This window comes from Candidatus Omnitrophota bacterium (assembly GCA_025453395.1).
GTDB lineage: Bacteria > Omnitrophota > Gorgyraeia > Gygaellales > Profunditerraquicolaceae > JAlOQK01.
Genome location: JALOQK010000003.1, coordinates 115,344 through 173,014, shown reverse-complemented (window position 1 = coordinate 173,014; position 57,671 = coordinate 115,344). Strand labels below are relative to the sequence as shown.

Below are 57,671 nucleotides of genomic sequence, written 5' to 3'. Positions count from 1 at the left end.
GGTAAATCAGATTCTACCTGAATGGTTATGCCGGCAATCTTATAATATCGTCTGTGTTTTTCTTGCCAATTTTCTTTAAATTTATTATTTTCTTTTGCCACGGCACAGAGATAGTCTATTTTGGCAGAAAACTTGCGATGCTCTAAATAAGCATATACCGGGCAAATGCGGCAGTGTTTACGCAGCGCGCAGGAACCGCAATGCTCTTTATATTCTTTGGTAATCTTGATTTTGTTAGCTAAAGAGGGGATAAAATTATCCCAGCCTTCTTGAAAACTCCCTTTTCTTAAATCATAACGCAAGGCAGGATCTTTAATAAAAGAACAAAAGGTCATTTTACCGTAAGGGTCAATATGAAAATCATTCCTTGTTTTTATGCAAGAGGAAAGCAGGTATTTTTTGTTTCCAGCGCTGCAATTTTGAACAGGTAAATCCCTGCTTGATTCTTCATACGATAAATCCGGCTTATCCAGCTCAATTACCTCTTTTGGCGCAAGCCTCTGGCGTATTATTTCCTTGTTTCTTTCCACGCTGCCGCAGGCAGATAAAAAAAGCCATGCCGATCCGATTCTCCAGTGCTTGCTCAAAGATTCAGCTAATTTTATCATTTCCTGAAGCTGATGATAATTATCCTTCATTGGAATTAGTTGGACTGTAAAACCTGTGCCAGCTTCCTTTAGATAATAAAATCCGCGTATGGTTGCCTCGAAGGATCCGGGATTACGGGTAATATAGTCGTGGACTTTAGCAGTGGCTCCATACAAAGCCACCATCTTAGAGCCTTTACGTTTCATAAGCCCTGCGATAACCGGAGTGATTAAAGCACCATTTGTATTAAGGGAATACGAAACAGAGCCGCGGGTAAGATAATCAAATATTTCCGCAAAATCCGGCCTAAGCATGGGTTCGCCTCCGGAAATAAACCACTTGCGGCAACCTAACTTTCTTGCTTCATCAACAATCTTTCTTATTTCAGTAAAGGTGAGTTCTTCTTTTTTCTCTGCTGCATCAGCAGGTATACGCAACCAGCAATGCCGGCAATTATTATTGCAGCGGTAAGTAAAATCAATATTGCCTTCTAATGGCAGGCGGGGTAAATTTCTTACTTTCTTTAATGTTGAGTAATCTTTTAACATCTATAAAAATCTCTTCTTAGAAAGGACTGGATTGGAAAGTATCTATTCCCTACTTATTTATCAAAAATCCAAGGGGGCAAGGGTTAAGGTTAGCTGTCCATCACATCCGAGCATCCCGCGCAACAATCCTTATCAGCCCCCAGACACGCCGGATGAAAAGCGCCAGTCCCTGAGCCGCCAGAAAAAGTCTTACACTTAAGCAGAACCATTTCCTGCCTATCTCCTCTGGTTATTACAATCAACTGTGGCCTCGCCCATTTCTTTTTTTTCATAACGCCCTCCCTAATCTCAACAAAAATTACTCAAACAAATCAAATAATTTGTATTCCATACTCTGTTATATTACATTTAAGTTTAACATAACCCACATGCAAAAACAATGAAAATATGCACGATAACTTGACACTTTTAAAGTAATTGCGGGATACCGGTAGGCATAATATAATACAACTATGAAAAAGCTGCAAAAAGTGTCTGAATTTTTGTTTTGCGCCCTTGCCCTGCTTGTGGCGCTCTGGCTTTCTTTTTTTGTTGAGCCGATACAAAGTAAATACGGGCATCTAATTATTATTTCTTTATTTGCGGCCTTATCTTTTATTATTCTTGCTAATCGCGCAATGGGCAGGGCCATTCCCCTAGATAAAACCGATACATTTTTATGGGCGTACATATTAATGGTAACATCAAGCGTTTTCTTCGCCCAAAATAGACAAATTGCAATAAATCAATATATCCGTTATGCGGTACCAATCCCGATTATATATTATTTGTTCAAGAATGGATTCCCATTAGTAAAAAATAAGCGCCGGCTTATGATCACCATCTGCATCTTGGCCAGCATTATGGCTTTTATCGCGATAATTGAAACTATTTTTCGTAAAAATATTATCTACGAGAACCTATATTTAAGAAATTATTACGGATTTTATCAAAATTTCTTTATTAAAGAGCACAGAGCCGTATCAACCCAAATAGTGCCTCAGGCTTTAGGCACATGCCTGATTGCCTGCATCCCGGCGGCATATTCCCTGATTTATAATGAAAAAAAACGCTATATAAAGATACTTGCAATTTTATGCGCTATCTTAATATCAATAGGAGTTATTTTAACGCTTACTCTGATAATTTTTCTGGCGGGTGCCGTAACTTCAATCTTGTATTTTTATTATAAGAAAAATAGAAATACAGTTTTTTTCATTATTATCGCTTTCGCGTTAATGATAGCTTGTTTTACTTTCTTATCGAAAAGACAGTTTCCTTCTTGGAAAATTAGGGTATCGGGCCTGACAAATATACTGCCCTACAAACACAGGATAAATAGGATTATTACAACTGCCAGCATCTTGAAGGATTACCCCTTAACAGGCGCAGGTATAGGCAATTTTAGATATGTCTTTGACAGATACTACATCGCAACAAAAAAGATTCCATATTATTGGAAGGTCCCCGACAATATGTACCTTTCTATCTTAGGCGAAACTGGGTTATTGGGCTTTTTTACCTTTATCCTTTTTATGGCAAGATTATTAAAGATGGGTTTTAAGTTTTTAAAATTTGGCGGGAATAACGAAAACAAGGAGATAGCTCTATTTTTGCTAACAGCAATTTGCGGGATGCTTTTGAGCATGGCCAATTACGATGCCTTATACTGGACTGTGCCATTTTATCTATTTTGGATATATTGCGGGATGCTGGCTTCGTTAATGAAAACTAAAGAAAATGTTTAAAAACATAAGTTACCGCTTGATTATCGTTTTTTTGCTGGCCTTTATTGCGTGGCTGACTTTTATACCACAGCCCTTACAGTCTAAATATAGCCTGCAAGTCAAATATGCCTTATTTATTTTTTTATTGCTTTCAATTTACAGGCACAAATTCAATGTTAAAGAGTATTTCTTTAATAAGAGTGACCTCTTTTTTTGGATATACTTAGCGCTTATTTCAGTAAATATCTGGTTTGCCGAAGATAAAACCCTAGCCTGGAATTTCTACCGGGATTTAAGCCTAAGCGCCATCCCCATATATTTTCTCTATAAAAATGAAATAAATAATAAAAACATAAGACAACTTTTATACGGCCTTTGCCTTTGCGGTTTAGTTATATCACTGTTTGGGCATATTGAAATGCTCTTGAAGAAAAATTTTATCTATGAATATTTTGTGGATAATTTCTTCTACCAGCGTTTTATAAAAGAAGGCCGGATGATGTCAACTTTGATCCATCCGAATATACTGGGCTCTTACTTAGTTGCCTGCGTTCCTATAGCCTATTATTTTTATCGTAAAGCCCAATCCCTAAGGATGCGGGCGTTAAATTTAAGCCTATTTTTATTAGTTCTTTCTGCCTTATTCTTAACCTATTCCCGGGGGACATACTTGGCTTTTTTACTGATGCTATCAATTTGGGCTTTTCTAAAGAAGAAACATGGTTGGATACTTCTTATCTGGGGCGGGTTTATCATTTTCTCCATTATAAGTACGTCGGCCTTTGCCGATGCAAGCTTAGGAAAGCGCTTTGGGATAGAACATCTATTTAATTATTTAAGATACAGCCACAGGACAATGCAATATTCTATCACCGCCAATATGCTTAAAGCGCATCCCTTCGTGGGAATAGGCCTTAACCATTACAGAATGCTTTTTAACCAATATAGCGGCAAGATTAGGCTGTCGCATGAAGTGATGATACCGGATAGTATATATCTTATGCATTTAGCGGAGACTGGATTAATTGGGTTTACGGGTCTTGTCTTGTTCTTAATACACATAGTTAAAAAGGCAGCCGGATCCTATAAAAAAATGGCAGGCGATAATAAAGATATGTTTTTTGCGCTAATTTTGGGCTTTACAGGGCTTCTTATAAACATGGCTACTTTTGACGGGTTTCTCTGGTGGACGCCGTTTTATTTATTTTGGGCGCTTGCCGGCGCAACTGCAGGTTGCCAAAATAATACCATGCCGCGCACAGAACAATGAAAATCTGCACTATAACTAACGCCTTTACGCCTGAAAAAACCACTGCTCCTGCCAAAATAGGCGGGGCGGAAACCTGCGCCGAAAGGATAAGCCGCGGGCTTCTTGAAAAAGGCTATAATGTAATCGTTATCACTCAAAGGCCTTATCAGGGGCTTTCTTCTCTGTTGCCTAAACTTACCATCCAGGAAGGATTGCGGGTTTATTCTTTTTACCCTCTAAACATTTTCTCTATTTACAGCACACACCAAAAAAGCTTAATTGCTAAGGGGTTATGGAGGATCATTGATTTAATAAACCCCCTGCCAGCTATCTTTGCCTGGCTTATTGTCCAAAAGGAAAAACCGGATATCATCCATAACCATATTCTGCACGGATTCTCCCCTTTTTTCCTATTACGGCTTCTAAAATCAACTAAAATCCCTATTGTCCAATCCCTGCATTCTTATGGCTATCTTTGCCTGCGTTGCGATTTCTTGCGCAGTAACGGAAAAATATGCCAAAACCCTCCTGTTTTATGCCGAATGTTTATTGCTTTGTCCAGAATCCTTATCCAAAAAACAATAAGCACGGTTATTTCTCCTTCGGAATTTTGCTTAAAACTTTACCGGGATCACGGATTCTTTAATAACACTGTCTGCCGGGTCCTGCCCAATGGCATAGACACTGATCCGGAAAATCCGCACCAGAAAATAAACGATAATCTGTTCAGAATTCTTTACGCCGGCAGGCTGGTAAAAATCAAAGGCGTGCACATTCTTATCAAAGCTTTTAGAAACATTACTTCGCCAAATGCCCGCTTAAATATCGTGGGAGAAGGATTTTTTGAGAGAGATTTAAGGGCATTAGCAGGAAACGACCAAAGGATCGCCTTTTTAGGCAAGATCCCTTGGATAGAATTAAAGAAGCGCTACCAGGAAAGCGATGTAACAGTTATGCCGTCTATTTATTATGAAATACTGGGCAATGTGGTTTTGGAGAGCGCCGCCGCGGGAACCCCTGTTATCGGAAGCCGGATTGGAGGGATCTCTGAATTAATCAAAGACGGATTTAACGGATACTTGGTTCCTCCGGACGACACCGAACAACTGCATGAGAAAATAGAGAAACTTATCAGTAACCCGCGGTTGAAAGAAAAAATGAGCGAAAATGCTTTTCTTGATTCACAAAAATATTCTATCCAAAATCACGTTTCTGATATAGAAAAAATATACTTATCTTTAAAAAATGTTTGAGCCGGAATTTAAATTACTTCTTTCTTTAAGCCGCACCGCCATTGACCAAAACGTTGTTGCCAAAATATTAGAAAAATACGGCAAGGCTTTGGATTGGGATAAATTTGTTAGCTTATCCATAACAAACGGGATTACCGCTTTAACTTATCATGCGCTTTCCTCTCTAGAGAAAAATGATACTATCCCAAAAGAAATTATAGATAGATTGCAAGAGTATTACTACTGCGGGTTAGGCAGAAATCTAAAGTTATGGAAAGAGTTCTCGATCATTCATGAGGAGTTTTTAAGAAACAACATACAAATAATCCCATTAAAAGGGATTATTTTAGGAAACACCTTATACTATAACCCAGCCTTGCGCGGGATTATGGCGGATATTGATTTTCTGATCCAAGAGCAAAACATAAATTCTGCGTGTTTAATTATGGAGCAATTGGGATACATCCGGGATCCTTATCAACCTGGGCATATTTATACTTTTAGAAAAACAGGCTTGATGATAGAGATGCACTGGAATTTCTTACCTCCTAATTTAAGCACAATTGATATGGAAATTATCTGGAAGAATTCAAAGGAGGCTGTTATTGATAACCGCAAGGTTACGATATTGTCATGGGAAGATACGCTCTTGACCCTTCCTCTTCAAGTACGTTTTGATTGGCCGCAAGTTAAGCTATTTCGTTTTTGCGATATAAATGAAATCATACTGCAACACGGAGATAGATTAAACTGGAAGTATATTGCAAGGCAGGCAAGAAAATGGCAGATTCTGGGGCCGCTTGTATTTAGTCTTTACTGCTGCGAAACGCTATTTAATACCAAGCTCACCAAACAGCTCAAGCAAGAATTACCTTTAAGCAGATTAAATAAAATATTATTTTATTTATTTAAAAACGGCATCAATAAAACCGCGCCTTTTAATTCATGGGCAAAGTGGCTTATTCTTATCCACCCTAAAGATTACTTCAGGATACTTTTAAAATCTTATAAAAATTAATTACCGCCTCCCCCATAAGCTTATAATCAAACCTCCTCCTAAACTCTTCTCTAGCATTGTTACTTATAACTGCATGCTTTTCTTTATCTAATATAAAATCTGTCACTATTTCAGCGTATGTTTTAATATCTCCCGGAGAAACCAAAAAACCGTTGTATCCATGTTTAATAATTTCTTGCGCGCCACCGACTGCAAAAGAAACAGGAATAACCCCATGCGACATAGCTTCCACCAAGACTATTCCATAAGATTCTTCAAGGGCAGAGTGTAGATAAAGGAACTTCCCGGGAATTAATTTTGCCGCATCCTGCACAAGCCCGTGAAAAATAATTTTATCCTCAACCCTAAGGCGCTTAGCTAACATCTTTAAATTTTTATGTTCTTGGCCCTGCCCAACCAAATGCAACTCTATATTCGGTATTTTTCCTGACAAATCCTTAATCAAATGAATTAAAAATTGTTGATTCTTGCGTAAGCTCAATTCTCCTATATTAATAAACTTATAAACTTCAGATTTTTCTTTAAAAGACCGGTTACTATCAACAACGCCCACCCCATTATGAATTACTATTGTTTTTTTATTTAATAAATCCGGATATTCTTTTAGGACTTTATCTTTCAGATAGAATGAATTAAAGATAATCGCATCCACGCCTAAAAAAGCGTTTTTTTCTAAATTTTTTATCTTTTTATAATACACCCCGCCTCTTTTTATATTATCATTTGTGGCTTCTTCCTCTGCCTGCGAAACATTGAGCCCCAGCCTTAAAATAACCGGCCAAGAAGCTTTTAATTTGTTTCTTATCTTGAGAGCTGCTAACGCGCTTAACGGGCAATGCGCCTGCACAATATCTATATCTTGCCCTTTTAATCTTTTGGTTAAGGCAATCTTCAAGAAAAAATAATGCCAAGATCTGTACCAAATAATATTTATTGTCTTAAAATGTTTCAAAAGAATATGCCGCAGAGAAAAAACCGGCAAAACAAGAATCTTGGGGCAGTCAAAAGGGCTTATATAGAGGTATTCAATGTTTGAATCTTCAAAGTATTTTATTAGCCATCGGCAATAAGTTTGTATCCCGCCGGAAGTTCTTTGAGGGTGAAATAATGAGACTAGGCATATTTTCATGTTTTTAATTATAACACAAAAATGGCAGCCAACTAAAATGAAAAACTTGCCATGGGGATGGAACTAAAGAAATGAGTGGATCTTATAAGAAGCATCACAGAAAAATTGCAGACTGCGGATGAAAAATGCGACAACGGCAAATAAGCCGCTCCCAAAAAAAGATGCGCGAAACCGCAAAACGTCATTATTGTCGCCAAGGGCACAATAACAATATTGGCTACAACCGTTACCGGAGAAAAAATCCTGAAATAATACGCTACTAAGCCCAAAGTGCCCAACCACGCAGAAAAAGAAACCAAGAATAAATTTACCACAAAAAATAAAAAGTTAGGGCCGTTTATGTATGCGCAGAATATTTTCTTTAGGCGCGGATACAAAAAAACTATTGCCAAGACGCTTACAAAAGAAAGCTGGAAGCCAATATCAAATAACTGCTGGGGATTAAAGATAAGGATAAACAAGACTGCCAAGGCCAAAGAATTATACTCTGGATGCTCTCTTTTTAAGAAATAAGCGCACATAAAAACCAAAGCCATTATTGTCGCCCTTAATACCGGATTTGCCATGCCGGATAATATGCAATAAACAATAAGGGCGAAAATCGCCAGGAAAAAACGCGCTAATTTAGGCACGTGGAGAATTTTTAATCCCAAGACTAAGACCATGCACACCAACCCCACATTAAAACCGCTGACTACTAAAATATGCACTGTGCCGCATCTTACCATTTCCTGATAAAGAACAGGCGGAATATCTTTTTTGTCCCCGATAAGCATCGCCCCCATAATTGCGCTAGTTACCGGAAGAAGGCTTGACTTAAGAAAACCCCTGATCTTTTTCTTAAGCCTAAGCGACATATTAGTCAACCAACCGCCTTTATTACCCGGCAAAACCGGAATCCAAGCCTTCTCTGTTACGCTCAACACCCTCTGAATCCCCTGGTTTTTTAAATATCGGCTGTAATTATAACGCGGAGAATAAATAGCGCCTCTTAAAACCAACTCCTGCCCATAATCAACCGGAAATTCACCCCTAATATAAACAAGGACATTCCCGCAACAGGTTGATTTTGTTCTCCCCCCTGAAACCTGAACAGTCTTAAGAATAAAATTAGTGCGGCCATTAGAAAAATCCGGTTCAGAAACTACAATTCCCTGCGCCTGACAGTCTTTTGCGTATTGGCGCGGGATAACTTTAAGAATATGGCACTTAGGAAGCGTGTAATTATTTTTTGCCGTCAAAAGTCCGATACAAAAGAAAAGAGTAATCAAAATCCAGAAACTTTTCTTTGCGGCAATAAAACTTACACAAAATACTAAAAAACACGTTCCCAATACCAGCCAATAATTTAAATAAACCCTCTGGGCAATGATTATGCCAAGACAAAACCCAAGCACCAAAAAAACAAATAAGTGTTTCATCGGACAAAAAATACCTTCTTAAGTTTTTCATAACGCACATCACCGATACCCTTTACTTTTTTTAACTCTTCAAACGAAGAAAAATCCCCATGCTCTTGGCGGTAAGAAATAATGTTTTCTGATAGATGCTGGCTTAAACAACGGCAGGAAGAGAAATCGGCCAGACTTGCTTTATTCAAATCAATCTTAACTTGTTCTTGGGAAGGGAAAACTGTTTTCTTGAAATCTTGGTTTAATTTAAGAACAAAATTCAAGGTTACGCCTACAATAATTACCGCAGCCAGAAACAAAGCCGCCTGCTTCTCTTCATTGCTTAAAGCAAACATAAAAATACCCTCCTCGCCTAGAAAAGGCGACACTGGCGCAACACCGATAAGCGCCAGGTGCCTTATCTTATTAGACGCAAGAGGGAGATTTTTCTTACAAAAAATTATATAACGATACTGACCAATTTCCCCGGAACGATGATAAAATTCCTAACGGGTTTACCTTCTATCCATTGCTTTACTTTCTCATCCGCAAGCACAATTCTTTTAAGTTTCTCTTTATCCGCTCCCGCGGGCACATCTATCTTGGAGCGCAGTTTACCGTTTATCTGAATCGGAAGCGTAATCGTGTCCTCTACAAGCAATTTCGGGTCATATTCCGGCCACGCGGAGAGAAAAATACTTTCCTTTTGGCCCATCAACTGCCAAAGTTCCTCGGAGAAATGCGGGGCAATGGGAGCTATTAATTTTATTAAGCTCAAATAAGTTTCTCTATCTGCTGCGGATTGGTAAATAGCATTAACCAGCTCCATCATGCTGGCAATGGCGGTGTTAAATTTAAAATCCGTGAAATCATCGGTTATTTTCTTAATGCTTTTATGTAGCGCCTTTAGGGTCTGGGGATTTGTTTCTCCCTGCAGGTTATCCTGTATGCGCCAGACGCGGCCTAAGAATTTAAACGCGCCCTCAAGCCCCCGGTCATCCCACTCCAGCTCTGTTTCAGGAGGAGCGGCAAAAAGGATAAAAAGCCGCAAGGCGTCAGCTCCGTATTTCTCAATGATCGAATCCGGATCAACAATATTGCCTTTAGACTTTGACATAACTTCACCGTCTTTTAAGACCATGCCCTGGGTCAAAAGCCGCTTAAACGGTTCAGAAAAATCAATCATCCCCAAATCCTGAAAAAACTTAGTAAAAAAACGCGAATAAAGAAGATGTAAAATCGCATGCTCAATTCCGCCAATATACTGGTCAACCGGCATCCAATAAGCTGTTTCTTTCTTGTCAAAAGGCTCTTTGTCAAAACGAGGCGAACAAAAACGCAAGAAATACCACGATGAATCAATAAAGGTGGCCATAGTATCGGTTTCCCGGCGGGCTTTTCCATGGCATTTCGGGCAAGAAACTTCTACGAATTCTTTAACCTTGCCCAAGGGGCTGCCGCCTTCTCCGGTAAAAACAGCATCCTTAGGCAATCCTACTGGTAAATCCTCGTAAGGCACCGGAACAATGCCGCATTTAGAGCAGTAAATAACCGGAATCGGCGTTCCCCAATATCTTTGACGGGAAATCAGCCAATCGCGCAGCCGCCAATGTTTTTGGATTTTGCCGATCTTTTTTTCTTCCATCCATTGGGCAATTTTTATTTTTGCTTCGGTATTCGAAAGTCCGTCAAACTGCGCGGAATTCACCTGTACCCCATCACCCTCATAAGCCTCTTTTAATTCTTCTGCTGATAGCTGATAGCTGATAGCTGACGGCTGAATTACAATCCGCATCGACAATTTATGTTCTTTTGCGAACAGAAAATCGCGCTGATCATGCGCAGGCACCGCCATAATCGCGCCAGTGCCGTATTCGGTTAAAACATAATCACCCACCCAAATCGGAATCACCTCGCCGTTTACCGGATTAACCGCATATCTACCGGTAAAAACACCTTCTTTTTTTACCTCTGAATCAGAACGCGCTGATTTTTTGTCGGTTAAGGACTTTTCTACAAACCTTAAGACTTCTTTTTCCTGCGGCTTACCCTTGATCAAATCTTTTACTAAAACATGCCCTGCGGCTAATACCACGTAAGTGGCGCCAAAAATGGTATCCACCCTGGTAGTGAAAACATTGATTACTTGATCGCTATCCTTAACCGGAAAATAAATCTCTACGCCCTGACTTTTTCCGATCCAGTTTGACTGCATGGCAACAACTCTCTGCGGCCAGTCATTAAGAGCAGATAAAGCTTCCAACAGGCGCTCTTTATAAGAAGTAATATTCAGAAACCACTGCTCTAAATCTTTTTGTTCAACTTGCGTGTGGCATCTCCAGCATCCGCCATCAACAACCTCTTCATTGGCAAGGGTAGTCTGACAGCTTGAGCACCAATTCACCTTAGAGGCTTTTCTATAGGCCAGATTTTTCTCCAGCATCTTCAGGAATATCCACTGATTCCATTTATAATAACTTGCGTCGCAGGTGGCAATTTCCCTGTCCCAGTCATAGGAAAATCCCATCTTTTTTAATTCTGTCTTCATCCAATCAATGCATTTATACGTCCATTCGTCGGGTTTGGTCTTATTTTTGATCGCAGCGTTCTCTGCCGGCTGGCCAAAAGCGTCAAAACCCATAGGATGAAGCACGCTATACCCTTGCAGCATTTTAAAACGCGCGGCAACATCTCCGATAGTATAATTACGCACATGGCCCATATGGATTTTACCGGAAGGATAAGGGAACATCTCCAGGAGATAGTATTTAGGCTTTCCCTCTTGCATAAAAGCCTGATAAACCTTATTTTCCTGCCAAAACTTCTGCCATTTTTGCTCTATAAGTTTGAATTCGTAGCTCATTGGAAAGGTTTATTTTACCCTAAGAGGCATAAGAGAAACCATGGTCTTAACGCCTTCCAGGATCTTATCAATAGTGCAGGGTTTAGTAAGGTAGTGGTCTGCTTCCATCTGATATGATTTCTTTACTGCTTCCAGGTCATTCTTGGCGCTTACAATAATAATCGGTATCCACTTGTCCGCGAAGTTCTTACGTATCTCTTGCATAACCGAGAAACCGTCTTTTTTAGGCATCATAAGGTCCAACAGGACTATATCCGGACGCTCTTTGCTGGCTTTTTCAATCGCCTCTTCACCGTCCGCGGCAAGAATAATATCATACCCTTCAGAAATAAGCCTCTTGCCGACAAACTCGCGCACATCCTGCTCATCATCAACCACCATAATTTTATATGCCATTTTTCTTCCTTTAGATTGTTACTATACACTATTGGTAAGCCCTGGTCAAGGGCATTATTGGATTGACGGCAAAGGGGTCTTATGTTATATTATTTTCCGCTTGTAATGGGGCTGTAGCTCAGCTGGGAGAGCACTTGCATGGCATGCAAGGGGTCAGGAGTTCAATCCTCCTCAGCTCCACCAAATTTTTGCGACAAGCAACTTCCCAATCAATATTGCTGGAGTGGTGGAATGGCATACACGCCAGTCTCAAAAACTGGTGAGTTCACGCTCGTGAGGGTTCAACTCCCTCCTCCAGCATAAATACTTTAATTTTTAATATACGGTTTTATCTGGCGCAGAATACGGTAGGCAATTAATTTATAGCCTTGGGGATTGGGATGAAAAAAATCGCTTTTCATTTTAGGGTTAGTGATTATCCCTTTTAATAACCCCGGGATAAGAACAACCCCTTTTTCGCGGGCGATCTTAGCATAAACCGGGCGGTACTCGCTTAAGACAAACCCCGCGCTTACATCAGCCAATGCCACCATCGAGCCTTTGGCAAGTATTTTATCTATGATCTGGCGCACATTACTCTCAGTGTCCTTTATAGGAATTTTGGTCAAAAAATCATTTCCTCCAAACTCTACAACAACCAAATACGGATCTTTAGATAGGACATCCTCTTCAATCCTATTTAAGGCATCTGATGAAGTATTCCCGTCAATACCGGAGTTAATTACCGGTTTATTCAACATACGAGCCAGTTGAGCAGGGTAAGAATCTTTTTCTTCCACCCCATAACCAAAAGTAACACTATCTCCGAAACAAACAATATTCTTCCCCGCGGAGTTTATATTTTTAATCTCTTGTTTAACGCACCCTAAGAAAACTAAAGCTATAAACATTAAGATAGCTATCGAGAATTCAAAGTTTGTGGTTTTTAACCAATGGCTTTTAATTTTTAGCTTACAGCTTACAGCTGATAGATTATAGCTGCCTTTATTCATATTTTAGCCTCAACTGCCCGCAGGCAGCATCAATATCTTGCCCGCGGCTTTGGCGCAAAGTCACATGCACGCCTTCTCTGATAAGCTCTTTTTTAAAAATATTGACCTGTTCTTGAGCGGGCGGCTCTATTCTTAATTCTTTAACCGGGTTAGCAATAATAAGATTAACCTTAACAAGCATCCCCTTTAATATTCTAGCTAACTTTCTTGCTTCTGGCAAACCAGAATTTAGATCTTTTATCAAAATATACTCAAAGGTTATCTGGCGGTTAGTTTTTTCAATATACCCTCTGCAGGCATTCATAAGGGCTGCCAAAGGGTATTTCTTATTTACCGGCATCAGACGGCTTCTCAGATCATTATCTGGGGCGTGCAAAGAAATGGAAAGCTCTATCTGCAGGCCTTCTTCCTGCAATCTCTGTATCCCGGGAATAATCCCGCAGGTTGAGATGGTGATCCTTCTTGCGCCAATGGCAAAACCATCTTTAGAATTTATAATCTTTATTGCCGCGATTACATTGTCATAATTGTCAAGCGGCTCTCCGGTTCCCATAAAAACAAGGTGGGTTAACCCTGAGAAATTCTTTTTTGCCAAGCTTACCTGCTCTAAGATTTCTCCTGTTGAAAGATTGCGCGAGAAGCCCTTAGCAGCGCTTGCACAAAAAAAACATGAAAACTTACATCCTGCCTGCGATGAGATACAGGCACTTGTCCTGTCTTTATAAGGTATAACCACAGTTTCTATGGCCTTTTTATCTTGCAACGCTAAAAGAAATTTCTCTGTGCCGTCTTTTGATTTAAGGCTTTTGACAATTGTGGCAGTTGCAACAGAATATTCTTCGTTTAACCTATGGCGCAATTCTTTGGGCAAACCCGACATAAGATTAAAATCAAGGGTTTGTTTCTGATAGATCCACTGAAAGATCTGCTTGGCGTGAAAAACAGGATAGCCCCAAAGACGCAAAACACCCTGAAGCTTAACAAGGTCGAGGTCTTTTATATCCGGCTTCATTGATTTTTATTGCGTAGTTCTTCTTTATTTATTTTTCCGGACCTATTTTTTGGAAGGCTTGCTAAAATTTCAAAAGAATGCGGAACCTTAAAATGCGCCAGATGCTGTTTACAGAAATAGCGCAAATCATCCTCGGAAATAACTGCGTTCTGGCGTAAAACTATATAGGCCTTGGGGACTTCTCCTCTTAATTTGTCCGGCATCCCCACTACCGCGACTTCCGCGATACTTTCGTGTTTTTGCAAAACCGCTTCGATCTCCGGCTCAAAGACAATCTCTCCGGCAACCTTAAGCATCTCTTTTTTCCTGCCTACGATATAAAGAAATCCTTGTGCATCGATTTTTCCCAAGTCGCCAGTATAAAACCAATTGTTACGGATAGTTTCTCTAGTTAAAGCTTCATCTTTGTAATAACCGTCTGTAACCACATCTCCCTGGACTACCACTTCGCCAACTTGGCCCGGTGAAACTTCTTTATCCTGCTCGTCAAATATTCTAACCTTTATCCATGGCGCAGAACGACCCACGCTTTCGATATTGTCTGAACCCATGGGCAAAACAGTTGTCGGGGCATTGGTTTCAGTCATGCCCCAACCATTTAAAAGATGCGCACCGGGACAAAACTGATGGAATCTCCTTAAAGCATCGGGGGAATTAGAGGCGCCAAATGTCACTATCCAGCGTAAACTAGATAAATCAAATGTCTCAAACTCTTTTAGCTGCAGAAGCGCATAATACATCGAAGGCACAATCCAGAAACAAGCAACTTTGTACTGTTGTATATTCTTTAGAAATTCTACAGGCATAAAACGTTCCATGAGGATTAATGTATAGCCAAAGAAAATTAAGTTTTGAATATAAATTAACCCGCCTAAATGCGAAAATGGAAGCGCGCATAAAACATTATCTTTGCTGGTCAAGTCCCCGTTAACAAACAAACTCATAGACTTAGCAGGAGCGCCGAGTTGCTGGTAATTGATTAAGACGCCTTTGGGCTTTCCAGTTGTCCCGGAAGTATAAAAAATAATAGCATGGTCTTTGGGAGAAATTTGCGGGAAAACTTTTAACGGCTTTTCTTCCTGGATAAGCCTGTGCAAATCAAGCGCCTCTGACGAAGATTCACCCAAAGTAATAATTTGCTTAAGATTGCTAGCGCCTTTGCTTAAACCAGCAAAATCAACGGCGTGTTTTGCTTTGGCAATGAGTATTTTTGCTTCTGAGTGCGCAATACATGAAACAAGTTCATCTTGGGTAAGCATAAAGTCAAGCGGAACAGACACCGATCCTAAAAGCCAGATTGCTAAATAGCTATAGATATATTCGGGGCAGGCCGGAAGATAAATTGCCACTTTGTCGGATTTTCTTACGCCCAATTTCTCCAGAGACGCTGCCAATTTTAAAGACACATCATAAATTTGCGCAAAACTTATCTTTTGGTCGCGAAAGATAACTGCGGTTTTATCTTTGTGCTCTTTTAAGCGTGCTTCCAAGATCTGCTTAACATCCATCTTATACTCCATACCAATAGTTAACGAGCGGTTTTCCGTCGGATGACTGATCAGTGATTACATTCTTAAGCCGGGTATATTCCAAAAACCCTTCCTTGCCCAGTTCTTTGCCGAATCCGCTTTGTTTAAAACCTCCGTAAGGAAGCTGATTAAAGAACATACCATAGGTATTAATCCAAACTGTTCCGGCATTAAGCTTTTCTGCCAAACGCTCTGCTTTATGTTTATCTGACGACCAGATACAGGCAGCCAAAGCAAAATCTGAATCATTGGCAAGCCGAATAGCTTCATCAATAGAAGAAAATTTTAAGATACAGGCGACCGGGCCAAAAACCTCATCACGAAAAACGCTCATAGAGGGCTTGACATCCAAAATAACTGTCGGCTCAAGGAAATAACCTTTTTGCAAATTAGCATCATCTGGGATTTTTCCTCCATAAGCCAGCTTAGCTCCTTCATGCTTAGCTTGTTGAATAAAAGATAAAACTTTTTTGCGTTGCTCTAAAGAAATAAGAGGGCCGATTTGAGCTTCAAAGTCCGCTCCTATGCCGAGCTTTAATTGCTTGGTTTTCTCCACAAAGCTTTTTACAAACGTGTCGTATATTTTATCCTGAACTAGAATACGCGACATAGCTGTACACATCTGGCCTTGATTTAAGAATACAGAGCAAAGAGAGCCATTAACCGCCGCTTCCGCATTCGCGTCATCTAAAATAATAGACGCTGATTTTCCGCCTAATTCCATAACCATCTTTTTAACATTTCCCGAAGCGTATTCCATTATTTTCTTGCCCACGTCGTTACTTCCGGTAAAAGAAATCATATCCACGCGCTTATCTGAACACAAAACGCGGCCCACTTCATCGCCTTTTCCCACTACCACATTTACTACCCCCGCAGGAATTCCTGCTTCGTGCGCGATTTTACCAAGCTCTAAAGCTGTCAAAGGTGTCCGGCTTGAAGGCTTTAAGACGACACAGTTTCCCGCGGCTAAGGCCTGCGCCATTTTCCACGAAGCAATAATTAGCGGGTAATTCCAAGGCACAATTAAAACTGCTACACCAAGCGGCTGGCGTAAAAGCCTTGCTTCTACCTGCGCGGTATCTTGGGAAATCCCCATTGTTTCTGGTGTAAGGTATTTTTCAAAATTATTTGCGAAATATTCAAAGGTCTTTGCGCTTGAAGGCACATCCATAAAGGTGGATTCTTTGATCGGCTTTCCGGTGTTTAGTGTTTCAAGCCGCGCCAGCTCTCCTGCTTTATCCAGAATACATTGGTAAATCTTAAGAATATAATTTTTGCGCTTATCAAAAGAAAGATTACTCCACACCCCGGAATCAAAAGCATTCCTGGCGCGCGCGATAATAGATTCTATTTCATTAGGCGCAGAAAGATGAATACGCGCAATAACTTCATCTGTGGAAGGATTAATGACTTTGTGTTCCATTATTTTATTTTTATCTGTTTGAATAAAGAAAATAACCTTGTAAACGGCACATACCATTTAGAAAGCTGGCCTAGCTGTCCTTGTAATTTCATTTTTCCTTGCGTAACCGCGACAAATGAATCTAATTTCCCTAAGAATACCTGCTCCCAAATATTAGCTGGAGCGGAAATTACAAACGGCGCATCGGAACTATCCTGAAGCTTGGTGATTTTTCCTTTTTCAAAGTTAAAACAGAATTCATTTGGACTATTATCAAGTTTTATTGCCAGCCTTACAGTCAGATCAAGCTCTTTGCCTTTCTGAGCAATAAATTCGTCTTTATTCACTAACTCTACGATTGCTTGAATATGCTCACGGGAAAATATTTGGTAAGAAACATCGTTTCCGGTAAGCTTTTCTTTTAACGCCACATCCAAATCATCAAGTATGTCTTTCTGAAAAAGCCGCGCCACCGCTGCAGTGCGCACAGCCTCCTCAAGAGCTTCTATTAGATTTAAACCATCACTAAATTTATCCGCCATAACTACTGCGCCATGATTTCTTAGAATCACCATGCTGTTGGTCTTTAGGGCATCAATCACCGGTTCGGGCCGGGTTACTGTTGGCGTATGCTGTTCTACTACCGGGATGTCGCCCAAATAAAATTTAGTTTCAAAGGTCAGCCCCTTTAAAGATGAAGCAACCGCAAAATACCCGTTAATTAAAGGCGGGTGGGCATGAATCACAACCTGCGCCGGGAAATTCTTATAAATAAGGCTGTGGAGAGGCAATTCAGAGCTTGGCTTCTCAAGGCAAAAGCAAGAACCGCTTGCAAGATTAACTTTTACAATATCCTCTTTGTGCAAATCGCCTAAAAAAGTCCCGCTTGCGGTAATTAAAATATTTTCTTCGTCTAATCGACAACTGATATTCCCGGATTTAGCTACAGCAAGGCCAGTTTCATAAAGCCTTTTTCCGACTTTAATAATTTCATCCTTCAAATTATGTTCATTATCCATAAACTAAATCTCCAGGTAAATGTGTTTGGTGATTAGATCATTGGCAGTTACATCAAAAGCCGGATAATATGCCTTGACCCCTTCGGGGGCAAGCTTTATCCCGCGGTATTCTAGCAATTCTTTATCTGGTCGCACTTCAATTTGAATATCCGCTCCGGTCTGGGCGTGCGAGGCGGGAGGACAAATTACGTAAAATGGAATTCCAAAATGCTTAGCTAAAAGCGCGATCTGGTATGTACCGATTTTATTGGCGATATCGCCATTTTTTGCTAAATGATCCGCCCCCACAACAACCTTGGTAATTTTGTCTTCTTCCATAACCTGGGCCACCATATTATCGGAAATAACCGTGACATCAAAGCCTGCCCTGTGCAGTTCCCATGCTGTCAAACGCGCTCCTTGCAAATAAGGACGGGTTTCCGTAACATAAAAACTCAAATTCTTATTCTCCTGACGCGCAAATTCCGCAATTAATGGCATAAGGCCACTAATATTGCAATGGGTTAAAACTACATCCGCGTCTTTTAAAAGCAAAGCTGCTTCTTTTGCCTGCTTGATGCGCTTATTTTTAAGCGCCTCCAAGAAACCGGGAATACTTTTTTCTAAGGGCATGCCCTGTTTTGCCCAGGAAAGCACCATATCAGTTAAGAACTTGAATGGCAGCGTTGGCCGGGCATGATTTAAATCATCTGCCACTTCCTCTAAGATCTGCGGCAAATTTTTCTTATTCTTATTTTGGCTTAGCACCAAAAGAAAAGTATACATCACCAGAAGCACCTGCCCCACAGCCCGGGTTTTCATCTGCCTGATAACTCTCACCGCCTGCTGGCAATTGGTAACTTTAATATATTTTACCTTTTGCGGCAAAAGCGTCTCATCAAGGATATAAATGGCGTTTCCTTTTAGTTCTACCGGCCAGAATAGAGGCGAAAAATTCATTGATATACTCCTAGTGCTTGATAAGCGTAAAATTAAAAGCGCAAAGCTAAAAACTACAGCGTAAAACTAAAAATTTTAAGTTTTTAATTATGGTTTTGCGTTTTCCACTTTAAGCTTTACGTTAACAAAATATATATTTAACTACTTTCAAGTTTTTTAACTGTCTCTAAGGCAATCGTAATCAGATTTGATTCTGCCATATAATACAAGGGATTCATAAAACCCATTTCACCAGTAATAACATTATCGCTTACCGCCAAGATTGACCCGGCTTTTATTTTATAGGTCTGGGCAATAGTTAAAAGCGTAGAAGAAACCATATCTACTGCCTTTGCGCCTTCTTTTCTTTTTGCTTCCACAATTTCGCGGGTTTCGCGCAAAAGCGCGTCGGTGGTCCAGGCAATTCCACGATGGACAGTTAGGCCCATACCTTTGGCTATATCATACATAATATCAGAGATTTTCTTATCGGAAACTGTTTTAAAGCTTTTATCCACATAATAGGGAGTGACTCCATCCCCGCGGATCACTTCATCTACTACAAATAAATCTCCAACCTTGATATTCTCATCAAGCGCGCCACAGGTTCCGATACGGATAATGTTGGGTATCTGAGCATTGCACATTACCTCTGTGGTAATGGATGTATCCGTAGAAAACCTTCCGCCGTTTATCCCGGTAAGCTTAATCCCTTCATAGGTGCCGGTATACATAGTATATTCCATAAAAGAAAAATTCTTTACCGGATTCTCAATTTTCTTCATCAAGGCATCTAGCCTGTCCTTTGGCCCAGGAACAATCGCATACTTACCCACATCCTGCGGCCTTAGCTGCACCATCTCTGTCAAATCTTTACCGGTTAAATGAACCTCTTTTTTCATCTGCATGATATTTTCTCCTTTTTAAATTTTCTAGAAGCCCGACAGGCAGTTTGGCCTAAGACATAAGAGCCTACTTCAAAAAGCATCTTGGGATTAAGGCTAAGAAGCATATTTAATTCAATATTGGCAATATAATTACAAGAATAGCAATCAAGGTTATTCAAATACTCCCAAGCCTTCTTAAAACCCACCTGACGATAATTTAACCCATGTTTCCAAAGCGAGGCACAGGCATAGACTCTTCCATCTACGTCAATAGTGCAATAGAGCTTGCCCGCAGCGCAAGGAACATAGCTACCACGGGTGATATTCAACTTGGCGAAATCTTCTTTGCGCAAAACATCACTATGCGGATTGGGCCATTTTTTTACGTATTGTTCGGAAATGCTGGAATTAGTTAACGGATAACCCAGGGACTTCAATTGAACACACCTCTTATGCAACATAGCCACCTGCTCTTGAGATGGATGCCCATCCATGCGCAGATCATCACGAAAATATATCGGAGACGGAGCTGAAAAATTAAACGCTGTGCCGTATTTTACTGCCAGACCTGCCAAATGCTCAATATCCTGCAGGGTATGATACTTTGAAAGGCAGCCATGTAAACGCACTGACATGCCTAAATCCTTGGCAATCTCAATTGCCTCAATGGCTTTTGCGTATGAACCAATTCCCCGGCACCTATCATTAGTTTCCCTAGTACCATCAATGCTAACCACCAGGGAATCTAAATTCTTAATCTTATTGGCGCGCTCTTTCATGAAAAATCCGTTGGTATTCATTTCGGTCACTGCGCCCTTGGATTTGGCGTAATCAATCATTTGGCCTATGTCTTCGCGGATCAAAGGCTCGCCGCCTAAAAAGCGTATCCAGCGCGTGCCCATAGAAGTTAATTCATCCACTAATTTTATGAATTCTTTATACTCCAGATCCGGAGTATTCGTAAGGTTGGCTGGGTCAGCATAACAATAAATACAGCGTAAATTACAACGTTTAGTAATCTGCAGATGCGCGCATAAAGGAAAGGGCTTACGCGTTATTTTATATTTTAAAAGCGAATTCACTGCTTTTGCGCCGCGATAAATTTTGTTAACGGTTTTTCTCATGATTTTCTTATGCGATAAACTACATCTGCGTTTGGGTCCGGGCAATGCACATCCAGAATCTTATTTTCTTCTGCCCAATAGGGAAAAATATTTTCTTTGGCCATGGCAAGAAACGGAAATAGCGTGTAAGACACAGCCGGGCACGCCTTACGGCGGTTGTAGATATTAAACAGGGAAACTTTTCCTTTTTCAAGTTTCTGCGGACAATTCTTCTCCGAGACACTTACCCTAAATAGCACTACTCTATCAATAACATCACTCGGAAAACCAACTAACCTTAATGCCTTCTCTATCAGCCGTAAAGGTAAAGATAAAAAATGTTCTTTAGAAAAAACCCGGAAATTTATAGGATCATTTTTTCTGAAACAAGACAAATTAAATTCTTTATTTTTGCCCTGGTAAAGCAGGCCCAAAGCATCGGGATAGCCTTGAGCATAGCAAGACAAACAAAAACCCTCTGGCGACAGATCTGACCATTTCACGTTTCCTGGCTTTTGATAATAGCGGCAGCTATTGCTAAAACGAAGTATCTCCAGTCTTATATCGCCGGGTTCATTCATCTTGCAGGCATCGAAACCAACGCCATCTCCAACCAATTTCAACTGGAAGACGTCACCTATCTTGTGGCCAGCCTGACACGGGCTTTTCAAATTTTCTACAACAGCGATGATCTTATCAGTTTTGCGCTCTACCCTAAAAGACACAGATGAATCTGGATTCGGGCATTGCGCGCAAACTGTGTCTTTATCCTTGCGCCAAGGGAAGAAACTTCCATTCTGGAAACTTACCACATACGGGTACAAAGCATGCGCGGCAAACGGACAAAGTTTTTGCGCATCTAATGTGCGCAAAAACTTTTGAGCGGCTTCTAGATCTCCGGAGTCAAGAAACAAATCGTTCATATTGCGAAAATTATAACCACCCCTATTTTTTATTACAACTGAATAATATTGGTTTTTAAAAACTTCTGGATTGCTTTTATTGTTTCTTCTTTATATTTCGCCGGGCTTTGGGCTATCCACATTGTAAGATTATAGAGTTCCTGCGTGTCCACTTTGAACCATTTTCTATTTTTGTGCAAAAATACTAACAATGTTGTCATAGCAATCCTTTTATTTCCGTTCTGGAAAGTATGGTTTTTTACTAATAAATAAAACAAAATGCTTGCTTTATCCACAAGTGACGAATATCCTGATTCGCCCCCAAAAGTAACAAAAGGTGAAGCCAGGCAACTTTCCAAAATATTTGGGAAACGCGTGGCAAAATCCGGTATCGGCTCATTAAAAGATAAAATCTTCTGCGCTAACCTAAAAGCAATATACTCGACTTCTTTTACTGTAAGCTGCTTCATTAGTCTTTGCCCAGAAGTTTCAACGTTTGCCCATATTCGCTGACGGTTTTATCTACGGCGAGGTCGATTTCTTTCTTTTCTTGCTCGCCTAAAACTTTCCCAAATAACGCATCTAGATTCTTTTTAGGGATTCCATAGGTCCTGCCAATCTTAATGGCTTCAATTTCGCCTTTCTTCACTTTCTTAAATACAGCTATCCTGCTTAAGCCAAGCATCTTGGCTAATGCTGGTATTGTAACATATTGATTCCCTTTGGCTTGCATCATATCTCCTCTTGTTAACCAACATCATCAAGGTTAACACATGTTAACCCAATAGGATAAGGTTAACATAACTATGCCCGCAGTCAAGTAAAATTTCCGCTTTATCTTTTTTAAAGTAATGCCAACCCGGATTTGTTTTGTAAACTAATAACTACCAATAGTTTACGTAAAGCGTCTACGATCTACGATAATATCCTTTTCAAATTCCCACCAAGAATATTTTTCTTATCTTCCTCCAAAATATCTAAATCCTTCACCGCTACAATGGAACTGGCAATATCTTTCTTCGCTGGCCAGTCGCTGCCCCAGACAAGATGATTTGCACCCACTAAATCTAACGCTAATTGAAAATTATGTTTGGTAGTATCACCACCGGTATCTAGATAGATATTGTTTAAATGCTCTGAAGGATTCTTCTTCAAGTCTTTGACAAAATTTACACTGCGCAGCATCTGGTAAGTAGCATCAAAACGCTGTTTTAACAATGACACTGCCCCGCCAAAATTGGCAAAGACAAATTTCACATCCGGATAATTTACAAAAACCTCGGACATCATAAGTTTTCCGATGCAAATTGTCATATCAAAGATATATTCTACGACTGGCGTCAACAAAGGATCCTTGACCCGCTCAAAACCAATAGGATTTACAATCTGGGAATGCACGAAAATAACTATCTTCTTGCTCTGCGCCTTTTTATATATAGGTAAAAAAATCTCATCGTCCAGATAAACCCCATTATAGCTGGAGGCTAAAGACAAGGCCTTAAAACCCAATTCTCCTGTCGCGCGCTTAAATTCAGCAAGCAAATTATCTTTATTATCCGCAGGCAAACTGGCTGCGCCAATAAATTTATCCGGGAAACGTTTAACTATCTCTGAAACATTATCGTTATAGATTTTCGCGGCTTCTTTCATGCCGCCTAATTTAAGATGCGCATCAGAGGTAGGATAAGTTAATACTGCTTTACTAACGCCTGCCTGCTCCATGGCCTTAACCTGCGCCTGGACATCTCCCCATACCTTGTGATAGAAATGGGCGTTGCTGATAATTTCCTCCGGCAACCAGTGGGAGTGACTATCTATTATCATAATCTCTAGCGCAAAGCTAAAAGTTTAAAGCGAAAAACTATAGTGTAAAATTAATAATTTTTAGTTTTGAATTATAGTTTTGCACTTTTCGCTTTACGTTCTACGCTCCTTAGTGTTCCGTACTCTTTAGTATTCGCTCGGTCATTTCTTTTTCATAAAGGGCTTTTATTTCTTTTAGGGCTTTCTTGCCCAAAACAGAAATAATGGTTTTCTCCACAGCGTTAATCTTTAGGCACAAAAATTGATAATCATCCTTTAGGCCGTCAACGCCATGTTTTAATTCAAGCCCGGCTTTTTCTTTGTTCGCGATATAAACTTCAAAATCATCAATAAATCTGTTTATCCCGGGATTATGGTTTTTACGAAGCTCTTTTAAAACCATCCTATCTACCTGCGCCTGGGTAAACTTACGCTCAACCTTATCCAACGCCTCTTTGGCGATTTTATAGAACCAGACTAAATATCGTTTCTTAAGATTTTTTATATCTTGTTTTTGCATCGTTATTTTTAATCCTTCGCTTATAGCTTAAAGCTTACAGCTTAAAGCTATTATTTCTCCGGATGTTGCTGTTTAAACGGTATTACCGGCGCGGTCCACGGTGTCTGCTGATTAATAATGGCAATTTCTAAAGGACAAACATTGGCTGGAACAGTTAAAGCAAACTTAACCGCGTTTTCAATTGCCTCGGTAGTCATCAGCCTTGAGGTGTCCGCGGTGATCTCTTGAAGTTTTCCGGTCAAATCCGTATCAGTAACTCCCGGAAGAAGGGAAGTTATCTTAATCCCGGAATCACGGATTTCCCAGAAAAGCCCTTTTAGAAAAGCGCGTAACCCCACCTTCAAAGAACTATAGGCGATAAAATTGCGCGGCAGGGGATCACAAAGCGTGGACCCGGAAACCATATTAATGATAGCCCCGGATTTCTTTTCCATCATCTCGTTAATTACCAAGCGGATTAAACGCACATAACCCAGATAATTGGTATGCGCTAACTTCTCAAAATCCTCCATGGGCTGTTTATGAAAAGGATACTGGCTGGAAACGCCGGCATTATTGATCAAAATATCAATTTGCCCAAACCTCTGTTTGGTTTTGTTGACCAAATTCTCTAAATCCTCTAGCTTTGCCACATCACAGACAATAGGCAAAACCTGCACTTTGTATTTCTTGGAGATTTCTTCGGCAGTTTCTTTTAAGGGACCTTCTTGGCGCGCGGCAATGGTTAAATTAACGCCTAAACTTGCGCAAGTTGCGGCAAGCGCCTTTCCGATGCCGCGGCTAGCACCGGTAACAATCGCGGTTTTTCCTTTTAAATCAACGCTCATTTCTTTGCCTCTCTTTCTATAATCTCTTTAAATATTTTCAAATTGTGTTGTGACCCCTCATTAATAAACCCTTCCACTTGTTGGTCATTGAATTTGGCTTTCTCGTCCATTTCAAAATGCTGGATCCAGGTCATTTCTGTTCCTGTACCCTTGGGAGTATAAAACCAGACAATTTTCATATACTTAAATGGAAAAAGCGGCTCGTGGCGCTGAGAATAGGTAAACTGTTTATCCTTAAATAAAAGCCTCCAGGAAACCCAGGATTTGCCGTCTTCATCAGTTAAGCGGAAGGTAATCTTATTATCTTTTTTCTCCAGGACTTCGGCTTTTTGGTATTCTGTGCCGAAAAGCTGTGTCCAGCGCGGGATATCATTTGAAATATCAAAAACCAAATCATACGGCGCGTTAATAATAATTGAGTTACACGTATGCCCCATAGCTTTCCTCCTTGCCCACAAGGGCATACCCGCGCAATTCATTATAAGCGCGGGGTATCACTCCTCTATCGCTACCACTCTCGACCAAGCCGCTCCTGTGTTTTTAATTCTTACCGGAAAACAAATCACCTTAAAACCAAAATCCGGCAGCTTGTCTAAATTTGCTAATCTCTCAATATGAATAAATTCGCGCTTGCGTCCATAAAAATGCGCCGGGTAGAAAGTTTTGGGATCTCTTGTCTCCAAGAATTCTTTGAGCATGAATTTATAGGGCCTATCTATACCCATGGTATCTACCCCAAAAATCTTAATTCCTTTATCTAAAAGATAGTCTATCGCCGATATATCAACACCTGGATATTCAGAGAAATATTGGGGCTTGCCGTAGAATTTATCTGCGCCAGTTTGTAAAAATACAATATCAAGACTTTTTAATTTATAATTTATTTTACTAAGAGCCTCTTCTAAATCTTCTTGCTTAATGGTTTCGTTGGGCTTTTTATGCGACAGATCAAGCTTTACACCATCCTGATAACACCAATCAAGTGGGATCTCATCTGCAGTTTTTGAGGGTCTCCCTTCGGATTTCGAACCATAATGAAAAGAATAATCCAGGTGGGTACCGATATGCACCGGCGCGTGTACTACTTCCAGAGATAGAAATTCTCCATCGGGAAGGTCTTCTTTTCTTACAATACGTTTTCCTAGAAGGTATTTGAATTTCCCGATGAGGGTTTTGCCCATAATCACGCGGTTAAATTTTTCAACACCGGAGGCGTGGGAGGTGCGTTCTATTTCTACATGATGCACCTCAAAGGCCTTATCATCAATGGGAAGGCTCAAGTCAATTATGCGCATCAGATGCCGCCTTATAGTTTGGACTGAATAACTTTTTCGATTTCGCTTATGGTAGAATTCTTGGTAATCTCTTTGGGCCCAAGCTTGGTATTAAAGACTTTCTCCAAGGCAATCAAGGCTTCCACCATCTCGGTTGAATCTACTCCAATGCTATTTACCAAAGACACTTCGTCTTTTAATTCTTCTGGCTTTACTTTAAGTAGCTTCACAAAGGTATCTTTTATTTTTGCTTTTGTATCCATCTTACTCCTCTTTTTGAGTTCTTACCTGTCCATAACTGCGGGCTATATCTGCACTTCACCTTTAGTGGCTGCGTTTTCCCATTTATTAATCCCATCCATAACATCTTTAAAGCATAACTTCGCTAGAGGATCAAAATTGCTTTCCATGATCCTATGTATTCTTCCGGGCTTAGAGAAAAATTCTCTCATGCACCATGAGCCAAGCCTGCCTAAGTCTTCGGTAGTAAGATGATCCGTAGGAATAACCGGATGCAGAAAATCCCAAGTGCTGAAATCAACTTTCTTAGGATCGATCCAGTTTTTCTTCATGGCGATCCTCCACATCGGAGAATTAGGAGCTGGGGTTACGTAGCCCACCCACAAAATATCCGGATCAACCTGATCGGTAAATTCAAATCGCTTCTTAATAATCTGCTCGGTGTCATAATCAAAACCCATCATAATATCCGCGACAATGGCGATATCGTGTTTGCGCAAAAGCTCAATAGTTTTCTGGATCTGATCAAGAGTAATACCCTTGGCGATTTTCTTAAGCTCTGACTGTGTAGTTACCTCAATGCCGAAAACTCCCATAAAAAGCCCGGTTTCTTTCATTAATGGCAATACTTGTTCACAATTCACCCAGTCAATGGCTCTTCCTAAGGAAACCCATTTAATATCAATTTTCTTCTTCTTTTTTAATTCACAAAATTTTCTTACCCGTTCCGGGTCGACATTAAAATTATCATCCTGGATAACTACTACCTTTACCCCATATTTATTCTGCAGGACTTCCATCTCCTCAATGACTCTCTCTGGAGATTTGGCGCGCCAAGTCAAAAAATCCGAAGGATGGCGAGGATCATATTGATCCCACTCATAACAAAATGTGCACGCCGAAGGACAACCGCGGCTTGTTACCATATCCACAAATGGTTTCCAATAAGTGTGGCCCACATATTTATCCATGGGAAACAAATCATAGGCCGGCAAAGGCAATTTATCCAAGTCTTTCATTAATGGTTTATGCGGCCCCATCACAATTTGTCCGTCTACGCGAGAAGTAACCCCTCCTACATTCTTAAGATCCGTTTTTTTGTCTATTGCTTCTATTAAATCGCCAAAGGATTCTTCTTCGCCCATGACAATAAAATCTACTTCCGGGTTTTCCTCAAGGGTGGGTACTGGCATAGCTGAATACCACAAGCCGCCTAAGATGATTTTAGTCCTGGGAAGCGCCTTTTTAATCTTTTGCGCTGCTTCTTTAAAATGCCTTAGGACCCCGTATCCGCCATAACCATGCAGCTGCTCACCCATAACTACCACATCGGGATTTATAACTTTAACCTTTTGGACTAATTCATCCATAGGGGTCTGATCAGCTTTTCCGTCTATAACCGCGATATCCTTATAGCCTCTTTCGCGGACATAGGCGGCCCAATGCGCGTAAAGCTGGTTAGGCGAACGATGTATTCCGTGGGTAGCCCAGGCTCCAACTTTAGGCATCACAAATAAAATCTTCATAAATCCTCCATTTTTAGCGTAAAACTAAAAGCTCAAAGTGAAAAACTATAGTGTAAAATTAAAAATTTTGAGTTTTGAATTATGGTTTTTAATTTTTCGTTTTACGCTTTATGCTTTCTCTATTGCCAAGACTGAATTTATCCCGCCTCTGCCGCGGGAGATAATAAGCGCTTTTTTTATTTCTGCTGGAACTGCCTTATTGCAAATCAAGTTTATCCCTTCATAGGCGCAAGATTCTACATTTATGGTAGGCGGAATCAAATTATTCTCCATAGCTAAAATTGTTGCGATAAGGTCCACCGCCCCAGATGCGCCCAATAAGTTTCCAAACATGCTCTTGGGGCAGCTAACTGGTATTTTTTCCATACGCTTTCCAAAAACCTCTTTTAGGGCTTTAATTTCTGAATCATCCCACACGCCCACTGCTAAGCCATCAAGGCTTATATAATCAATATCTTCAGGAGAAAAGTTAGCATCAGATAAAGCCATGTTAATCGCGCGGGCTAATTCTTTGCCTTCTTTATCCGGATTAATCCTGTCTACTGCGTCGCAGGTAGAGCCATAACCACAGATATAGGCCTGAACCGGAGCATTTCGCTTGCAAGCTCTTTCCTGCGGCTCTAACACCACTATCCCGGCTCCTTCAGCAATAACAAACCCGCTTCTTTTCTTATCAAATGGCCTATAGGCTGTTTCCGGGTTATCATTCTCTACGGAAAGCCCGCCATAAGTATTGCAGCATAAAAGAGCATAAGGAGTAACCGGCGCTTCCATGCCTCCGGCTAAAATCATATTTAGCTTGCCCTTAGAAATGGTTTTTCTGGCATAGCCTAACGCGTCAAGGGAGCTGGCGCGGTCAGAAACAACGGTCTTAGAAAAACCTTTTATCCCGTAATAAATAGACACCTGGCCCTGCGGCGCAGCCGGAAACCAGGCTGAGGCCATATAAGGAGAAACTCCGTCTCTTCCCTCAATATACAGGTCCCTTAATTCTGTTTCGGCATAAAGCCAGCCGCCAATGGCATTGCCCAAAAATATCCCCACTAAATTCGGGTCTTCTTTTTTTATATCAATCTTGGCATCCTCTAACGCCAGCTCCGAAGCAATCAACGCCATGTGGGAAAAGGCATCCATCTTTTTTAGAAGCCGCTCGGAGACATTGCTATACTTATCAAGCTCATCAATTTGCCCGGCAATATGCGATGGATACCGAGAAGCGTCAAAACGGTTGATCTTTTTCACAAAGCTTCTTGCGGATTTAATGTTTGCCCAAAACTGCCTACGGCCTATTCCCGAAGGAGCGACTATCCCTAAACCTGTGATTGCTATTTTTCTATCCATTTTATTCTTTGAACCTCTTCACAATTAAGGCCGAATGTATCCCTGAAAAACCGCTTGAAGTCTTTAATATTGTATTTACTTTCTTTTCCCGTGCCACGTTTGAAACATAATCCAAGTCGCATAAAGGGTCGCGCTCCTCTTGATTTATTGTCGGAGGAAGAATATTATTCTTAAAAATAAAACAACAAACCACTAACTCTATGGCGTTTGCCGCAGCTAACGGGTGGCCGATCATGGATTTTAAGGAACTTGCCGGCAATTTATAGGCGTAATCCCCAAATGACATTTTATAGGCCGCAGTCTCAAAGATATCGTTCATGCGCGTGGAAGAGCCATGGGCATTTATGTAATCGATCTCCTGCGGTTTCATAGAAGCATCGGCAAGGGCAAGATTAATACAATTTGCCATAGCTGTTCCGTCAGAAGGCAGGTCAGTCATATGAAAGGCGTTACAGCTTGTGCCAAAACCCGATACCTCCGCGTAAATATGCGCGTTTCTTTTTAAGGCGTGGCTTAATTCTTCCAAGATAAGTATCCCTGCCCCCTCGGAAATCACAAAGCCGTTACGTTTCTTATCAAACGGCCTGGAGGCCTGTTCCGGAATATCATTATGCACAGACAAGACATTGACCACGTCAAAAGCCCCAAAGGTAATCGGCGTAATCGGCGCCTCGGCCGCGCCACAGACCATAATATCCTGTTCTGCGTCCTGAATGGCCTCTAAACCGAATCCAAGCGAGTCTGTCCCGGCGGTGCAACCGGTAGAAAGAGTGTTGCAGAAACCTTTTAATTTATAACGCGCGGAAATCTCTATGGAGGGAGTATTAAACATCGCGGCATCATACAAATCAGGGCGCACCTTTAAAGGATCAATGGGATTTCTCCCGTCATCAGTAACAAGGGCGAATTCTTCTTCCATATATTTTGTGCCGCAGATGGCATTGGCAAGGCACACCCCCACGCGCTCTAGGTTTACTTTAGAAAAATCTAATTTACTATCCTTTATCGCCATATCAGCTGCCACAACCCCAAACTGCACATAGCGGTCCATACGCATGGCCTCGTCATGGGTTAGGCCCAATTTAAAAGGATCAAAATCTCTAACCTCGGCGGCAATCTTGGTGTTAAAAACCGAAACATCAAAACTATCCACCCTACGCACCGCGGACTTTCCATTTACCATCGCCTGCCAGACATTATCTTTTCCAATGCCATTGGGGGATATAACCCCTAAACCTGTAATCACAACGCGTTTTTTATTCATAATTATTTCTCTTCAATCCTTTTTACCTTAAATATAATGTTCCCGCCATCGGGACAAGTTACAGTATCAATAGAATTTGGATCCTGCATAAAAAAGAACTTGGCGCCAAAATTAAGCGCGAACAATGCCGGAAAGGCAGTATGAAATGCTGCTCCGCAAAATCCGGGAATACACTTCAAGCCACAAGTCTCCCATTTATCGCCTACTTTATAACCAAAAGTACATTTTCCTTTTGCCTCAACCACCTCAATTATCATCTTCTTTGGATTTGGCCCTTTGAAATTCGGATCCTTAGGCATTTCTTCTATCTTGCCATCTTTGTTTAAGATTTCAGCTTTAAATTCAAGCTTACCACCATCAGGGCAGGTCACCAATAAAGACCTTTGATTGTCACGAAAGGGAAATCTTGCTCCGAAACTTAACGCGTAAATTACCGGAAAAAGGGCATGCGCCAGGCCCAGACAAAAATGCTTTGGCGGGTGGGTAAAATCCTCTAAAATTATTTCGTCGCCCTTTTTGTAGCCATGGTAACATTCACCATAAACAGCGCTAACGGTTAACCTTAGTTTTGGGAACGGTGTATTGACTTCGCTCATATCTTCTCCACTAAATCTTTGGTTTTACTCAAAAGCTCTTCTTTTGAAAAGAAATCCCCTGTTTTTTCTACCCTGTGCACCATACTAACCAGCATTTCATTAAGCGGCGCCTGTGAATTATGGACTTTTGCCAGAGAAACGAATTCGCCATTAATGTAATCTATTTCGGAAGCGCGTTTACGTTTAATACTCTGCAATATCGAGCCATAAACGGGCTGTTTGCTTAAAGACGCCATGATCCCGGAATAAATGCGCGCGGCTTCGGAAATCGGCATTTGGGTCATACGCACTAGCCTTTCAAGAGGAAAATCCGGCAGAGAAACAAGTTTTATATTAGAGCGCGAAACCACATCCATGGCCTCTTTCCAAATAGCAATACTGATTCTGCTTATTTCTAGGTCAGAGAACGCTTCCTGCATGCTCTGGCCTAATACCGCCGGGATACAATTGTTGGCGTTAACAAAGATCTTTAAATACTTCATCCCCCGGATATCTTCACTTACTAAACAAGGGAATATTTTATTTAAAACCTCTGATACCTGCGGGGTTTTTTTATTATTTTTGCCAAAGGCGCCTGCTAAAATCCAGCTTCCTTCAAAATTATGCACTATTTTTCCCGGCTCTAAATAAGTAGCGCCAAACATAACAATGCTTGAGATAATATTTTCCTTGGGGGCAAAACCAGCAGCAATACTATCTGCGGCAACGCCGTTTTGCGTAGTAACCAATAAAGCGCCTTTAATAAAATCTAAGTTGGCGTTAAGGGCTTCTTTTAAATCCTGTGTCTTGGCCGCCAGTATTACAAGGTCTTTTTTTTCATTAAGCAATAATCCGCAATCTAAAGACAGATGAAAATCTCCGCGCACACCAGAAACATCAAGGCCATTTTTCTTTATGGCATCAATAGACGATGCTGTGCCAGCAAGAAAAACATCTTCTTCTTTTAATTTAAGATACGCGGCAACAAGGTTGCCTATTGCCCCGGCGCCAATAACCCCAATTTTCATTCTATTTTATTGCTTCTCTATCCCGACTCATAAACTATGCCAAAATTCTGTTCCATAATTTTGGCATATTCGTCGGGATAAACTCAACCTCAAACTTACCTGCCTGCCGGCAGGCAGGAGTGCGTTATCACTCCATAAGTTTGGGTTTCGTTTTAGGAAAACCGTATTTTTTATAGTCAAAACCGCTTTGCTCTAATAGCCTGACCATCATACTGTAGAATGGCGAAGGCACATCCGAAAAAAAAGCGCCCAAGACATCCACTTCTTCCACCTTGGGGCAGTTTCTTTGGCGGGCGTTTTCTTCCGCCTTAAGCGTAACCGCGTTTTGGGTAATGTGCCGGTGAAAAACCGGAATCTTCGCAGTCATCTGCTTTAGGCGCTCTTTTACCTCTATATCCCAATCCATAAACTTCCTTCTTTTTTTAATATAGTAAAATTTTACTATTCTAATTTCTCGTTATTATATAAAGACAAAACAACCCTGTCAAGCAATTTTGTTTAGAATGTAAGTATAGGATTATAAAAGGGTTGGATTAACCGTTCCTTAATAATACTGTCGTGGACACCGTCTTTTGTATGGGCGCGGACTGCTTGCTGGCTAGAATATTAGAAGTAATTTGAATCTGCAGTAAATTTTCTGATAAGCTGCGCGTGAAATTCAGGCTAGAAATGTTCCTTGCCACAATCCTTGTCTTTTTAGTGGTATAGACTGTGCCAGACGCGCTATAAACTGTCCTTATGATCTGGCCCTGGTTATCGAGGCTATAAGCGATATAATTACCCGTGCCATCATCGCTTAAGCTTAGCCTTTCACTGCCCCAAGAAATGTAATTATTGCTATCCAGAGCTATCGCAGACTCAAAGCTGCCCACAGGTATTTGAAAGTTTACTACTTTATAGGCGACTGCTGGTGTGCCCTGTGTAGTCCCAAAACCGTCAGAAACCCAAACCTTAACTCCGCTTGCAAGGCGTAAATCTTGGGCTATTTGAAATAAGGCAAGCTGCGCGGAATTTTGAGCATTAATTTCGTTTTCCTGCGTGTTCATAGAAAAATTTCCTGTCAAGATAATAGTATAGGCTGTCCCAACAACCAATAACATTATCCCCGCAGAAATAAATACTTCAACTAAAGTAAACCCCTTATTCTTCATATTATTTCAAAGCGAATGTCCTTTTTAATTGCTTAAGATATGTCCTTCCCCTGGCCTGCCAACTTACTTTAACCAAAACATCATATAAATCATTATTGATCTGGCTTATAGTCACAAGTATTGGGTTGGGCCAATTGTTTGGCGCGGAAAGCCCGGATACCGCGAAATATTTATTATTGTATGCTGATATAATATTAGCTATATTATCGGTGCTAAAATCTTCATTTCCGACCTCTTCCATCTTAGACTGGGCGGCATTAAGCGCTATATCGGTATCATCAAATGTTCCGGTTGCCTTAGCTGTCTGGCCTAAAGACAGCATAAAAGCTCCTGCGGATGCCGCGATAATCACGCAGGCAACAAGGATTTCAATCAAACTAAAACCCTTATTCTTATTGAAACGCGGCATTATTTATTTCCCTCCATGTTGAATCCATGCCAAATAATAACCTTGCGTGGGGCTGATCAGAAGGATCCCCGTTTTTACCAAAGCGAGACTCATAATTAAATGTTTTCTTGGGCTGGTTAAACCTTATTGCTCCGGAACCAGTATCCTTATAAGATTCAACGGGAACGGGAAGTTGCATACCTGAAGGCAGCTGAATAAACGCGCCGTTAATCACGCGATTCTTATTGTTCCAGCGCTCTAAACTATACCCCTCTGGGGCATAGGGAGTAATCACTGCCGTATTGTAAATATAGCTTTCCGGGCGGGTCACAACATCAACCATCTGGTATGCCGCGGGCGAGTTACTAACATTGTAAGCGTATTGATTTCTATAGGCACTCAGTACTTTGCTATAAAGTTGATACTTTAAATCCTGACGCATGATATATGTTGTCCCGCCTGAGCCATCGTCTAATTTATAGACATAAGAATCACTCCAGCTGTAATTATCCCATTTGGGGTATTGTTTCCCGTTTACGCCAGTTAACAAATCCGGGGTGGAATCCATCTGGTTCAGCTGATTGCCATCAAGCCAGTTTACATCCCATGAAGCTGGGGGGGTTATCCCGGTAAGAGAAAACCAATCATTTATCTTCCCCCATGAAGAATCCGAGCTATTATACGCAGGCATCCAACTGGCAGAAGCGCTTGTGGCAGTATCCGGTGCGCCATATAAAGGATGCGTAACCACATCCGCTCGAGTCTTATTATAATATTCATCGTAAAATTGCCCATATTGTGTATCCAATAAAGGCATGGTTTTTGGCAGATTGAAATCATTCGATAGAAAGTATACCTGCCTGTAGGTGATTATTTCCGCTGGGCGCCATTTAAAATCATCAACATCAAGGCCTTTATTATTCGCAACGGTATTTAAAACATTTGAGGGGTCGGCAGCGCGGTTACGGCTAGAATCTCCATCCGGGTCAAGGTTAAAATCCCCCTTAACGTAAACATTATGCTTAGTAACTATGCTTAAACCCTGATCCGGAAGGCGCTCTCCATTAACAAACATTACTCCAATAGCGCTCTTTTCATCTGAAACTTTAGTTCCGTCATCCACAGTATTCTCTTGCCATTGGTAAGCGTCCAAATCTATATAGATGATCCCGTTAAAACCCGAACCTTTCTGGTCAATATTGCTTTTAAGCTTAGCTAAATCAATGGTAAGGATATGGCTGGGAGAATATTTCCCATCGCTGCCCCGGGCAGGGTTTTGCGCGTTATAAAACGGAGTTTCAGAAACGCAATCCTTAAGAAGATTTGAATTTTTACCTTCCCACCAAACAGTAGGAGGCTTATCCTGCATAACTTGCGTGTATTCGCCATAAGCTTGAGTATATTTTTGGTATAGGCCGCTATAATCTGACCAACAAGCAACGGCTTCTGCTGATGTTGAGCCTCCGGAAGTTGAAGAACATGCGGTCTGATTATATTTTACCGTGCATTCAGAAAATTTGGCATTCGCTTTATCAAGCGCAGAATTTGCCTTCATGCTGGCAGTCACAGCCAAAATCTGCCAATCCTTATAGGCCTGATCAGTCTTAACCCCCATATAAATCCCGCTGTTGCGCGCTTGGCCTTCTAAAACACTATAACTTGAAGTATCATAATTGCTAATGATATCCCCGGCATTGATTTCTTTGCCGCCCTGGCTTCTGTCTAAAACAAGGGTTTTATTATCTGCGGCCTCATCAAGGTTGTTTGCATCTAACAAATTTTTCCATTGCGTACCCTGTTCTTCTGTGTTCAAGAAATATTTATCTAATGACAATCCTGTGTCGTGGTCTACCACGCAGGCCGGGGATGTGCCATTAGGGCCATAATCGTAATAATCGTCTCCATAACTTAAATCTTCCCACCACTCCCGGTTTATTCCGTAAGGGATACCGTCAGAATTGTAATCTTTCCAGTCATAAGTTGCCCAAAATAATCTTCTTTTCCAATCATCTCCCGCTGTTAACACTCCAGAAGTATGATAAGCTGAATAATCGGAATTATGATTGACTTTCCACTGATCCCAATATTGGCTCCAATAACTGGTTTGCTGATCATCCGGAAGGTTGTATATCCTCTTAAACATTTCTTTCTCAGTAAGGCTTTCTGGTGAACCCCCAAAGTTGATATTGATAGATTTGTTATTATCAAACAAGGAAACATCTCCTGCGGAAGAAGTAATCTCTCGCAATCCGGCATTCTTCAAAGAGGTTTCCGTAATATTATAAGTTGTGGGCGAACCCGCCTTGGTATATTTATCAAATGACCACTGCCCGCCCATATATTCTGGGATATTTATTGTTGCGGGGCTGTTGATATCGCCAATCTTAAAAGTAGTATATGTTCCTGAACCGATATCTCCGTTTGAAGTGCGATAGTTAATATTTGTATAAAGCTGCCATGGAAGCCCTTGGACGCTAGAAGCTGAAATATTATAATCCTTGTTGCCGCTTAAAGCTGTAAAGGCCTCTAAAAGCGGCCTTCGGATATAGCCTTTATGGGAAGTATTTGAACCGCTGCTTAATTCAGTTAAGAAAGCAAAGGTCGGATGGTTGATAAGGTTGATATCGCCATTCACATGAAGCCCGCCAAAGTTGCGTCCGTCGTAAGTGGCGGTATCAAAGGTGTGGTCTTCAGGAAAGAAGAAAAAATATTGATAAGCGGATTTCTGGCCAATGCGATGCTCTAAAGTACGGGTAACCCCGTTAATAGTAGCCTGTGACAGCACAACCACAATTCCGGTTTCAACAGTACCTTTTTTCTCTGGGAAAGTTTTGACTTTAAAATTACGCCCTGATACAACATAACAACCGCTTGAGTTATCAATTGCGCCCGGAACGCCAGAAGGAACCGAAACTGCGCTTGCCTTTGTAATCTTATCTGCGTGGGTAAACCAGGTAAAATTGCTCTTTTTTTCCGCGGCATAAGCAAAAGCCAGTCCCGCCTCTGCTTCGTAAAAAGCCTGAAGCGCCGCGTCGCTTATTACTGACAAACGCGATTCGTTAACCGCGCGAAAATATAATATGCCAGCCATGGTAGCGATTACAATGGCCAAGAAAAGAGAAACAATAAGAACCATCCCTTTATTCCCGGTAATCTTTTCCATGATAATTCTCCTTATACAAAATATACCTCTTTCCAAAGACAATTGCAATACCTTTTAAGCTGATTTTACATTTCCCTTACAATCCTAAATTCCCTTTACATCTTAGGGCTGCTGTGTTAGATTTACTTTAATGGGCAAAGTTGACTTTATAAACAATAAACGCATAGAAATTTACGCTTATATTGTAGTTGCCTCAAGCGTCATCCTGGGGGTAATCGCCCTCTGGATGCTCACCCGTCAATACCAGATAATTTCCTATGTCCTAAACGAGTCCGGAAAAGCGTTTTTTATAAGAGAAAATATCGGTTCCTATACCAAAATAAGCACCCTGGCTTTCTCGCTCATCATTTTTGCCCTGGTCCTTATCATGGCCACGGGAAGCTATTTAAGCTCTCAAGACATCCAAAGGCAGATGGAAATATCAAAGCTGAAAAACAACTTCGTTTCCACCGTTTCCCACGAATTAAAAACACCCTTAACCGCAATACGGCTTTTAGCAGAAAGGCTGGTGAATAATCCTCAAGAAGCGGATAAACAAAGCCAATACCACTTGCACATCCTGCAGCAAAGCTATTATTTGAGCAGCCTAATCAGCAATATCTTGGACTTTTCTAAGGCGGAAAACAAAAAAGAAAATTTGTGTTTTGAAGAAACAGACATTGGCCAGTTAACGCAAAAAGCTATCCAGGAATACCCCGCGTCTTTAATCCGCCCTGATTGCCGCCTGGAAATAAACTTCAAAGACATAGGGCATAAGATCAAGCTGGACAAAGAATCATTTACCCGCGCATTTATCAATATATTGGACAACGCCCTGAAATTTTCACCCGCATCGGGTAAAATAACTATTAATTTGTCCGCCCAAGGACAGGGCGCAACAATAGAGATTATCGACCAGGGAGATGGAATACCAAAAGATGAGCAGAAGAAAATATTTGACCCGTTTTACCACAAAGGCAAAGGCACCGGCCTGGGGTTAACCTTAGCCAAGAATTTCATAGAAAAAAACCATGGAGAAATTACGGTAGAAAATCAAATCCCGCGAGGGGTAAAATTCACCATAACCATACCCTAAAAAATTGAAAGTTTATGCCTAACAAGATATTGATAATAGAAGACGAGCCGGCGATTATGCTGGGATTAAAAGACGAGCTGGAAAAAGAATATACTGTATTAAGCGCTTCAACCGGAAAAGAAGGCTTAAATATAGCCCAATCCCAAGAAGTGGATCTTATTTTGCTGGATATAATCCTGCCTGACGCAGACGGCTTCTTGTTATGCCGGAAACTAAAAGAAAACGGCATTGACGCTTGTATTATTATGCTCACGGCAAAAGATCAGATCTCGGATAAAGTCAAGGGGCTTGAAATGGGAAGTGATGATTATATCACTAAACCCTTCAGCCTGGAGGAGTTAAAAGCCAGAATAAAAGCCCTTCTGCGGCGCAAAGAAGCTTCTACTGCGGTAGAGTATAAAGATGGCGCGCTGGAAATAGACTTTCGAAGATGCCTTGCTGTGAAGAAAAAAAGGAAGCTTGCGCTTTCACTATTGGAATTGAAGATCCTGCGCTTTTTAATCTCCAATAAAGACAAGGTGGTTTCCCGGGAAGAACTTTTGCAGCAGGTTTGGGGATACCACAGCGCGCAAGACACCCGCACAGTAGACGTGCACATCAATGCCTTGCGCAAAAAGATCGGAAACAGGTATATAAGAAGTGTTTATGCAAAAGGCTACATCTTTAGCCCCAGCTAAGATTATGTGAAGGATTCAATTGGCATAACAAACGCCTTAACCCCTTCATGGGCTAAACTTATTCGTAACTTTCTTATTTCTTCCAAAACCTTTGCCGACTGGATGGCGTTTACCGCAGCAAAAAGCAAATTGTTCCTTCCCGGCCAGATATCATCGCCTAAATGTATGCCGGATTTTTCTCCTGCGCCAAAGACCCCCGGAACCTTAGTATAACTTTTTACCGCGCACTTTTCTAAAACCTCCATAACTTCAATGTCTATGGCTTCGTTATAGATGATCATAATCATTTTATCCATTTGGCACTTCCTTTTTAATGCGGCGGACTTCAAAAACCGCATACAATGTAGGAACAAATAATAAAGTAATCAAGGTTGAAACGGTCAAACCCCCGATCATAGTTACCCCTAATGGCTGCCAAGTTTCTGAACCTTCACCTCGCGATAAAGCCAAAGGCAACAACCCCACTAGGGTAGTAATGGTAGTCATCAATACCGGACGTAATCTACTTTTCCCGGACATAGTCACTGCCTCTAGAATACCGTGGCCTCTTGCGCGCAAAATATTAATATAGCTTATTAAAACTATAGCGTTATTCACAACGATACCCATTAGCATAATTATCCCCAGATAGCTAATTAAGCTTAAGGTAACCCCTGTCAGCAAAAATCCCCAGATAACCCCTGTAAAAGTAAAAGGAATGGCAAACATGATAATAAACGGCTGCAGCAAAGATTCAAACTGCGCGGCCATTACCATATACACCAAAATAATCCCCAAGGCCAGCAAAATGCCCATATCTCTAAAGGCCTTGGCCTGCTCTTCGGCCTCGCCTCCGATATTAAGCATCACATCCTGGGGCAGGACAACATCACGCAAGGCTGTCTTCACATCTTCTACTATCTTCCCGCTTGAACGGCCAAAGGCGTTACATTCTACCCTGACAAGGCGCTGCCTGTTCTTCCGCTCTATTTCCTGAGGGCTGGTGGTCTCCTGGACAGTGGCAAAATTGGAAAAGCGTATTTTCTCGCCCGAGGAAGATACGACGAATAAATTTTCAATATCTTCTATTTTACTGCGGGAAGATTCCTCAAGGCGCACGTAGATATCATAGGTTTCACCCTTCTCGCGATAACGCGAAGCAGTGTACCCTTGCAGATATGTATTTAAAGTCTGGGTAATGGTGTACATATTAAGGCCCAAGAAGCTTGCTTTTTCCCTGTCAATGGTAAGGCGCAATTCCGGCCGGTTAGCTTCACGGGAGATGCTCACGTCTACTGCCCCGTTGATCTTTTCCATAATAAGCTTTATCTTAGCTGCTAAAGCATCTGTGTCTTCAAAAGAATTTCCTAAAATCTCAACCTGGATGCTTTTCCCCCCTGTGCCAGTAATTAAACGCCCTATCGGATTGCCGGTAGTTATATCTATCTTCATTACTCCGGGGATATTTTCTATTTTTGAGCGCAAAGAATTCGCGATTTGCGTATCCGAACGCTTGCGCTGTGTCTTGGAAACAAGCTTTGCTCCGGCAACAATCACATGGCTTCCAGAAGTATTGCCATAAGCGCGAGCCTGCCCGGGAATTTGCCCGCAGCGGGCAAAATAAAGCCTGGCCTCCGGAACATCGGATTTAATCATGTCTTCTATTTTAGAAGCTACTTTTTCTGACTCTTCAAACCTGGTTCCTATAGGAAGATTTACCGTCAAGCGCACATCCCCCGTGTCTTCATTGGGGATAAATTCATTCCCTACAAAAGAGGTGAGAAAAAGCGAAGAAATAAAAATCGCCGTAAAGCCCAATATGACTATTTTCTTATGCTTAAGCGCCCAGGCAAGGGATTTAGAATAGGCCTCTTCCCAAGAACAAAATATTCTTTCCCAAGCGTTATACCACCCCTGCACCCAGCCTTTCTTGGCTTTATCAATTTTAGCCATCCATTTGGAACAAAGCATCGGCGTAAAGGTCGACGCGGTAAAAAGACTGGCCGCAAGCGTCACAATAACAATTATTGCCAACTCCCCGAACATAATACCAACTACTCCGGGGATAAAAAGCATGGGCACAAAAACAACTACTGTGGTAAGCGTGGAGGCGACAATCGGCAAGAACATCTCCTGCGCCCCGAAGATAGCGGCCTCTTTGATACGCTGCCCGCTTTCCATCTTCCTATGAATATTATCTACTACCACTATGGCATTATCCACAACCATGCCCGAAGCAATCGCCAAAGACGACAAACTGATAGCGTTGATGGTCTTGCCCGCCAAGAATATGTAGATAAAGCTTATCAATAATGAGAAGGGTATGCTTAAAGCGATAATCATGCTGGGAGAGGCTTGGCGCAAGAAAAACCAAACTACCAAAATAACCAAAACAATCGCCTGCCACAAAGAAGATGTTAAGGTATTAATGGAACTAATAATATCCTTAGAGGTATCAAAGACAATGCTTATCTTAACATCCGCGGGCAAGACCTTTTGCATTTGGGCAAGCTTTTGTTTTACCCTTTCAGTAACCTCAACGGTATTTGTCCCGCTTTGTTTCTGAACCATCATCATAAGCGCCGGCTCTTTATTAAACCTGACCACGTTGACTGTTTCCTGAAAACCATCCTCCACGCGCGCAACATCCTTTAGATAAACTGCCTTTCCAGAACGCATCCCCAGAATAACGTTATTGATCTCTTCCGGATTCTTAAATTCTCCCGGCAAACGAATAAGGTAATCGGTCATCCCGGTCTTAAGGTTCCCCACCGGTTGAGTTATATTTTCTTTGGCGATAACATTATTTATCTCCAGGATAGAAAACCCGTACCCCTCAAGCCTCTGCCTGTCTACCCAAATATTAATCTGCCTTTTAAGGCCGCCGCCCTGAATTTGCACTGTCCCCACCCCGGGCAGCTGGCGTAAGGCATCGCCTAACCTCTGGTCAATCATATCATACAACTGGGTGTAAGATTCCTTGGCGGTAACGCCCATAAAAAGGATCGGGATATTCGCGGAGTTAAACTTGAATATATAAGGATTATCCATTTCATCGGGGATATCAGGCAAGAGCCGCTTAGCAAGCTCAATACGATCACGAATATCATTGGAGGCAGCATCAAGGTCTGTGCCCCAAATAAACTTCAAGTTTATAAAAGAAATCCCCTCAGCGGAAGTAGAAGTAATTTTCTCCAGAGCCGGAGTAGTGGCTAACTGGTTTTCCAAGACTTCGGTTACTTTTATTTCTACATCCCCAGGGCTGGCCCCGGGATAAGCAGTAATAACGCTTACTACGGGAGGCTCAATTTCTGGATACAGATCGATACCCAGACGGCTTAAGCTGTAAAAAGCCAAAACCAAGATCGCGCAGAAAATCATTAAATTGGTAACCGGACGCTTTACTCCGAATTCGGGAAGCTTCATTATTGCTCCACTTTGACTTTGGCGCCTTCAAATAGTTTTTGCTGCCCCATGACTACTACTTGATCACCGGCAGAAAGCCCGTTCTTAATCTCATAATAAGCCCCATAGCGTAATCCCAAAGAAACCTTTTTCAAAGATGCCGTATCGTTTGAGACCGTATAAATATAGGTATCCGGGCCTTTCCCGATAACAGATTCCTTCATCACGACCACTATCTTTGAACGTTTTTCCAAGACAAGGCTGGCGCGAGCGAACATCCCCGACTTTAAGAAATGCTTCGGGTTATCCACGGTTATTTCAACCTGCGCGGAACGGCTGGCAATATCCACAACCGGATTGATCTTGGTAATTTTACCGGGGAATTCCTCTTTAGGATAGGCATCCACGCCAACTTTTGCTTCCTGCCCCAAAGAAATCTTAGAAAGATATTTTTCTGGAATGTCTAAATTAATTTTTACCGTATCCATATTAACCACCAGGGCAACCTTGCTTTGAGCGCTTACATTTTCTCCTATGTCCACATATACCCTGCCTACTACCCCGTCGATGGGGCTTTCTACCGGAGAATTCTCAAATTTCAACCCCACCTCATCGCGGTCAATCAAAAGGATCGGCTCTGCCTTAGCCACAATATCGCCCTCCTGCTTAAGCTTCTTAATGATCTTACCTGCTGCCTTAGGATACACCACTGCCTCATCTTGCGCCTTAACATTGCCCACATATTCAATAATATCATCTAAATCACGAAGCTGGACTTTACTTACTTTAACCGGATAGACATCGCCATTGCCGTTTTTAACCTTGGTTTCTTTATGGCAACCTGTCAAAAACAGTAAACAAGCAATTATCAAAGGTAAAATATAAGCATTTCTTATTTTCATTTTTATTCTCCTAAAAAGCTATATTTCCGAAGATCCAGTTGCCTTATTAAAATCTTCTCTTGCCGTTAAATAACCGTAAACTGCCTGCTCATAATTAAAATTCGCAATCTCGTATTTCAAAAGCGCGTCATCTTCATCAAGCGTACTGGCTAAACCCTGCTTGTACTTCGCATTAACCACAGAAAGATTATCTTTATAAGCGCGCGCGTCTTGATCTGCTGCCTCTACCCGCCATAGAGAGCTTTTTAGATTAAGATAAGCCTCTTTTAATTCCAGGCCGATGTCGCTTATTATTTTATCTTTGAGTATCTGCGCCTTCTTTAAATCCACCAATGCCTCTTCAATCTTGGCCTTAGTCAAACCGCCGTCAAATATCGGCCAGGAAAATGTGATCCCCAGAATATTGGAATCCTGCCAGTTTTTGCTTGTCCCCGCGGCAGCATGAGAGCTGTTATAATAATCCCAAGAGGCATATACAGTCGGCTTATTCCCGGCACGATTAAGGTCCACATTAACTTGGGCGGCTTTCTCCCCCAGCCGATATTGACGCACCTCGGGCCGGTTTTTCACCGCCTCCAAGAGCGCTTCGTCAAAAGCCGCCTGACGGGGGTTATAAACAAAATCGCCCTGCGGCTTTATTATAACATCGCTTGAAATAACCAGCAAATTAGTTAATATATGCCTGGCCTGTTCTTCTTGATTCAAAGACACTTCGTACTCTTTCTTAACGCCAGATAAAGAAGATTCTAACTTTATAATCTCGGATTCAGAGGCCTGCCCATTCTGATAACGGGCCTGAAGATAATCCAGATGCTTCTGAGTATTTTCCAAAATCTTCTGGTTTAAGGTTTTTAATTTGGCGCTTAAAACTAAAGCGTAAAATGCCTTTTTCACTGCCCAGGCAGTATCCATATTGGCTTTATCTAAAAGCGCCTCTTGAATTTGAAAATCAATGCCGTTGTATTTAATGGTATTAGTAACCAATCCGCCTGTGTAAATTTTCTGCTTAATCGTAGCCTGGCCGGTAAGATTTGAAAAATCTTTTCCATACGCGCCTCTGACAAGCATAAAAGTCTGGCTTACGCTTAAAGCAGGAAGAAGCCCCGCTTGCGCTTCTTTAATCTTTGCTTTGGCTTTCATTACCTGCTGCGACTGCAAAGCAATATCGCGGTTTTGCCTTAAGGCTAAGCCCACCGCCTCTTGGATATCAAGCGAAACTTCTGCCGCCCGCAAGAAACAGGGAATAAACAGGAATAATAAAAATACGCATATTAATTTATTGTTCATCTTGGCCCTTAATTAGTATATCTTTTATCTGCGTAATAATGCGCAGATAATCCTGCCTGTCCTTATCTGATATTTTACTAAACACCTTAAGGATCATCTGTTTGCGTCCGGCGTTAACCTTTTCTAAAAAGGCTTCTCCCTTGGCAGTAAGCCTTACCTTAATAATCCTTCTGTCTTGTTCTTGGTATACCCTTTGACAATATTTATCCCGCACTAATCTGCTGATAATCCCGGTCATGGCCGGCATGCTCACCCGCAAACATATCGCCAGATCCTTCATCTTGACTTCGCCTCTGGTATGCAGGGCATTTAAAATAAGCATCTGCGGCAGGGTGATCTTCTCATGACAGATGTCCACAAGGTGCCTGCGGGCGAATTCCTTCATGATCACCGGTATCGCCTCAGACATCCGGGCGGCAAACTGATCGACAGAAAGCAAGGGCACTATTAATCTCCTTAATATTTAACTATATTAACTATAAACTAAGTAAAGCATATCTTAAGAAACACGCTTTGTCAAGAAAGATATTTAAGAATCTTTTAGGCAAGAGACTGGATAAGCCCGGAGAGGAATCTTGATTCTGCCTGAAGCATCTGCAGATTATGCTCAAGAATATGCGCCCATGAAGATGGAATATCCTGCCCCAAAGAAGAGATCATCTTTTTTAGATCATACTGAAGCCTGTCCAAGATACGCATGCGCACCTTGAGGCTGCGCTTAGCTAATGCGGGATCCAGATATTGCAGAAAAAACAGGCTGGTATCAAGGCTGAATTTCGGCCTCTGCAGTCTTAAGAAGCTTTGTGAAAGAAGCTGTTCAAAACGGGCATGCCCCTTAGAGGTAAGCTCATAAACCACCCTTAGAGGCCTATTGCCTTTCTTGCTTGCGCGCCTGGAAATAAGGCCATTTTTCTCTAGGACCATTAAGGGATAATATATGGATTTAAAATGAATCCCGGCAACCAAAGAAAGGATCTCTTTGACTGCTTTCTTAATTTCATAGCCGTGCTTTGGGCTTTCTTTTAAAAGCCCCAGAAGGATCATTTCATTTTCAATCATGCCAAGGCGCCGATAGTGCGGAATTTTCTATATCTTGCTTCCAGAAGTTCTTGCATAGAATGGGATTTGAAATCCTTTAAGGCCTTTACGATAACCTCTTTGATATTTTGGGCGGTTTTTTGGGGATCACGATGCGCCCCTCCCAACGGCTCTGAGATTATCTGGTCTATAATTCCAAAGCCTAAAAGGTCCTGCGCGGTTAATTTCAATACCTCTGCCGCCTGCGGGGCTTTAGTGCCGCTTTTCCATAATATAGCGGCGCAGCCTTCAGGAGAAATAACCGAATAATAAGAATTTTCCAAAACACAAACTTTATCCGCTACTCCAATGCCAAGGGCCCCGCCTGAACCGCCTTCTCCAATAACAATAGAAATTATGGGGGAGCCGATAACAGTCATTTCTTTTAAATTAACCGCGATCGCCTGCGCCTGGCCCCTCTCTTCCGCGCCTATACCCGGATAAGCGCCCGGGGTATCAATAAAGATCACAACCGGCAGGCCAAACTTTTCAGCTAATTGCATCATCCTCAAGGCCTTCCTGTACCCTTCGGGATGGGCACAGCCAAAATTACGCAGCAAATTTTCTTTTGTGTCTCTTCCTTTTTGATGACCCATAATCACTACTTTTTGATTATCTATTTTAGCAACCCCCGACACAATAGCCATATCGTCGGAAAATGTGCGATCGCCATGCAGCTCTAAGAAATCCGTGGCAATCATACTGATATAATCTAAAGTATACGGCCTTTGGGGGTGGCGGGCGATCTGAACTCTCTGCCAAGGCGTCAGGCTTGTATAGGTATGTTTCTTTAAATCCTCAAGCTTCTCCTGTAGTTTCTTGACTTCGCTTGAGATATCGATCTTCTTATCCGAAGCAAAATGCGTTAATTCATGAATTTTCTTCTCGAGCTCTAAAATTGGTTTCTCAAAATCAAGTCCTGCCATAGTCAAAGTTAAAAGTAAAAAGTTAAAAGTAAAAAGTTTATCCTCGTTCTTAATCTACGATAGTTACTTCTGTCCCAACCGGAACAATCGTGTAAAGCTCTTCTACTTCGGGATTGGCCATGCGCACACAGCCAGCAGTCACCTGCTTGCCTAAATTCTTAGGCTCTGTGGTGCCATGGATTCCATAGCTTTTAAGATCAAGCCCCATCCAGCGCGTGCCTAATATATTTTCGGGGGCCCCTGAAGCAACCACTGCCCCAGCTTTATACCAAGTCGGATCAACTATTTTATTAACAATCTTAAACGTGCCCACAGGCGTACAATTATTCGCCCCGGTTGACACAGTGTATGTCTTAACCACCTCATTCATATTCTGCAAAGTAAGCAGGTTTTGAGACTTATCAACTAAGATATTAAACGCGGAGTTCCAAACCCTTAATTTCTGGCCCAAAACGATTTTGTCGGTGCTTAAATTATTGCTTTTCTTTATTAACTCTACGGTTGTCTTAAAATCACGCGCGATCTTTACAAGGGTATCCCCGGATTTTACTTCATAAACAACGGACTGCGGCACAGAGATATCAGAAACAATAATCTTGATGCTTAATTCTTCCAGTTTCTTCTGCCATAGGATTAGGTCCCGCGAGGAAGGAAAACCTTCAATTATTTTTTGGTAGGCATCCTTGGCCGCCAGATAATCCCGTGATGCTTCAGCCTGTTTGGCCTTGGCCAATAAATCCGACAGGGAACCTGCCGCGCATTGTTTTGCTTGCGCGCGCGAGGCGATCTTGAAAATAAGCAATCCCGACGCTGCTACAATTAAAATAATAACCGCTAAAGTGATAATTTTCTTCACCCTGTGCCCCCTTTAATTAGCCCAGTAACCTATTAGCACGCCTAATAGAAATCCCGCTATAACCTCAACCGGAGTGTGCCCGATAAGTTCGCGCAAACGCCCTTCGTTGATCTTGCCTTTCCAGTATATATCTTCCATGATGAAATTAAGTATCCGCGCCTGTTTACCGCTGGAACGGCGCACCCCTTGGGCATCAAACATGACCACAAGCGCGAAGGCTGCTGCCAAAGCAAAATACGCGCTGTCAAAACCGCAATTTAAACCTACGCTTGTCGCCAGACAAGAGGCCCCTGCCGCGTGGCTTGAAGGCATGCCCCCTGTACCGACAAACCAGCGGAAATCTATTTTCTTATAACGCGCTACCCCGATTAAAACTTTTATAGTCTGCGCTATAATCCAGGTAAGAAGCGTATTTAGGAAAATTTTATTGTGCGATATCTGAAAAAAAATGTCTTTCATCTGTGTTATTGCCCGCTGGCAGGAACGACCTGAATATTAACTTGGGCGGAATATGTGGACTTGCCTTCCTTGATTACAAACCCTCGATTACCTTCAGCAACTGTTGCTCCTAAAGATGGCTCAACCGCCTTAGCCATGATCGCTTTTCCAACCTGACGCGCCTGCAGCTTAAGCTCACGGATTGCCTTTTTTAATTCCTGAACCGAGCTTAATTTAACTTTTAATGAGGCGTTCTCTTGGGCCAGATTGTCAGCGTCAACTTTTAATTTCTGATTATCAGCTTTTAACTGCGTATTTTCCTGCTCTAGGCCTGCGGCACGCGCTTCGGTTTTGCCTAAACTATCCTTAGCCTGGGAAAGCTCGTCATTTGCTTGGGATAAATTATCCTGCGCAATTTTTAAATCTTCAGCTAAACCCTGATTTTGAGTTTTTAAATCCTGCAATGCCTGATTTTGATCTTCTATCTTTTTTAAGGCCTTGTTTTTATCGCTGCTTAAGCCGGAAAGCTCCTGGTGCATGGTGTCTAATTCCTCAACCAGCCCATAATGTTCTTTCAAAGAGGAAAAATATTTGTAACTTGTGAAAGCAGCGATAGTTACTGATAGAATAACTACCAACTTCTTAAAGCTAAAAGGGCCGCCCATATTTTCTCCTCTGGATTTACCCTGCTTATACTATCAATTAATAGTTGTATTATTATATAAAACGGCCACCTAAAAAGCAAGTGTTTTTCTTGTAAGATTTGTCCCCCTTTATGCGTCTATTAAATAAGAAAGGAGAATTATATGTTAACTAAAGTTTGCGGCTGGGGGCTTTTTGCCACAGAAGCATATCCTGTTGAAATAGAAGTAGATGTTACAAGGGGGCTGCCCTTCACTAACATTATTGGCCTGGCAGACACCGCAGTCAAAGAAAGCAAGGAAAGGGTAAAAGCAGCGATTAAAAACTCCGGTTACAAGTGGCCGTCAGAAAAAATCACGGTGAACCTGGCTCCCTCTGATATACGCAAAGAAGGTTCTTATTTTGACCTGGCGATTGCCATCGGAATCTTAGGCTCAAGCGCCCAAATAAATACAAAATATCTGGAAGAATTCTGCTTCTTAGGAGAGTTGTCGCTTGAGGGCGCATTAAGAAGAATTTCCGGGGCGCTTCCCATAGCCATGGCCATGCCAAACAGAAAGATATACAAATTAGTCCTTCCTATTGCTAATGCCAAAGAGGCTGCGCTAGTAGAACAGATAAATGCCCTGCCGGTAAGCACCCTGTGTGAGGCTATAGAGCTTTTACATAACCCTGAATTTAGGTTACCGTATAAATTAGACACCTGCGGCATTTTTAAACAAGGCGCGGTTTACCCTCTGGATTTTTCTGAAGTCAAAGGACAGTTTCTGGCCAAACGCGCCATTGAAGTGGCGGTTGCCGGAGGGCATAATATCCTGATGATCGGCCCCCCGGGAAGCGGCAAATCCATGCTTGCCGGGCGCATCCCCGGCATTATGCCGCAGCTAACACTGCAAGAGGCGCTTGAAGTAACTAAAATCCATTCTGTGGCCGGCATGATCGATTCTGAAGAGGGATTCATCGGAAGGCGGCCCTTTAGAAACCCGCATCATACCGCCTCCAATATCGCTTTAGTTGGAGGAGGCTCTTCTATCCGGCCCGGAGAAATAAGCTTAGCGCATCAAGGCGTATTATTTCTTGATGAGCTTCCGGAATTTCACCGCGACTGCCTTGAGGCACTGCGCCAGCCGCTTGAAGAGCGCATCATCCGTATTTCCCGGGCAAACAAATTTTTTACCTTCCCGGCCTCATTTATGCTTGTGGCAGCAATGAACCCTTGCCCGTGCGGGTATCTGACCCATCCCAAAAAAGTCTGCCGCTGCGGAACCAGCAAAGTCCAAAATTATATCGGAAGAATTTCGGGGCCGCTTTTAGACAGAATTGATATTCATATAGATGTGCCTGCTGCCAGATATCAGGAATTTTCAAGTAGCCTGCCGGCAGAAAGTTCAGCAGACATTAAAAAACGAATCAATAAAGCCCGCAGCATACAGCTTGGGCGTTTTCAAAATGAAAATATTTTTCACAACGCCCAAATGAACCACAAACAGGTAAGAAAATTTTGTTTTTTAGGAAAAGATGAAAATGAATTACTCAAATCAGCCATTACAGAGCTTAATTTCAGCGCCCGAGCCTATGATAAAATCTTGAAGGTTTCAAGGACGATTGCGGACTTGGCAGGATCAGAAGATATAAAAACCGAACACCTCTCAGAAGCGGTACAATATCGCTGCTTGGACAGAAATTTTTAATTAATCTCTACCGCGCGCCAGGCCACCCAGTCAAGGGGAACCGCACCAAGATAGGTGTGTGAACCAATGAGGATTTTTTCCGGATCCCCCAGGACCTTTAGGGGAATATAGACTGTTGTTTGCTTATTTTTACGCACTACCTTAAATATTTTAGATCTTAATTGCCTGGTTTGATCAAATATTTTATACCAAAGCATCCCGTATTTGACGTGAATCTTGGGCATCTGGCTAAACTCGCGGTCATGCCGGTAACCAAAAACGTGCAAAGACGCCGCTGTCTGCCTGCCTAGGGGCCTGGAAAATTCAAGCTTTATCACAAGCTGATCTTTCTCTACGTGCACAGAGCTGGATTGAAGCCCCACAAAAGAAACTCTCTCCTTATTTTCAAGTTGTTCGGGTATTTCAATTTCTTCGCCTGCCTCTGAAATTAAAAAATCCTCATTAGCTGAGGAACTGCGCAATTTCAAAACCGGATAGTCCCCGAATAATTCATTGCTCCTGACAAAAGAAAGAAGGTAATTCTTGCTGGATTTATATTGAGAATTGTGTTTTTCTACGGCCGAGGTTTTATTCTTTATCTGCTCGGCAGTCAATGCTAATTCCTGCCAATTGACATTATTTTTAAAGAAGGCCGGCGGAATTATTTTCATTTCCGGACGATATGCCGAGGGCTTAGGCCAATTCTTAAAATGCACCAAATACGGAAAAACTTGCGGGGCAACCTCACCCTCCAGGTCCCAGAGAGCAACCCGGCAAAATAGATACAGCGAACGGTGGTCGGGATTATGGTCTGCGGGATGAGAGACAAATATTTTGGTAGGCTTAAACTCTCTGATGATGGTTTTTAAATCACGCAATATATCATCGCCTTTATAGGCGGCCCCGGGACGAAAAGCATTTTTATAGGGCACCGCGCGCACATTGGTCAAGAGGCTTTTTACAGGAGGATTGTCTCCCCAATTAGCATACCAGATATTCAGGGTTTTAAAATCCGGATAGCCCAGAAGAATAATATTTTCTTCGGGGATTCCCAAAAAGGCCCCTGAGACAATTGACTCCGCATAACGCAGCAGCCCAAGATTCTGAACTGCCTTGGGGAAAAAAACCGGATGCTTGCGGTAAACAAGAAAAGACCATTGATTGTTGTCGCCTGCGGTAAAAAGCACTACCTCTACCGGTATATTCATACTGCGCGCCCTTTGGATTACTCCGGCGCAAGCTATGGTCTCATCGTCGGGGTGAGGAGCCAGGATAAGTACCCTGTCTTCTGGAGAAAAAGATATTTCCGGGAATCCTGATGGGGTTTGAGCCAACGCCAATGCAGCAAAAAAGATCAAAAATAGAAATGTGGGTATGAATTTTATATATTTAGCCATAAGTGGGATTTATTATACCTATGAATCTGCGCGGCAGCAAGGCCAAAATAACCTACTCACCTGGAAAGCGCATCATCGAGATACTTTTTGATTTTGTTAGAGGGAACTGCCAAGGCTAATCTGCCGGAAGTAACTGACCCGCCCAAAATAAGGCCCAGAAGCTCTCCGTCCTTATTAAGCACCGGGCCGCCGCTGTCGCCCTGATAAACATTAAAATCTATTTTTAGCATCTGGGTGGAGACGCTTTTATCTGCCGGGTCAGTCTTTGTCCCGATGCCGATAATCTTGCCTTCGCTTATGGAATCCTTTAAAATATCAGATCTGCCCACATTGTAAACCGGATCCCCTAACTTAATCTTGTTTATGTCTGCAAGAGTTATATACTTTAACGGCGCATCCGGCTTAATGCGTAAGATTGCCAAATCATCATCTGGAGAGAAAACCAAAATCTCTGCCTGATATTCGGTGTTATCCGCCAAAACAACCTTTACGCGTCCTGCCTGCTGGGTGGTATGGCTGTTAGCCACAATAAGCCCCGAAGGATCAACTATCACCCCTCCCCCTTTTCTTGTATATTGTGAAATACCTACTGGCTTGACTACCGCAAGCATGGGGCCATCCTTAACATAAGTGTCCTGGCCCTGAACAATCTGCACATTATAAGACTCCAAAATCACCATCGCAGGCATGGAGTCCTGAATAATCTGGATGACAGAACCGCAAAAACCTATACCGCAGAAAACAAATGTTAGAAATAAACAGGCGATTAATTTTTTCATTTTGCCTTATACCCTTGCAACAAAGAATCTATTCTTCCTAAATGCCCTAGTTTTTTAGCCTCCAGAAAATATTTTTTGGCTAAAGAAAATTCCTTCTGCCAATAGTAAACCAACGCCAGGTTATAGCAGGCTTGCGTATAATCTGGCTTCAGGCGTATTGCCTGCTGATACGCCTGAACAGCATTTTTATAATCATCCCTGGACGAATAACTATTGCCTAAATTATACCAGACCCGCGCGCTTTGCGGGTTATATTTTAGGGTGGTGTTGTAAAAAAATATTTCATCTTTCCAGTAAGTATTTTGCTTAAACGTCAAATACGCGCTAACACAAAAAACGATTAATGCCGCGCTCAAAGCCAAAATTCTATAATTTGTTTTAAGCCGGCATATACAGTAGGCCAGCAAAATAAAAAATCCTAAGGACGGCACATACAGCCAGTGTTCGGCCATGTAATAAGTTGCATTAAAAGGAATGATATTCGCCACCGGAATAAGCGCACACATAAACCATCCCAAGCAGAAAAATATTATCTTATTCCAACGGTATTTGTACATAATAAAAATCAGAAAGATAAATTCTGCCAGACCCAAAAGCGCCTCATAGCTTAATATGCTAAAATGCGCTATTCCATATTCCATATGCAGATCTTTGGGAAAGAATAAAATCCTTATATACCCTGAGAAGGCAGAAAAGAATCCCGGGATCCTCTCAAGAACAACTGCAAGGCTTGTGCCCGATGGTAAAAAGCTGCCTGTTGCTTTTTGTCTGATAAAGATAAATATGGCGCCAGCTAGAAACATAAGCAATATCTTAATAGGCTTAATTGACTCTTTGAAAACCAGGTGCCATAAAATAACTAATACCGGCAGGATAAGAGCGCTTTCCTTGGATAAAAAAGCCAGCGAAGATAAAATAAATATCCCCGCATAAACAAAAGCTGAATTGCGCTTGCGGCAGGAAAGATAGAATATAAAGCTCAAAAGGATAAACAAAAAGGCCAAAGGTTCTGCGCGGGCGCTTATGTATGAAACCGATTCAGTATGCGCCGGATGAACAACAAAGAATAGGGCCGCCAGAAAAGAAAGCAGGTAGTCTGAAAAAACTAAGCCTACGAACAAAAAAATAAAAACCCCGACCAAAATATGCAAAACCAAGCTTACAAAATGGTAACCTCCTGGATTAAGCTGCCATAGTTTATAGGAAAATAAATAGCTTAGGGATTCTAGCGGACGGTAACTGACATACATGCCGGGGCTTAACGTATTCCTGTCGGCGAAAAAAATTGATTTTATGTTCCAGCTGTTAATAGAATCGTTATCGCGGATGAGAAGACAATCGTCCCAAACAAAATCTCCGGAGAGTGAATTAAGATAAACACACGCCGCGGAGAAAATAATAATAAGCACAGCCAGAAAAGTTATCTTATTTGCCGGCATTTGGCCTCTTTATTTTCGGGGTAGTAACAAATTTCATTCGCCTGCCGGATAAAAGGCAGGTTTGAGCATCCAAAGCCGGAGTAGAGCCCAATATGAGAATTACAAACGGCACAATCGCCCACTCCAGAAACATAACAATGTTTTTCATCCAGCTGACATCCCGCGGCCGCGCGGGCAAAGTCAGGCGGCTTAAAATAACCCAGATTAAACTAGTTACAAGGGTAAAACGTAAAAGAAGCCCGGTGACTTGCGGTAGATTCTGGCTTAAAGGCATCTGCTGAAATAATACCCCTCCCACAATAACCGGCAGAGGGCTGATAAAAGTAATAATAACCGCCCAAACCGCCCAGGTTACGTGGCTTTCTAAAAGATTATAGGTGCGCCGCAGACGGATTAAAAAAGGAATACCCGGGTTATCTTTAAACCCCATAACTAAAAATGGAAAATTCTCAACCCCCCAGGCCCATCTGCGTTTTTGTTTATACTGGGTAACAATCGTCCGGAAGAGCCCTTTACTGTATGCCACGTCCATGGAAACGGTTGTGGGAAGCGGCACAACTCTGTATTGCCCTTTATAAAATAAAAATGCTTTCCAATAAACCACAGAATCATCGGAAATCATATCCACCGGCCAATAATTTATATCCACTAAGGCCTTAAAACTCATGCTATGGCTTGAAAAGGTAACAAATTTCTCAAGGCGCATGCTTTCAATCATCTGGGTAAAAGATGAGCTTATTTCCACGATCCTTGCGAATGAGGGCGCATGCCATATATTGTTGTTGTACACCGGCACAGGCTGATAACTTGCCTGATGAGGAAAAGGCACAGTTAAAAAATAATGCGACAGACAAGCAAAATATTGATTATGCACACAGGTATCAGCGTCAAAACACGATAAGACTACATCCTCATATTTTATGTGTTTTTGATCTAAGAAATCTTTGGCTTGCTTAGCCGCCCAGGTCGCATTGGCACCTTTAGTTTGGGTTTCCCCCGGGATATCCTGGGGATGAAAAACAGAAAACAGGATTAAGAAATCACCCTTAAACTCTTCTTCCAGTATTTTCGCAGTAAAGCTTGCAAAATGGTTGCGCTGTTCAAACCCCAGGACAACAATTATTTTTTCCTTGGGGTACTGGCTTTCTCTGATCGCCGCTAAAGAAAAACGCAATACTTCCGCGTCCTCCTTATAAACAGGAAAAATAACCAAGTGGTACAAACTTTGCCAGCGGTATTGCGCGCTTAAATTCCGGCACCGCTCAAGCCAATCCATATTTCTTTGAACATGTAGTTTATGATGGGCGATTAAAAGAAGCGTTGTCAGGTAAACTGTGCGCACGATCCAGTAAAAATCAAAAATAATTATCAATACGGCGCAGGCTTTGGGATTCATAAAAGACATCCCCGCCAAGAAAATAATTATTCCCCAGGAAACAGCTCCCGGAATGATTTCCAGAAATCTTCTGTTGTAAACTAAACTACTCATTGGCCTTTATTTTAATAATTCTAGGCAGAACAGTAACTTTAGGAGCTACATCCAATTTATACAAATTCTGGTGCATCTGGCCATCCACAGCCTTTTGATAATCAGAAAAGTACAACACGTCACTTGATATATCATAAAAATAACTATGGTTATGACCTGAGAGACTGGCCAATTCCACAGGCTTGAAATCTTCTACCGGCTCGCAGATAATAATTCTTTTTCGGCAAACAAGCATAAAGTGGTAATTATCCGAATACCAAAATGCATCTACTATTACATCCGAGGGATAATCCAAAACAATCCCCTGATCTGCAATTACATCTTCTTCCCGAGTGAATATCTCAGAAACTGCTACCTGGCGGCTATTTAAAAAAATGACCTTTTTTCTATCAAAAGAAATTATGAATTTAAGCGGTTCTTGGGACATCTTCGGAACAAGCGCCGCAAGGCGATGGTGTTCTCCCTGCAAACCTGAAACATAAAGTTTCCTATTTTCATAATCAAGGGAATAAATATTTTTTTGCTCTTTATCAACATAGAAAGAAGAAAAGCTGGTTTTATTCAGCTGTTCAATATCGGTTCTTTTGGCAAACAGGATTATTTTCTCGAATAAAGACGCCTTACCTTGCTCTACTTTAATCTGGCTTGACCACGGATAATGCCCTTGCAATTCCAGCCTGATATTATAAGTGGCGGGCAAAAGCTCATTTAAAGTGGCGGTAGTTTTTTGCTCAATCAATACGCCATCAAGGTAAACATCCGCGCCTGCGGGTTGTGTTTTTAAAACAATCATCCCTGCCTTGGCGAATTTGAAATGGCGATAGTCAAATTTATACCCTAAAGAAAAGGCAAGGATAAAGGGAAGACCGGAAAAGAAAATAAAAACGCTTAAGTAGAATAATGCCGTTCTTATCTTTTGCTCGGGTAACATAATTTTAAGGTTTTAATCCCGCATCAAAGCTAAGGTTTCCGAACGGGTTTTCTGATTTTCTTTAAAGATGCCCCTTACCGCGGAAGTTACCGTCAAAGTCCCGGGCTTTCTTACGCCTCGCATGGACATACAAAGATGCTCTGCCTGAATAACTACCATGCAGCCTTGGGGTTTTAATTTCTCCATGATGATTTCCGCGATCTGCGTAGTCAAACGCTCCTGTACTTGCGGACGGCGAGCCAGCATATCCACAACTCTAGCTAATTTACTTAAACCTGTAACCCGTCCTTGTTTAGGGATATAGGCCACGTGCGCCTTGCCAAAAAACGGCAAAAGATGATGTTCACAAACACTATATAAAGGAATTCCCTTTAAAAGAACTATCTCGTGGTGCTTCTGCTCTAAAAGAACCTCTAAATACTTCTGCGGGTCTTGCCCTACCCCAGAAAATATTTCTTCATACATCTCTGCTACGCGCTTAGGCGTTTCCAAAAGATCTTTTTTCTTAGGGTTTTCCCCGATTGCCACTAATATATCACGGACCGCTTTCTCAATCTTCTTTTTATCCATTCGTTTATCTCCCAGTTAAATTACATATCTATATATTCAATAATCAATAACCAAATTCCAACAACCAAATAAGCTTACCAATAATCAAACATCAATAACCAAACTAGTTATTTACCAATGCAGAATTGCGAAAATATCTTATCTAAAATATCTTTATTTGAATCTTTTCCTAGAACTTCATCCAAACCAGATAATGCGTCTTTTAATTCCTGAGCCACTAACTCCACAGGCAATAAATTATTATCCATAGAACTTACTGCGGAAGCAACAAGTTTATGTGCCTCTTTTAGGGCTTGAATGTGCCGGGTGTTGGAAACAAAAAATCCATCCTGGCAAGAGCCTTGTCTTTTACAGGCCAACCCCACAATTGCTTCTTCCAAAGCCTGTATATTTCTTTCTTTTTTCGCGGAAACTTCCACTATTCTTGGCAAACTCCTGCGGATTACATCCTCTTCTATTCTTTTCTTCAAGTCTATTTTGTTTAAAACCGCAACTGTAATATCGGAGTTGGCCTGACGCAGGATTTTTTTATCGTCCTTGTTCAGTTTAGTGCTAGAATCAAAAACAACCAAAACTACATCCGCGTGTTTTATCTTTTTTCGGGAACGCGACATGGCTTCTTTTTCAATCAAACCGGATGCGTCTTTAAGCCCGGCGGTATCCACTAAACACACCGGCACCCCTTTTAGGGAAATAAATTCTTCTACTGTATCCCGGGTAGTCCCGGCAATAGGAGTAACAATGGAGCGCTCTTCTTTAAGAATGGCATTTAAAAGAGAAGACTTCCCGGCATTAGGCTTTCCGCAAATAACAACGTGGATCCCATCGCGCATCATCTTCCCGTAGAAAGAAGTTTGAATAAGGCTATTTAATTTATCAAGCGCGTCATTTAATTTGCCCAACAAGGCATCTTTATCAATATTGCCGATTTCCTCATCGGGGAATTCAATATTTGCCTCTAATAACGCTAAAGATTCCAAAAGCCCCTGGCGGATTTTATTTATTCTCTCTGACAAGCCGCCCTTTAGTTGTCTTAAGCTTACCCTGAGGGCTTCTTGGCTCTTGGCGTGGATAATATCAAGCACTGATTCTGCCTGGGCCAAATCAATTCTTCCGTTTAAAAAGGCACGCTTGGTAAATTCACC

57 protein-coding genes, 2 tRNA genes and 1 pseudogene (2 of these 60 cut by a window edge) are annotated in these 57,671 nt (G+C 41.6%); 9 read left to right on the top strand and 51 right to left on the bottom strand.

Annotated features, from left to right (window positions below; genetic code table 11):
- Together MUF05_04915 and MUF05_04910 are read right to left on the bottom strand one after the other, a co-directional pair.
- Positions 1-1,136 carry the 5' portion of a radical SAM protein gene (locus MUF05_04915; GenBank protein ID MCU0666414.1) on the bottom strand. It extends 829 nt beyond the left edge of the window, so 1,136 of the gene's 1,965 nt are visible here — the first part of the coding sequence; the start codon lies at positions 1,134-1,136; its stop codon lies beyond the left edge, outside the window.
- Positions 1,137-1,225: 89 nt separating this feature from the next.
- On the bottom strand, positions 1,226-1,408 hold the full coding sequence (locus tag MUF05_04910) for a hypothetical protein (protein ID MCU0666413.1): 183 nt from the start codon (positions 1,406-1,408) through the stop codon (positions 1,226-1,228).
- 180 nt (positions 1,409-1,588) lie between these two features.
- Here MUF05_04910 and MUF05_04905 point away from each other — a divergent pair, with 180 nt between their 5' ends.
- The 4 genes from MUF05_04905 to MUF05_04890 are packed head-to-tail and all read left to right on the top strand — an operon-like array spanning position 1,589 to position 6,341.
- Positions 1,589-2,863 carry an O-antigen ligase family protein gene (locus MUF05_04905; GenBank protein ID MCU0666412.1) on the top strand — a complete coding sequence of 425 codons (1,275 nt, stop codon included), beginning with the start codon at positions 1,589-1,591 and terminating at the stop codon, positions 2,861-2,863.
- The gene (locus MUF05_04900) at positions 2,856-4,112 is read left to right on the top strand and encodes an O-antigen ligase family protein (GenBank protein MCU0666411.1); all 1,257 of its coding nucleotides are present in this window, start codon (positions 2,856-2,858) and stop codon (positions 4,110-4,112) included. The genes MUF05_04905 and MUF05_04900 overlap by 8 nt, the downstream gene beginning before the upstream one ends.
- A complete protein-coding gene (locus MUF05_04895) occupies positions 4,109-5,344 on the top strand; it encodes a glycosyltransferase family 4 protein (protein MCU0666410.1) in 1,236 nt (411 codons plus the stop codon). The genes MUF05_04900 and MUF05_04895 overlap by 4 nt, the downstream gene beginning before the upstream one ends.
- On the top strand, positions 5,337-6,341 hold the full coding sequence (locus MUF05_04890; protein ID MCU0666409.1) for a nucleotidyltransferase family protein: 1,005 nt from the start codon (positions 5,337-5,339) through the stop codon (positions 6,339-6,341). The genes MUF05_04895 and MUF05_04890 overlap by 8 nt, the downstream gene beginning before the upstream one ends.
- Here the strand turns inward: MUF05_04890 and MUF05_04885 are convergent.
- From MUF05_04885 to MUF05_04865, 5 genes are all read right to left on the bottom strand, one after another.
- Positions 6,310-7,470: a glycosyltransferase family 4 protein gene (locus tag MUF05_04885; GenBank protein ID MCU0666408.1), complete on the bottom strand. Its 1,161-nt coding sequence runs from the start codon at positions 7,468-7,470 to the stop codon at positions 6,310-6,312. The genes MUF05_04890 and MUF05_04885 overlap by 32 nt on opposite strands.
- 32 nt (positions 7,471-7,502) lie before the next feature.
- Positions 7,503-8,891 carry a competence protein ComEC family protein gene (locus tag MUF05_04880; GenBank protein ID MCU0666407.1) on the bottom strand — a complete coding sequence of 463 codons (1,389 nt, stop codon included), beginning with the start codon at positions 8,889-8,891 and terminating at the stop codon, positions 7,503-7,505.
- On the bottom strand, positions 8,888-9,217 hold the full coding sequence (locus tag MUF05_04875; GenBank protein ID MCU0666406.1) for a helix-hairpin-helix domain-containing protein: 330 nt from the start codon (positions 9,215-9,217) through the stop codon (positions 8,888-8,890). The genes MUF05_04880 and MUF05_04875 overlap by 4 nt, the downstream gene beginning before the upstream one ends.
- Positions 9,218-9,321: 104 nt before the next feature.
- A complete protein-coding gene (gene leuS / locus MUF05_04870) occupies positions 9,322-11,724 on the bottom strand; it encodes a leucine--tRNA ligase (protein ID MCU0666405.1) in 2,403 nt (800 codons plus the stop codon).
- Between the two features lie 9 nt (positions 11,725-11,733).
- Positions 11,734-12,120, bottom strand: a complete 387-nt coding sequence (locus MUF05_04865) for a response regulator (GenBank protein MCU0666404.1) — start codon at positions 12,118-12,120, stop codon at positions 11,734-11,736.
- 107 nt (positions 12,121-12,227) lie between these two features.
- On the opposite strand from MUF05_04865, the gene MUF05_04860 reads away from it, so the two are divergent.
- Positions 12,228-12,303: transfer RNA gene (locus MUF05_04860), tRNA-Ala, on the top strand.
- A gap of 34 nt (positions 12,304-12,337) precedes the next feature.
- Positions 12,338-12,420: transfer RNA gene (locus MUF05_04855), tRNA-Leu, on the top strand.
- Between the two features lie 8 nt (positions 12,421-12,428).
- Here the strand turns inward: MUF05_04855 and MUF05_04850 are convergent.
- The 26 genes from MUF05_04850 to MUF05_04725 form a co-directional block, all read right to left on the bottom strand.
- Positions 12,429-13,112, bottom strand: coding sequence for a GDSL-type esterase/lipase family protein (locus MUF05_04850; GenBank protein ID MCU0666403.1), 684 nt, complete (start codon positions 13,110-13,112; stop codon positions 12,429-12,431).
- Positions 13,105-14,124, bottom strand: a complete 1,020-nt coding sequence (rlmN, locus tag MUF05_04845) for a 23S rRNA (adenine(2503)-C(2))-methyltransferase RlmN (GenBank protein ID MCU0666402.1) — start codon at positions 14,122-14,124, stop codon at positions 13,105-13,107. Before rlmN ends, MUF05_04850 begins: the two co-directional genes overlap by 8 nt.
- Positions 14,121-15,632 carry an AMP-binding protein gene (locus MUF05_04840; protein ID MCU0666401.1) on the bottom strand — a complete coding sequence of 504 codons (1,512 nt, stop codon included), beginning with the start codon at positions 15,630-15,632 and terminating at the stop codon, positions 14,121-14,123. The genes rlmN and MUF05_04840 overlap by 4 nt, the downstream gene beginning before the upstream one ends.
- Before the next feature lies 1 nt (position 15,633).
- Complete coding sequence (locus MUF05_04835) at positions 15,634-17,079, bottom strand: aldehyde dehydrogenase family protein (GenBank protein ID MCU0666400.1); 1,446 nt, start codon at positions 17,077-17,079, stop codon at positions 15,634-15,636.
- Entirely contained in the window at positions 17,079-18,077 is a 999-nt protein-coding gene (locus MUF05_04830; GenBank protein ID MCU0666399.1) for a class II aldolase/adducin family protein, read from the bottom strand. The genes MUF05_04835 and MUF05_04830 overlap by 1 nt, the downstream gene beginning before the upstream one ends.
- 3 nt (positions 18,078-18,080) lie before the next feature.
- Complete coding sequence (locus MUF05_04825; protein ID MCU0666398.1) at positions 18,081-19,016, bottom strand: S-methyl-5-thioribose-1-phosphate isomerase; 936 nt, start codon at positions 19,014-19,016, stop codon at positions 18,081-18,083.
- Positions 19,017-19,153: 137 nt separating this feature from the next.
- Positions 19,154-19,897, bottom strand: coding sequence for a hypothetical protein (locus MUF05_04820; protein MCU0666397.1), 744 nt, complete (start codon positions 19,895-19,897; stop codon positions 19,154-19,156).
- Entirely contained in the window at positions 19,894-21,006 is a 1,113-nt protein-coding gene (locus tag MUF05_04815) for a radical SAM protein (protein ID MCU0666396.1), read from the bottom strand. Before MUF05_04815 ends, MUF05_04820 begins: the two co-directional genes overlap by 4 nt.
- Positions 21,003-21,908: a TIGR04076 family protein gene (locus tag MUF05_04810; GenBank protein MCU0666395.1), complete on the bottom strand. Its 906-nt coding sequence runs from the start codon at positions 21,906-21,908 to the stop codon at positions 21,003-21,005. Before MUF05_04810 ends, MUF05_04815 begins: the two co-directional genes overlap by 4 nt.
- 32 nt (positions 21,909-21,940) lie before the next feature.
- Positions 21,941-22,357: a type II toxin-antitoxin system death-on-curing family toxin gene (locus MUF05_04805; protein ID MCU0666394.1), complete on the bottom strand. Its 417-nt coding sequence runs from the start codon at positions 22,355-22,357 to the stop codon at positions 21,941-21,943.
- On the bottom strand, positions 22,357-22,623 hold the full coding sequence (locus tag MUF05_04800) for a helix-turn-helix domain-containing protein (protein ID MCU0666393.1): 267 nt from the start codon (positions 22,621-22,623) through the stop codon (positions 22,357-22,359). The genes MUF05_04805 and MUF05_04800 overlap by 1 nt, the downstream gene beginning before the upstream one ends.
- Positions 22,624-22,802: 179 nt before the next feature.
- On the bottom strand, positions 22,803-23,711 hold the full coding sequence (locus tag MUF05_04795) for an amidohydrolase family protein (protein ID MCU0666392.1): 909 nt from the start codon (positions 23,709-23,711) through the stop codon (positions 22,803-22,805).
- A 109-nt stretch (positions 23,712-23,820) separates the two neighbouring features.
- Complete coding sequence (locus tag MUF05_04790; GenBank protein MCU0666391.1) at positions 23,821-24,210, bottom strand: hypothetical protein; 390 nt, start codon at positions 24,208-24,210, stop codon at positions 23,821-23,823.
- Between the two features lie 50 nt (positions 24,211-24,260).
- Entirely contained in the window at positions 24,261-25,037 is a 777-nt protein-coding gene (locus MUF05_04785; GenBank protein ID MCU0666390.1) for an SDR family oxidoreductase, read from the bottom strand.
- Positions 25,034-25,474, bottom strand: coding sequence for an SRPBCC family protein (locus MUF05_04780; protein ID MCU0666389.1), 441 nt, complete (start codon positions 25,472-25,474; stop codon positions 25,034-25,036). The genes MUF05_04785 and MUF05_04780 overlap by 4 nt, the downstream gene beginning before the upstream one ends.
- Before the next feature lie 57 nt (positions 25,475-25,531).
- Positions 25,532-26,332 carry a cyclase family protein gene (locus tag MUF05_04775; GenBank protein MCU0666388.1) on the bottom strand — a complete coding sequence of 267 codons (801 nt, stop codon included), beginning with the start codon at positions 26,330-26,332 and terminating at the stop codon, positions 25,532-25,534.
- An 11-nt stretch (positions 26,333-26,343) separates the two neighbouring features.
- Positions 26,344-26,574, bottom strand: a complete 231-nt coding sequence (locus MUF05_04770; protein ID MCU0666387.1) for an acyl carrier protein — start codon at positions 26,572-26,574, stop codon at positions 26,344-26,346.
- Between the two features lie 42 nt (positions 26,575-26,616).
- Entirely contained in the window at positions 26,617-28,077 is a 1,461-nt protein-coding gene (locus MUF05_04765; GenBank protein ID MCU0666386.1) for a B12-binding domain-containing radical SAM protein, read from the bottom strand.
- A gap of 108 nt (positions 28,078-28,185) precedes the next feature.
- A complete protein-coding gene (locus MUF05_04760) occupies positions 28,186-29,418 on the bottom strand; it encodes a beta-ketoacyl-[acyl-carrier-protein] synthase family protein (GenBank protein MCU0666385.1) in 1,233 nt (410 codons plus the stop codon).
- A gap of 1 nt (position 29,419) precedes the next feature.
- Complete coding sequence (locus MUF05_04755; GenBank protein MCU0666384.1) at positions 29,420-30,682, bottom strand: beta-ketoacyl-[acyl-carrier-protein] synthase family protein; 1,263 nt, start codon at positions 30,680-30,682, stop codon at positions 29,420-29,422.
- Between the two features lie 2 nt (positions 30,683-30,684).
- Positions 30,685-31,278 carry a TIGR04076 family protein gene (locus tag MUF05_04750; GenBank protein ID MCU0666383.1) on the bottom strand — a complete coding sequence of 198 codons (594 nt, stop codon included), beginning with the start codon at positions 31,276-31,278 and terminating at the stop codon, positions 30,685-30,687.
- On the bottom strand, positions 31,275-32,285 hold the full coding sequence (locus tag MUF05_04745; GenBank protein ID MCU0666382.1) for a 2-dehydropantoate 2-reductase: 1,011 nt from the start codon (positions 32,283-32,285) through the stop codon (positions 31,275-31,277). Before MUF05_04745 ends, MUF05_04750 begins: the two co-directional genes overlap by 4 nt.
- Before the next feature lie 127 nt (positions 32,286-32,412).
- Positions 32,413-32,691: a hypothetical protein gene (locus tag MUF05_04740; protein MCU0666381.1), complete on the bottom strand. Its 279-nt coding sequence runs from the start codon at positions 32,689-32,691 to the stop codon at positions 32,413-32,415.
- A gap of 127 nt (positions 32,692-32,818) precedes the next feature.
- On the bottom strand, positions 32,819-33,436 hold the full coding sequence (locus MUF05_04735; GenBank protein MCU0666380.1) for a hypothetical protein: 618 nt from the start codon (positions 33,434-33,436) through the stop codon (positions 32,819-32,821).
- Position 33,437: 1 nt separating this feature from the next.
- The gene (locus tag MUF05_04730; GenBank protein ID MCU0666379.1) at positions 33,438-33,845 is read right to left on the bottom strand and encodes a type II secretion system GspH family protein; all 408 of its coding nucleotides are present in this window, start codon (positions 33,843-33,845) and stop codon (positions 33,438-33,440) included.
- A complete protein-coding gene (locus MUF05_04725; GenBank protein ID MCU0666378.1) occupies positions 33,829-36,987 on the bottom strand; it encodes a hypothetical protein in 3,159 nt (1,052 codons plus the stop codon). The genes MUF05_04730 and MUF05_04725 overlap by 17 nt, the downstream gene beginning before the upstream one ends.
- Positions 36,988-37,117: 130 nt before the next feature.
- Here MUF05_04725 and MUF05_04720 point away from each other — a divergent pair, with 130 nt between their 5' ends.
- Entirely contained in the window at positions 37,118-38,062 is a 945-nt protein-coding gene (locus MUF05_04720) for a HAMP domain-containing histidine kinase (GenBank protein MCU0666377.1), read from the top strand.
- A 14-nt stretch (positions 38,063-38,076) separates the two neighbouring features.
- Entirely contained in the window at positions 38,077-38,739 is a 663-nt protein-coding gene (locus MUF05_04715; GenBank protein ID MCU0666376.1) for a response regulator transcription factor, read from the top strand.
- A gap of 2 nt (positions 38,740-38,741) precedes the next feature.
- Here MUF05_04715 and MUF05_04710 read toward each other — a convergent pair whose 3' ends face one another.
- The 11 genes and pseudogenes from MUF05_04710 to MUF05_04660 all read right to left on the bottom strand — a co-directional run bounded on the left by MUF05_04710 (position 38,742) and on the right by MUF05_04660 (position 48,274).
- A complete protein-coding gene (locus tag MUF05_04710; protein MCU0666375.1) occupies positions 38,742-39,035 on the bottom strand; it encodes a hypothetical protein in 294 nt (97 codons plus the stop codon).
- The gene (locus MUF05_04705; protein ID MCU0666374.1) at positions 39,028-42,144 is read right to left on the bottom strand and encodes an efflux RND transporter permease subunit; all 3,117 of its coding nucleotides are present in this window, start codon (positions 42,142-42,144) and stop codon (positions 39,028-39,030) included. The genes MUF05_04710 and MUF05_04705 overlap by 8 nt, the downstream gene beginning before the upstream one ends.
- On the bottom strand, positions 42,144-43,025 hold the full coding sequence (locus tag MUF05_04700) for an efflux RND transporter periplasmic adaptor subunit (GenBank protein ID MCU0666373.1): 882 nt from the start codon (positions 43,023-43,025) through the stop codon (positions 42,144-42,146). Before MUF05_04700 ends, MUF05_04705 begins: the two co-directional genes overlap by 1 nt.
- A gap of 18 nt (positions 43,026-43,043) precedes the next feature.
- Positions 43,044-44,312, bottom strand: a complete 1,269-nt coding sequence (locus tag MUF05_04695; GenBank protein ID MCU0666372.1) for a TolC family protein — start codon at positions 44,310-44,312, stop codon at positions 43,044-43,046.
- Complete coding sequence (locus tag MUF05_04690) at positions 44,302-44,757, bottom strand: MarR family transcriptional regulator (protein MCU0666371.1); 456 nt, start codon at positions 44,755-44,757, stop codon at positions 44,302-44,304. The genes MUF05_04695 and MUF05_04690 overlap by 11 nt, the downstream gene beginning before the upstream one ends.
- Positions 44,758-44,852: 95 nt before the next feature.
- Positions 44,853-45,371, bottom strand: a complete 519-nt coding sequence (locus MUF05_04685; protein MCU0666370.1) for a PadR family transcriptional regulator — start codon at positions 45,369-45,371, stop codon at positions 44,853-44,855.
- On the bottom strand, positions 45,368-46,315 hold the full coding sequence (locus MUF05_04680) for an acetyl-CoA carboxylase carboxyltransferase subunit alpha (GenBank protein MCU0666369.1): 948 nt from the start codon (positions 46,313-46,315) through the stop codon (positions 45,368-45,370). Before MUF05_04680 ends, MUF05_04685 begins: the two co-directional genes overlap by 4 nt.
- 49 nt (positions 46,316-46,364) lie before the next feature.
- A complete protein-coding gene (locus MUF05_04675; protein ID MCU0666368.1) occupies positions 46,365-46,685 on the bottom strand; it encodes a L,D-transpeptidase in 321 nt (106 codons plus the stop codon).
- A 60-nt stretch (positions 46,686-46,745) separates the two neighbouring features.
- Positions 46,746-46,880 (bottom strand): annotated as a pseudogene (locus MUF05_04670) (LysM peptidoglycan-binding domain-containing protein).
- Between the two features lie 303 nt (positions 46,881-47,183).
- On the bottom strand, positions 47,184-47,630 hold the full coding sequence (locus tag MUF05_04665) for a divergent PAP2 family protein (protein MCU0666367.1): 447 nt from the start codon (positions 47,628-47,630) through the stop codon (positions 47,184-47,186).
- 5 nt (positions 47,631-47,635) lie between these two features.
- Positions 47,636-48,274 carry a hypothetical protein gene (locus MUF05_04660; protein ID MCU0666366.1) on the bottom strand — a complete coding sequence of 213 codons (639 nt, stop codon included), beginning with the start codon at positions 48,272-48,274 and terminating at the stop codon, positions 47,636-47,638.
- A 141-nt stretch (positions 48,275-48,415) separates the two neighbouring features.
- Here MUF05_04660 and MUF05_04655 point away from each other — a divergent pair, with 141 nt between their 5' ends.
- A complete protein-coding gene (locus tag MUF05_04655; protein ID MCU0666365.1) occupies positions 48,416-49,942 on the top strand; it encodes a YifB family Mg chelatase-like AAA ATPase in 1,527 nt (508 codons plus the stop codon).
- Here the strand turns inward: MUF05_04655 and MUF05_04650 are convergent.
- The 7 genes from MUF05_04650 to mnmE form a co-directional block, all read right to left on the bottom strand.
- The gene (locus MUF05_04650) at positions 49,939-51,318 is read right to left on the bottom strand and encodes a PIG-L family deacetylase (GenBank protein ID MCU0666364.1); all 1,380 of its coding nucleotides are present in this window, start codon (positions 51,316-51,318) and stop codon (positions 49,939-49,941) included. The two genes, MUF05_04655 and MUF05_04650, sit on opposite strands and share 4 nt — an antisense overlap.
- A gap of 56 nt (positions 51,319-51,374) precedes the next feature.
- The gene (locus tag MUF05_04645) at positions 51,375-52,097 is read right to left on the bottom strand and encodes a serine protease (GenBank protein MCU0666363.1); all 723 of its coding nucleotides are present in this window, start codon (positions 52,095-52,097) and stop codon (positions 51,375-51,377) included.
- Positions 52,094-53,536: a tetratricopeptide repeat protein gene (locus MUF05_04640; GenBank protein ID MCU0666362.1), complete on the bottom strand. Its 1,443-nt coding sequence runs from the start codon at positions 53,534-53,536 to the stop codon at positions 52,094-52,096. The genes MUF05_04645 and MUF05_04640 overlap by 4 nt, the downstream gene beginning before the upstream one ends.
- Positions 53,523-55,025, bottom strand: coding sequence for a glycosyltransferase family 2 protein (locus tag MUF05_04635; GenBank protein MCU0666361.1), 1,503 nt, complete (start codon positions 55,023-55,025; stop codon positions 53,523-53,525). Before MUF05_04635 ends, MUF05_04640 begins: the two co-directional genes overlap by 14 nt.
- Entirely contained in the window at positions 55,018-55,956 is a 939-nt protein-coding gene (locus MUF05_04630; protein ID MCU0666360.1) for a PEGA domain-containing protein, read from the bottom strand. Before MUF05_04630 ends, MUF05_04635 begins: the two co-directional genes overlap by 8 nt.
- Before the next feature lie 12 nt (positions 55,957-55,968).
- Positions 55,969-56,526 (bottom strand): GTP cyclohydrolase I FolE, encoded by a 558-nt coding sequence (gene folE / locus MUF05_04625; GenBank protein ID MCU0666359.1) that lies wholly within the window; start codon positions 56,524-56,526, stop codon positions 55,969-55,971.
- Between the two features lie 107 nt (positions 56,527-56,633).
- A protein-coding gene (gene mnmE / locus MUF05_04620) for a tRNA uridine-5-carboxymethylaminomethyl(34) synthesis GTPase MnmE (GenBank protein ID MCU0666358.1) crosses the window boundary here: on the bottom strand, positions 56,634-57,671 show its 3' portion. It continues 384 nt past the right edge of the window; only the last 1,038 of its 1,422 coding nucleotides appear in the window; the start codon falls outside the window, past its right edge; the stop codon is at positions 56,634-56,636.

What these genes read in the sequence shown, in the direction of transcription:
- MUF05_04910 (MCU0666413.1), bottom strand. Translation starts at nt 1,408, where the DNA reads ATGAAAAAAAAGAAATGGGCGAGGCCACAGTTGATTGTAATAACCAGA.
- MUF05_04905 (MCU0666412.1), top strand. Translation starts at nt 1,589, where the DNA reads ATGAAAAAGCTGCAAAAAGTGTCTGAATTTTTGTTTTGCGCCCTTGCC.
- MUF05_04900 (MCU0666411.1), top strand. Translation starts at nt 2,856, where the DNA reads ATGTTTAAAAACATAAGTTACCGCTTGATTATCGTTTTTTTGCTGGCC.
- MUF05_04895 (MCU0666410.1), top strand. Translation starts at nt 4,109, where the DNA reads ATGAAAATCTGCACTATAACTAACGCCTTTACGCCTGAAAAAACCACT.
- MUF05_04890 (MCU0666409.1), top strand. Translation starts at nt 5,337, where the DNA reads ATGTTTGAGCCGGAATTTAAATTACTTCTTTCTTTAAGCCGCACCGCC.
- MUF05_04885 (MCU0666408.1), bottom strand. Translation starts at nt 7,470, where the DNA reads ATGAAAATATGCCTAGTCTCATTATTTCACCCTCAAAGAACTTCCGGC.
- MUF05_04880 (MCU0666407.1), bottom strand. Translation starts at nt 8,891, where the DNA reads ATGAAACACTTATTTGTTTTTTTGGTGCTTGGGTTTTGTCTTGGCATA.
- MUF05_04875 (MCU0666406.1), bottom strand. Translation starts at nt 9,217, where the DNA reads ATGTTTGCTTTAAGCAATGAAGAGAAGCAGGCGGCTTTGTTTCTGGCT.
- leuS (MCU0666405.1), bottom strand. Translation starts at nt 11,724, where the DNA reads ATGAGCTACGAATTCAAACTTATAGAGCAAAAATGGCAGAAGTTTTGG.
- MUF05_04865 (MCU0666404.1), bottom strand. Translation starts at nt 12,120, where the DNA reads ATGGCATATAAAATTATGGTGGTTGATGATGAGCAGGATGTGCGCGAG.
- MUF05_04850 (MCU0666403.1), bottom strand. Translation starts at nt 13,112, where the DNA reads ATGAATAAAGGCAGCTATAATCTATCAGCTGTAAGCTGTAAGCTAAAA.
- rlmN (MCU0666402.1), bottom strand. Translation starts at nt 14,124, where the DNA reads ATGAAGCCGGATATAAAAGACCTCGACCTTGTTAAGCTTCAGGGTGTT.
- MUF05_04840 (MCU0666401.1), bottom strand. Translation starts at nt 15,632, where the DNA reads ATGGATGTTAAGCAGATCTTGGAAGCACGCTTAAAAGAGCACAAAGAT.
- MUF05_04835 (MCU0666400.1), bottom strand. Translation starts at nt 17,079, where the DNA reads ATGGAACACAAAGTCATTAATCCTTCCACAGATGAAGTTATTGCGCGT.
- MUF05_04830 (MCU0666399.1), bottom strand. Translation starts at nt 18,077, where the DNA reads ATGGATAATGAACATAATTTGAAGGATGAAATTATTAAAGTCGGAAAA.
- MUF05_04825 (MCU0666398.1), bottom strand. Translation starts at nt 19,016, where the DNA reads ATGAATTTTTCGCCTCTATTCTGGCCGGTAGAACTAAAAGGAAACGCC.
- MUF05_04820 (MCU0666397.1), bottom strand. Translation starts at nt 19,897, where the DNA reads ATGAAAAAAGAGGTTCATTTAACCGGTAAAGATTTGACAGAGATGGTG.
- MUF05_04815 (MCU0666396.1), bottom strand. Translation starts at nt 21,006, where the DNA reads ATGAGAAAAACCGTTAACAAAATTTATCGCGGCGCAAAAGCAGTGAAT.
- MUF05_04810 (MCU0666395.1), bottom strand. Translation starts at nt 21,908, where the DNA reads ATGAACGATTTGTTTCTTGACTCCGGAGATCTAGAAGCCGCTCAAAAG.
- MUF05_04805 (MCU0666394.1), bottom strand. Translation starts at nt 22,357, where the DNA reads ATGAAGCAGCTTACAGTAAAAGAAGTCGAGTATATTGCTTTTAGGTTA.
- MUF05_04800 (MCU0666393.1), bottom strand. Translation starts at nt 22,623, where the DNA reads ATGATGCAAGCCAAAGGGAATCAATATGTTACAATACCAGCATTAGCC.
- MUF05_04795 (MCU0666392.1), bottom strand. Translation starts at nt 23,711, where the DNA reads ATGATAATAGATAGTCACTCCCACTGGTTGCCGGAGGAAATTATCAGC.
- MUF05_04790 (MCU0666391.1), bottom strand. Translation starts at nt 24,210, where the DNA reads ATGCAAAAACAAGATATAAAAAATCTTAAGAAACGATATTTAGTCTGG.
- MUF05_04785 (MCU0666390.1), bottom strand. Translation starts at nt 25,037, where the DNA reads ATGAGCGTTGATTTAAAAGGAAAAACCGCGATTGTTACCGGTGCTAGC.
- MUF05_04780 (MCU0666389.1), bottom strand. Translation starts at nt 25,474, where the DNA reads ATGGGGCATACGTGTAACTCAATTATTATTAACGCGCCGTATGATTTG.
- MUF05_04775 (MCU0666388.1), bottom strand. Translation starts at nt 26,332, where the DNA reads ATGCGCATAATTGACTTGAGCCTTCCCATTGATGATAAGGCCTTTGAG.
- MUF05_04770 (MCU0666387.1), bottom strand. Translation starts at nt 26,574, where the DNA reads ATGGATACAAAAGCAAAAATAAAAGATACCTTTGTGAAGCTACTTAAA.
- MUF05_04765 (MCU0666386.1), bottom strand. Translation starts at nt 28,077, where the DNA reads ATGAAGATTTTATTTGTGATGCCTAAAGTTGGAGCCTGGGCTACCCAC.
- MUF05_04760 (MCU0666385.1), bottom strand. Translation starts at nt 29,418, where the DNA reads ATGGATAGAAAAATAGCAATCACAGGTTTAGGGATAGTCGCTCCTTCG.
- MUF05_04755 (MCU0666384.1), bottom strand. Translation starts at nt 30,682, where the DNA reads ATGAATAAAAAACGCGTTGTGATTACAGGTTTAGGGGTTATATCCCCC.
- MUF05_04750 (MCU0666383.1), bottom strand. Translation starts at nt 31,278, where the DNA reads ATGAGCGAAGTCAATACACCGTTCCCAAAACTAAGGTTAACCGTTAGC.
- MUF05_04745 (MCU0666382.1), bottom strand. Translation starts at nt 32,285, where the DNA reads ATGAAAATTGGGGTTATTGGCGCCGGGGCAATAGGCAACCTTGTTGCC.
- MUF05_04740 (MCU0666381.1), bottom strand. Translation starts at nt 32,691, where the DNA reads ATGGATTGGGATATAGAGGTAAAAGAGCGCCTAAAGCAGATGACTGCG.
- MUF05_04735 (MCU0666380.1), bottom strand. Translation starts at nt 33,436, where the DNA reads ATGAAGAATAAGGGGTTTACTTTAGTTGAAGTATTTATTTCTGCGGGG.
- MUF05_04730 (MCU0666379.1), bottom strand. Translation starts at nt 33,845, where the DNA reads ATGCCGCGTTTCAATAAGAATAAGGGTTTTAGTTTGATTGAAATCCTT.
- MUF05_04725 (MCU0666378.1), bottom strand. Translation starts at nt 36,987, where the DNA reads ATGGAAAAGATTACCGGGAATAAAGGGATGGTTCTTATTGTTTCTCTT.
- MUF05_04720 (MCU0666377.1), top strand. Translation starts at nt 37,118, where the DNA reads ATGGGCAAAGTTGACTTTATAAACAATAAACGCATAGAAATTTACGCT.
- MUF05_04715 (MCU0666376.1), top strand. Translation starts at nt 38,077, where the DNA reads ATGCCTAACAAGATATTGATAATAGAAGACGAGCCGGCGATTATGCTG.
- MUF05_04710 (MCU0666375.1), bottom strand. Translation starts at nt 39,035, where the DNA reads ATGGATAAAATGATTATGATCATCTATAACGAAGCCATAGACATTGAA.
- MUF05_04705 (MCU0666374.1), bottom strand. Translation starts at nt 42,144, where the DNA reads ATGAAGCTTCCCGAATTCGGAGTAAAGCGTCCGGTTACCAATTTAATG.
- MUF05_04700 (MCU0666373.1), bottom strand. Translation starts at nt 43,025, where the DNA reads ATGAAAATAAGAAATGCTTATATTTTACCTTTGATAATTGCTTGTTTA.
- MUF05_04695 (MCU0666372.1), bottom strand. Translation starts at nt 44,312, where the DNA reads ATGAACAATAAATTAATATGCGTATTTTTATTATTCCTGTTTATTCCC.
- MUF05_04685 (MCU0666370.1), bottom strand. Translation starts at nt 45,371, where the DNA reads ATGATTGAAAATGAAATGATCCTTCTGGGGCTTTTAAAAGAAAGCCCA.
- MUF05_04680 (MCU0666369.1), bottom strand. Translation starts at nt 46,315, where the DNA reads ATGGCAGGACTTGATTTTGAGAAACCAATTTTAGAGCTCGAGAAGAAA.
- MUF05_04675 (MCU0666368.1), bottom strand. Translation starts at nt 46,685, where the DNA reads ATGAATGAGGTGGTTAAGACATACACTGTGTCAACCGGGGCGAATAAT.
- MUF05_04665 (MCU0666367.1), bottom strand. Translation starts at nt 47,630, where the DNA reads ATGAAAGACATTTTTTTTCAGATATCGCACAATAAAATTTTCCTAAAT.
- MUF05_04660 (MCU0666366.1), bottom strand. Translation starts at nt 48,274, where the DNA reads ATGGGCGGCCCTTTTAGCTTTAAGAAGTTGGTAGTTATTCTATCAGTA.
- MUF05_04655 (MCU0666365.1), top strand. Translation starts at nt 48,416, where the DNA reads ATGTTAACTAAAGTTTGCGGCTGGGGGCTTTTTGCCACAGAAGCATAT.
- MUF05_04650 (MCU0666364.1), bottom strand. Translation starts at nt 51,318, where the DNA reads ATGGCTAAATATATAAAATTCATACCCACATTTCTATTTTTGATCTTT.
- MUF05_04645 (MCU0666363.1), bottom strand. Translation starts at nt 52,097, where the DNA reads ATGAAAAAATTAATCGCCTGTTTATTTCTAACATTTGTTTTCTGCGGT.
- MUF05_04640 (MCU0666362.1), bottom strand. Translation starts at nt 53,536, where the DNA reads ATGCCGGCAAATAAGATAACTTTTCTGGCTGTGCTTATTATTATTTTC.
- MUF05_04635 (MCU0666361.1), bottom strand. Translation starts at nt 55,025, where the DNA reads ATGAGTAGTTTAGTTTACAACAGAAGATTTCTGGAAATCATTCCGGGA.
- MUF05_04630 (MCU0666360.1), bottom strand. Translation starts at nt 55,956, where the DNA reads ATGTTACCCGAGCAAAAGATAAGAACGGCATTATTCTACTTAAGCGTT.
- folE (MCU0666359.1), bottom strand. Translation starts at nt 56,526, where the DNA reads ATGGATAAAAAGAAGATTGAGAAAGCGGTCCGTGATATATTAGTGGCA.